This is a genomic window from Streptomyces spectabilis, assembly GCF_008704795.1.
Taxonomy (GTDB): Bacteria; Actinomycetota; Actinomycetes; order Streptomycetales; family Streptomycetaceae; genus Streptomyces; species Streptomyces spectabilis.
Genome location: NZ_CP023690.1, coordinates 1 through 57508, shown reverse-complemented (window position 1 = coordinate 57508; position 57508 = coordinate 1). Strand labels below are relative to the sequence as shown.

Annotated in this window: 50 protein-coding genes and 1 pseudogene (1 of these 51 cut by a window edge); 27 read left to right on the top strand and 24 right to left on the bottom strand. The window is 71.0% G+C overall.

Annotated features, from left to right (window positions below; all coding sequences use genetic code 11):
- The 4 genes from pabB to CP982_RS00235 all read right to left on the bottom strand — a co-directional run.
- Nucleotides 1-1572, bottom strand: partial view of an aminodeoxychorismate synthase component I gene (gene pabB / locus CP982_RS00250; protein ID WP_150508580.1) — the 5' portion only. The gene continues 651 nt to the left of window position 1, outside the view; only the first 1572 of its 2223 coding nucleotides appear in the window; it begins with the start codon at nt 1570-1572; its stop codon lies beyond the left edge, outside the window.
- A gap of 43 nt (nt 1573-1615) precedes the next feature.
- On the bottom strand, nt 1616-2962 hold the full coding sequence (locus CP982_RS00245; RefSeq protein ID WP_184925740.1) for a 3-deoxy-7-phosphoheptulonate synthase: 1347 nt from the start codon (nt 2960-2962) through the stop codon (nt 1616-1618).
- Nucleotides 2963-3113: 151 nt separating this feature from the next.
- Entirely contained in the window at nt 3114-4493 is a 1380-nt protein-coding gene (locus tag CP982_RS00240; protein ID WP_150508578.1) for an aldehyde dehydrogenase family protein, read from the bottom strand.
- Nucleotides 4493-5578, bottom strand: a complete 1086-nt coding sequence (locus CP982_RS00235; protein WP_150508577.1) for an AMP-binding protein — start codon at nt 5576-5578, stop codon at nt 4493-4495. Before CP982_RS00235 ends, CP982_RS00240 begins: the two co-directional genes overlap by 1 nt.
- Nucleotides 5579-6104: 526 nt before the next feature.
- On the opposite strand from CP982_RS00235, the gene CP982_RS00230 reads away from it, so the two are divergent.
- The 7 genes from CP982_RS00230 (at nt 6105) to CP982_RS00200 (ending at nt 14060) form a co-directional block, all read left to right on the top strand.
- On the top strand, nt 6105-6587 hold the full coding sequence (locus CP982_RS00230) for a carboxymuconolactone decarboxylase family protein (protein ID WP_150508576.1): 483 nt from the start codon (nt 6105-6107) through the stop codon (nt 6585-6587).
- Between the two features lie 103 nt (nt 6588-6690).
- Nucleotides 6691-7275: a hypothetical protein gene (locus CP982_RS00225; RefSeq protein WP_150508575.1), complete on the top strand. Its 585-nt coding sequence runs from the start codon at nt 6691-6693 to the stop codon at nt 7273-7275.
- Nucleotides 7272-8426: an FAD-dependent monooxygenase gene (locus CP982_RS00220; protein WP_150508574.1), complete on the top strand. Its 1155-nt coding sequence runs from the start codon at nt 7272-7274 to the stop codon at nt 8424-8426. Before CP982_RS00225 ends, CP982_RS00220 begins: the two co-directional genes overlap by 4 nt.
- Before the next feature lie 160 nt (nt 8427-8586).
- On the top strand, nt 8587-9585 hold the full coding sequence (locus CP982_RS00215; RefSeq protein WP_150508573.1) for an aldo/keto reductase: 999 nt from the start codon (nt 8587-8589) through the stop codon (nt 9583-9585).
- An 86-nt stretch (nt 9586-9671) separates the two neighbouring features.
- Complete coding sequence (locus CP982_RS42910) at nt 9672-11213, top strand: FAD-binding oxidoreductase (protein WP_150508572.1); 1542 nt, start codon at nt 9672-9674, stop codon at nt 11211-11213.
- A 330-nt stretch (nt 11214-11543) separates the two neighbouring features.
- Nucleotides 11544-13133, top strand: a complete 1590-nt coding sequence (locus CP982_RS00205; protein ID WP_229879724.1) for a nitrosuccinate lyase — start codon at nt 11544-11546, stop codon at nt 13131-13133.
- 141 nt (nt 13134-13274) lie between these two features.
- Nucleotides 13275-14060, top strand: a complete 786-nt coding sequence (locus tag CP982_RS00200; RefSeq protein ID WP_150508571.1) for an SDR family NAD(P)-dependent oxidoreductase — start codon at nt 13275-13277, stop codon at nt 14058-14060.
- A 19-nt stretch (nt 14061-14079) separates the two neighbouring features.
- Here the strand turns inward: CP982_RS00200 and CP982_RS00195 are convergent, their stop codons facing one another.
- Nucleotides 14080-14841 (bottom strand): GbsR/MarR family transcriptional regulator, encoded by a 762-nt coding sequence (locus CP982_RS00195; protein ID WP_150508570.1) that lies wholly within the window; start codon nt 14839-14841, stop codon nt 14080-14082.
- 387 nt (nt 14842-15228) lie between these two features.
- Between CP982_RS00195 and CP982_RS00190 the strand changes: the two genes are divergently transcribed.
- The gene (locus tag CP982_RS00190) at nt 15229-16302 is read left to right on the top strand and encodes a Rossmann-fold NAD(P)-binding domain-containing protein (protein WP_150508569.1); all 1074 of its coding nucleotides are present in this window, start codon (nt 15229-15231) and stop codon (nt 16300-16302) included.
- 225 nt (nt 16303-16527) lie between these two features.
- Nucleotides 16528-17097, top strand: coding sequence for a GNAT family N-acetyltransferase (locus CP982_RS00185; RefSeq protein WP_150508568.1), 570 nt, complete (start codon nt 16528-16530; stop codon nt 17095-17097).
- Between the two features lie 13 nt (nt 17098-17110).
- On the opposite strand, the gene CP982_RS00180 is transcribed toward CP982_RS00185, so the two are convergent.
- The 4 genes from CP982_RS00180 to CP982_RS00165 form a co-directional block, all read right to left on the bottom strand.
- Nucleotides 17111-17527 (bottom strand): hypothetical protein, encoded by a 417-nt coding sequence (locus CP982_RS00180; protein WP_150508567.1) that lies wholly within the window; start codon nt 17525-17527, stop codon nt 17111-17113.
- 131 nt (nt 17528-17658) lie between these two features.
- Nucleotides 17659-19017, bottom strand: a complete 1359-nt coding sequence (locus tag CP982_RS00175) for a tetratricopeptide repeat protein (RefSeq protein ID WP_150508566.1) — start codon at nt 19015-19017, stop codon at nt 17659-17661.
- 99 nt (nt 19018-19116) lie between these two features.
- Complete coding sequence (locus CP982_RS00170; RefSeq protein ID WP_150508565.1) at nt 19117-19593, bottom strand: (2Fe-2S)-binding protein; 477 nt, start codon at nt 19591-19593, stop codon at nt 19117-19119.
- A 65-nt stretch (nt 19594-19658) separates the two neighbouring features.
- Nucleotides 19659-21998: a molybdopterin cofactor-binding domain-containing protein gene (locus tag CP982_RS00165; RefSeq protein ID WP_150508564.1), complete on the bottom strand. Its 2340-nt coding sequence runs from the start codon at nt 21996-21998 to the stop codon at nt 19659-19661.
- A 252-nt stretch (nt 21999-22250) separates the two neighbouring features.
- Here CP982_RS00165 and CP982_RS00160 point away from each other — a divergent pair, with 252 nt between their 5' ends.
- The 4 genes from CP982_RS00160 (at nt 22251) to CP982_RS00145 (ending at nt 25918) form a co-directional block, all read left to right on the top strand.
- On the top strand, nt 22251-23015 hold the full coding sequence (locus tag CP982_RS00160; protein ID WP_150515222.1) for an ArsR/SmtB family transcription factor: 765 nt from the start codon (nt 22251-22253) through the stop codon (nt 23013-23015).
- Between the two features lie 257 nt (nt 23016-23272).
- Complete coding sequence (locus tag CP982_RS00155; RefSeq protein ID WP_150508563.1) at nt 23273-23878, top strand: TIGR03086 family metal-binding protein; 606 nt, start codon at nt 23273-23275, stop codon at nt 23876-23878.
- 88 nt (nt 23879-23966) lie between these two features.
- Nucleotides 23967-24728 carry a MerR family transcriptional regulator gene (locus tag CP982_RS00150; protein WP_150508562.1) on the top strand — a complete coding sequence of 254 codons (762 nt, stop codon included), beginning with the start codon at nt 23967-23969 and terminating at the stop codon, nt 24726-24728.
- A 137-nt stretch (nt 24729-24865) separates the two neighbouring features.
- Nucleotides 24866-25918 (top strand): LLM class flavin-dependent oxidoreductase, encoded by a 1053-nt coding sequence (locus CP982_RS00145; RefSeq protein ID WP_150508561.1) that lies wholly within the window; start codon nt 24866-24868, stop codon nt 25916-25918.
- A 384-nt stretch (nt 25919-26302) separates the two neighbouring features.
- On the opposite strand, the gene CP982_RS00140 is transcribed toward CP982_RS00145, so the two are convergent.
- The 3 genes from CP982_RS00140 to CP982_RS42905 all read right to left on the bottom strand — a co-directional run bounded on the left by CP982_RS00140 (nt 26303) and on the right by CP982_RS42905 (nt 28837).
- A complete protein-coding gene (locus CP982_RS00140; protein WP_150508560.1) occupies nt 26303-26839 on the bottom strand; it encodes a hypothetical protein in 537 nt (178 codons plus the stop codon).
- Between the two features lie 330 nt (nt 26840-27169).
- The gene (locus CP982_RS00135; RefSeq protein WP_150508559.1) at nt 27170-28207 is read right to left on the bottom strand and encodes a vWA domain-containing protein; all 1038 of its coding nucleotides are present in this window, start codon (nt 28205-28207) and stop codon (nt 27170-27172) included.
- A 504-nt stretch (nt 28208-28711) separates the two neighbouring features.
- Nucleotides 28712-28837, bottom strand: coding sequence for a hypothetical protein (locus CP982_RS42905; protein WP_260423114.1), 126 nt, complete (start codon nt 28835-28837; stop codon nt 28712-28714).
- 269 nt (nt 28838-29106) lie between these two features.
- Here CP982_RS42905 and CP982_RS00130 point away from each other — a divergent pair, with 269 nt between their 5' ends.
- Complete coding sequence (locus CP982_RS00130; RefSeq protein ID WP_150508558.1) at nt 29107-29925, top strand: SDR family NAD(P)-dependent oxidoreductase; 819 nt, start codon at nt 29107-29109, stop codon at nt 29923-29925.
- 271 nt (nt 29926-30196) lie between these two features.
- Here the strand turns inward: CP982_RS00130 and CP982_RS43160 are convergent.
- Both CP982_RS43160 and CP982_RS00120 read right to left on the bottom strand, forming a co-directional pair.
- Nucleotides 30197-31605: pseudogene (locus tag CP982_RS43160) on the bottom strand (M1 family metallopeptidase).
- Between the two features lie 35 nt (nt 31606-31640).
- Nucleotides 31641-32306, bottom strand: a complete 666-nt coding sequence (locus CP982_RS00120; protein ID WP_150508557.1) for a hypothetical protein — start codon at nt 32304-32306, stop codon at nt 31641-31643.
- A 503-nt stretch (nt 32307-32809) separates the two neighbouring features.
- Between CP982_RS00120 and CP982_RS00115 the strand changes: the two genes are divergently transcribed.
- Nucleotides 32810-34453 (top strand): trypsin-like serine peptidase, encoded by a 1644-nt coding sequence (locus CP982_RS00115; protein ID WP_150508556.1) that lies wholly within the window; start codon nt 32810-32812, stop codon nt 34451-34453.
- A gap of 113 nt (nt 34454-34566) precedes the next feature.
- The gene (locus CP982_RS00110; protein ID WP_150508555.1) at nt 34567-34827 is read left to right on the top strand and encodes a hypothetical protein; all 261 of its coding nucleotides are present in this window, start codon (nt 34567-34569) and stop codon (nt 34825-34827) included.
- 68 nt (nt 34828-34895) lie between these two features.
- On the opposite strand, the gene CP982_RS00105 is transcribed toward CP982_RS00110, so the two are convergent.
- Nucleotides 34896-35408: an RICIN domain-containing protein gene (locus tag CP982_RS00105; protein ID WP_170316303.1), complete on the bottom strand. Its 513-nt coding sequence runs from the start codon at nt 35406-35408 to the stop codon at nt 34896-34898.
- A gap of 311 nt (nt 35409-35719) precedes the next feature.
- Between CP982_RS00105 and CP982_RS42055 the strand changes: the two genes are divergently transcribed.
- A complete protein-coding gene (locus CP982_RS42055; protein WP_184925743.1) occupies nt 35720-36778 on the top strand; it encodes an ArsR/SmtB family transcription factor in 1059 nt (352 codons plus the stop codon).
- A gap of 67 nt (nt 36779-36845) precedes the next feature.
- Here CP982_RS42055 and CP982_RS00095 read toward each other — a convergent pair whose 3' ends face one another.
- Nucleotides 36846-38072, bottom strand: coding sequence for a serine hydrolase domain-containing protein (locus CP982_RS00095; protein WP_212669165.1), 1227 nt, complete (start codon nt 38070-38072; stop codon nt 36846-36848).
- Nucleotides 38073-38250: 178 nt separating this feature from the next.
- A complete protein-coding gene (locus CP982_RS00090) occupies nt 38251-38856 on the bottom strand; it encodes a dihydrofolate reductase family protein (RefSeq protein ID WP_150508553.1) in 606 nt (201 codons plus the stop codon).
- A 429-nt stretch (nt 38857-39285) separates the two neighbouring features.
- On the opposite strand from CP982_RS00090, the gene CP982_RS00085 reads away from it, so the two are divergent.
- Nucleotides 39286-40101 carry a DUF6042 family protein gene (locus CP982_RS00085; protein WP_150508552.1) on the top strand — a complete coding sequence of 272 codons (816 nt, stop codon included), beginning with the start codon at nt 39286-39288 and terminating at the stop codon, nt 40099-40101.
- A gap of 58 nt (nt 40102-40159) precedes the next feature.
- Here the strand turns inward: CP982_RS00085 and CP982_RS00080 are convergent, their stop codons facing one another.
- The 3 genes from CP982_RS00080 to CP982_RS00070 all read right to left on the bottom strand — a co-directional run bounded on the left by CP982_RS00080 (nt 40160) and on the right by CP982_RS00070 (nt 41674).
- Entirely contained in the window at nt 40160-40459 is a 300-nt protein-coding gene (locus CP982_RS00080; protein ID WP_150508551.1) for a hypothetical protein, read from the bottom strand.
- A 247-nt stretch (nt 40460-40706) separates the two neighbouring features.
- Nucleotides 40707-41129 (bottom strand): hypothetical protein, encoded by a 423-nt coding sequence (locus CP982_RS00075; protein ID WP_150508550.1) that lies wholly within the window; start codon nt 41127-41129, stop codon nt 40707-40709.
- Nucleotides 41130-41284: 155 nt separating this feature from the next.
- Nucleotides 41285-41674, bottom strand: a complete 390-nt coding sequence (locus CP982_RS00070) for a hypothetical protein (RefSeq protein WP_150508549.1) — start codon at nt 41672-41674, stop codon at nt 41285-41287.
- Between the two features lie 248 nt (nt 41675-41922).
- On the opposite strand from CP982_RS00070, the gene CP982_RS00065 reads away from it, so the two are divergent.
- Nucleotides 41923-43428: an FAD-binding oxidoreductase gene (locus tag CP982_RS00065; protein ID WP_150508548.1), complete on the top strand. Its 1506-nt coding sequence runs from the start codon at nt 41923-41925 to the stop codon at nt 43426-43428.
- Nucleotides 43429-43525: 97 nt separating this feature from the next.
- Here the strand turns inward: CP982_RS00065 and CP982_RS00060 are convergent, their stop codons facing one another.
- From CP982_RS00060 to CP982_RS00045, 4 genes are all read right to left on the bottom strand, one after another.
- The gene (locus tag CP982_RS00060) at nt 43526-44005 is read right to left on the bottom strand and encodes a hypothetical protein (protein ID WP_150508547.1); all 480 of its coding nucleotides are present in this window, start codon (nt 44003-44005) and stop codon (nt 43526-43528) included.
- On the bottom strand, nt 43998-44240 hold the full coding sequence (locus CP982_RS00055) for a hypothetical protein (protein ID WP_150508546.1): 243 nt from the start codon (nt 44238-44240) through the stop codon (nt 43998-44000). Before CP982_RS00055 ends, CP982_RS00060 begins: the two co-directional genes overlap by 8 nt.
- Nucleotides 44237-44539 carry a hypothetical protein gene (locus CP982_RS00050; RefSeq protein WP_229879722.1) on the bottom strand — a complete coding sequence of 101 codons (303 nt, stop codon included), beginning with the start codon at nt 44537-44539 and terminating at the stop codon, nt 44237-44239. The genes CP982_RS00055 and CP982_RS00050 overlap by 4 nt, the downstream gene beginning before the upstream one ends.
- A 344-nt stretch (nt 44540-44883) precedes the next feature.
- Nucleotides 44884-46095 (bottom strand): helix-turn-helix domain-containing protein, encoded by a 1212-nt coding sequence (locus CP982_RS00045; protein WP_150508545.1) that lies wholly within the window; start codon nt 46093-46095, stop codon nt 44884-44886.
- A 212-nt stretch (nt 46096-46307) separates the two neighbouring features.
- Between CP982_RS00045 and CP982_RS00040 the strand changes: the two genes are divergently transcribed.
- The 8 genes from CP982_RS00040 (at nt 46308) to CP982_RS00005 (ending at nt 57149) form a co-directional block, all read left to right on the top strand.
- Nucleotides 46308-46883: a transcriptional regulator gene (locus tag CP982_RS00040; protein ID WP_150508544.1), complete on the top strand. Its 576-nt coding sequence runs from the start codon at nt 46308-46310 to the stop codon at nt 46881-46883.
- A gap of 541 nt (nt 46884-47424) precedes the next feature.
- Complete coding sequence (locus CP982_RS00035) at nt 47425-49773, top strand: hypothetical protein (RefSeq protein ID WP_150508543.1); 2349 nt, start codon at nt 47425-47427, stop codon at nt 49771-49773.
- A gap of 213 nt (nt 49774-49986) precedes the next feature.
- Nucleotides 49987-51687 (top strand): Mu transposase C-terminal domain-containing protein, encoded by a 1701-nt coding sequence (locus CP982_RS00030; RefSeq protein ID WP_150508542.1) that lies wholly within the window; start codon nt 49987-49989, stop codon nt 51685-51687.
- Complete coding sequence (locus tag CP982_RS00025) at nt 51684-52448, top strand: AAA family ATPase (protein ID WP_229880046.1); 765 nt, start codon at nt 51684-51686, stop codon at nt 52446-52448. Before CP982_RS00030 ends, CP982_RS00025 begins: the two co-directional genes overlap by 4 nt.
- Nucleotides 52445-53254, top strand: coding sequence for an AAA family ATPase (locus CP982_RS00020; RefSeq protein ID WP_150508541.1), 810 nt, complete (start codon nt 52445-52447; stop codon nt 53252-53254). The genes CP982_RS00025 and CP982_RS00020 overlap by 4 nt, the downstream gene beginning before the upstream one ends.
- A complete protein-coding gene (locus CP982_RS00015) occupies nt 53251-53967 on the top strand; it encodes a hypothetical protein (protein WP_150508540.1) in 717 nt (238 codons plus the stop codon). Before CP982_RS00020 ends, CP982_RS00015 begins: the two co-directional genes overlap by 4 nt.
- A gap of 2069 nt (nt 53968-56036) precedes the next feature.
- Entirely contained in the window at nt 56037-56378 is a 342-nt protein-coding gene (locus CP982_RS00010) for a hypothetical protein (protein ID WP_150508539.1), read from the top strand.
- A 9-nt stretch (nt 56379-56387) separates the two neighbouring features.
- A complete protein-coding gene (locus CP982_RS00005) occupies nt 56388-57149 on the top strand; it encodes a helix-turn-helix domain-containing protein (RefSeq protein ID WP_150508538.1) in 762 nt (253 codons plus the stop codon).
- Nucleotides 57150-57508 lie beyond the last annotated feature (359 nt).

Here is a 57508-nt window from a genome sequence, read left to right as displayed (position 1 = left end):
GCCGGTGCGGTCGATGGTCAGGAAGCGTTCGGGGGAGGAGCCGGCGATCTCGACGTCGTCGCCCAGGCGCAGGTAGGAGGCGTAGGGGGCGGGGTTGACGTGGCGCAGGGTGCGGTAGAAGTCCAGGCCGCTGCGGGGGGCGGCCGGTGCCCAGGCGGCGTTGGTGAGGCAGACTTCGTAGCTTTCGCCGGCGCGCAGCTGCTGGTGGATGTCGGCGATGCGGGCGGCGTAGGCGTCGGCGTCGTGGACCAGCCAGGGCTCGACGGGGGCGGTGCTGGGCTCGGCGGCAGGGGAGGGCCGGCGCGGGGGCAGGGCCAGCAGGGCCGCGGCGGTCGCCTCCAGCCAGCGCACGGCGTCCTCGGCGCCGCCCGCCCCGTGGCTGCGGCCGGTGCGGCTGAGGGCGGCCAGGTAGGTGGTGTTGTCGTGGTGGTCGACGGCGATGAAGCGGTCGGCGAAGAGCCAGACGGCGTCCGGGGTGGGGGCGCGGTGCTTGTTGGTGGCGCCCAGGTCGCCCTTGAGTTCGTAGCCGAAGTAGCCGACGTAGCCGCCGGTGAAGTCGAAGGGCAGGTGGGGGGCGGTGGTCTGACGGGTGCGCAGTTCGCTTTGCAGGTAGTCGAAGACGGTGCCGGGCACGTGCCGGGTGGCGGCGCCGGTGGGGGTGACCTCGACGTGGCCCTGGCCGGTGCGGTAGCGCACGGTCTCGGCCAGGGGCCCCGAGGCGTCGCCGAAGAAGGAGAACCGGGCGCGGCCGGCCTCGGCCAGGGCGCTGTCGAGCCAGAACACCGGGGCGTCGGTGGTGCCGTAGAGGTGGGTGAAGGCGCTCTCGGTGTCGATCTCCTTTTCCAGGATGCGCAGGTGCAGCTGGTAGGGCGCGCCCGCGGCGGGGGCGGCGGCCCGCTGCGCGGCGTCGGCGGCGGTGTCGGTGGTGTCGGTGGTGTCGGTGGTGTCGGCGGGGGTGGCGGGCCGGGGGGCGGTGTGCGGGTGGCGGGCCTGGTGGGCGAGGGTCAGGTCGCGGAAGTTGGCGAGCATCTGGTGGCCGTACTGGGTGGAGACCGACTCGGGGTGGAACTGCACGCCCCACAGCGGCCGTTCGCGGTGGCGCACGGCCATGATCACGCCGTCCTCGGCCCAGGCGGTGGCCTCCAGGGCGGCGGGCAGCGGCTCGGCGATGGCCAGGGAGTGGTAGCGCACGGCGGTGAAGTCCTGCGGCAGGTCGGCGAAGACCTCCCGGGCGGTGTGGGTGACCTGGCTGAGGTAGCCGTGGCGGGCCTGGGGGGCGCGGGTGATGAGCGCGCCCGCGGCGGCGGCGATGCCCTGGTGGCCCAGGCACACGCCCAGGACGGGGATGGTCGCGCGTTCGATGATGCGGGCGCTGGCGCCGAAGTCCTCGGCGCGGCCGGGGTGGCCGGGGCCGGGGGAGATCACGACGTTGTCGTAGGCGCTGAGGTCGAGGTCGGCGGCGCCGGGGGCGTCGTTGGTCACCACGTCGGGTTCTTCGCCGTTGACCTCGGCGATGAGCTGGAAGAGGTTGTAGGTGTACGAGTCGTAGTTGTCGATCAGGAGGGTCTTCATCACGGCTCCGTCGGGCGCGGGCAGGAAGGGGGGCGGGGGCGGGTCAGCCGCGGGCGATCAGGTCGGCGGCCGTCCGGGCGAGCAGGCGGGCCTGGTCGTCGTTGAGCCGCGGGTCGCACAGCGTGCGGTAGGCGCGTGAGAGGCCCTGCTCGCTGCGCGGGCCGCCGGCGCCCAGGCACTCGGTGACGCGGTCGCCGGCGACCTCCAGGTGCAGGCCGCCGGGCCACTGCCCGGCGCGGTGCAGGATCTCGATGAACGCGGCTGTCTCGGCGGTGATGGCGTCCATGTGGCGGGTCTTGTGGCCGGTGGCGGCGGTGAAGGTGTTGCCGTGCATGGGGTCGGATGCCCACACCACCTGGTGTCCTGCCTCGGCGACGGTGCGGATGAGCTCGGGCAGCAGTTCGCGGACGCCGGCCGCGCCGAGGCGGGCGATGAGGGTCAGGCGGCCGGGGCGGCGGTGCGGGTCGAGCCGGTGGCACAGGGCGATCAGGTCGCTGCGGCTGATGCCGGGTCCGATCTTGACGGCGACGGGGTTGGCGATGTGGGCCAGCAGGGCGATGTGGGCGCCGTCGGCCTGGCGGGTGCGGTCCCCGACCCAGGGCAGGTGGGTGGAGAGCAGGTAGTCCTCGCCGGTGCGCGGATCGCGGCGCACGAAGGGCTCCTCGTAGTCGAGCAGCAGGGCCTCGTGGCTGGTCCACAGTCCGGTGCGGCGCCAGCCGTCCTCGGTGCGGTGGGTGCGTCCGTAGTCGTCCAGGACGGCGCGCAGGGTGCCGTCCCAGGAGCGCGGGCGGCGGGTGCTGATGTGGGCGGCCGAGAGCGGGGTGAGGTCGGAGGCGGCGCGGTGGGCGATGATGTGCAGTTCGCTGAGCAGGGCGCGGGCGCTGTGGTAGCCGGCCAGCAGGCGCCGCGGGTCGGGGATGCGGGCGGCCGGGTCGGCGTCGGGGGCGTTCACGTTCAGGCCGCGGAAGACGGGCAGGGCGCGGCCGCCGACGATCTCCTCGGGCTTGGAGCGGGGCTTGGCGTACTGCCCGGCGATGCGGCCCACCGTCATGGTGGGCAGTTCCAGGCGGTCGCTGATGATCTCGGCCATCTCGCCCAGGACGCGGTGCTTGCCCTGCAGGGCGGCCACGCCCATGGCGCCGGTGGGCTCCGCGCAGTCGCCGGCCTGCAGCAGGAAGGCCTGGTGCGCGCTGACGTCGGCGAGGGCGGCGCCGGCCTGGCGCACGTCGGCGGCGGCGGTCAGTGCGGGCAGGCGGGCCAGTTCACCGGTGACGTCGGCGACGGCGGCGGGGTCCGGCCAGGGCGGCTGCTGGGCGGCGGGCAGGCCGCGCCAGGGTGGGGCGGTCAGGGTGGTGGTGCGGGCCGGGGGTGCGGGTGCGATCAGTGGCATGGCGGGTCGTCTCATTTCGGAAGGAAAAGGGGGGGCCGTGGGCACGGGGTGTGCCGCGGGCGGCGGGCGCGGGCGGGCGGGCGGTGCGGGGGTCGGGGCCGGTGCCGTCAGCGGGGCGGGGCACCGGCCGGTGCGGACGGGGGGGAGGGGGTCAGGTGGCGTGGATGAGGGCTTTGGGTTCGAGGAGGAATCCGGCGAGGCTGCCGTCGTGGGGCAGTTCGGGGCGTGAGAGCCAGGGCCGGACGTCCCCGGTGGTGACCTTGCGGACGCTCGGTTCGCGCAGGAGTTCCTCGGCCAGGCGGGTGTGGCGGCCGTTGAGGCTGACCACCAGGGAGTCGCGCAGGGGGGCGGTGCCGTGTTCCTCGCGCCAGGGGGCGACGACGACGAAGGGGAAGGGCAGTTCGGTGCCGAGCAGGGCGTGGTGCGGGTCGTCCACGGAGATCACCAGCGGGCGCAGGACGACGCTGGTGTCGGGAAGGACGCTCAGCGGGCCGTCCGGGTACAGCGCGCTGGAGTGGTCGGTGCCCTGGGCGGCGAGGTCGGCGAGGTAGGGGGCAAGCGCCTCGGCGTTGGTCTTGGTGGTGGCGGGCAGCAGTGCCTTCGCCGAGGTGACGGGGTGCACGTCGAGGGCGGCCAGGCGCCGGGCCAGGGCGTCGGCGAGTTCGCCGGCGTCGCCGGAGGTGAGGACGGCGGAGATGTTGTTGCAGCGCACGCCGCCGTCGTCGGCGATCCACCGGGTGAGGCTGTCGGGCAGGGCGGCGGCACTGGCGGCGTCCACCAGGGCCTTGCTGCGGCCGGGGCCGCGCACCAGGATGTCGCGCCGGTTGCCGTAGCGGGCGGCCGCGTCCGGGCCGCCGTAGACGATGCCCAGGTCGGCCTGGTCGAGCAGGTGGTCGCCCAGGTCGTGGCCGCCGGGCAGGAAGGCGAGCCGGTGCGGGGGCAGTCCGGCCCGGAGCAGGGCGGCGGTGAGCCGGCGGGGGGTGAAGGGGTCCTTGCTGCCGGGGCGCAGCAGCACGCTGTAGCCGAGCGAGAGGGCGCGCACCCAGGTGACGTTGGGCTCGGGGTGGTTGTTGGGCACGACGACGGCCAGGACCTTCCCGCGCGGCACCCAGTGGCGGGCGAAGCCGCCCTCGGCGAAGGGGGCGGGCAGCTCGGCGGAGTTGAGGTCCTCGATGCGGGCCAGGGCGGCGCGGATGGAGGCGGTGGCGCGCTCGACGGCGGCGCGCGGGGAGCCGGTGGCCGCCGCGACCCGCCGCTGGTACTCCGCGGGGCTCTCGCCGTCCAGGGCGGCGGTGGCGAACAGCTCCCCGGCGGCGGCGAACAGCTCCGCCGCGGGGGCGGGGGCGCCGGCGTGGGCGCGCACCCGCTGCACGGCGGCCTGGGCGAGCAGGCGCGGGGCCAGGCCGACCTCGGCGACCACCTGGCCGTCCACGCCCGTCAGTTCGGCCGTGTCGCGGCTGTCGACCTCGCTGCCGGCGATGACCGGGTTGAGCCGGACGACGGCGGGCGGGGCGGTCACGGGGGGTGTCATCAGTAGACCCCCTCGATGACGCGGGTGCCGCCCTGGGAGGGCAGCGGGGCGATGTCGGCGAGCCCGTCGACGGTGTCGCCGGGCGCGGGGCGGACCCGGATCGCGGTGTCCCGCTCCAGCACGTTGGGCAGGAACATGTCGCGGCTGAGCAGGTGCACCAGGACCTGGCCGCGCTCGCCGTAGGCCACCGGCGCCCCGCCCGGGCCGTCGACGAGCTCGACCACGGACTGCGGGAAGAACGGCCGGAAGACGGCCGGGTGGACGTCGCCGTCCTGGCGGGGGCGCTGCGGGGCGATGCCCATCAGGGTGTTGCCGTAGATGGCGGCGATGCGCGCCCGCGGGAAGAACGTCTCCTCCAGCTGGCGCAGCGACTCCGCGCTGATGGACGTGCCCGCCCACACGATGCCCTCCAGGCCGGCCGCGAGCCGCTCGTACAGCTCGGGCCGGGCCACCAGCGCCTCCAGGACCGGCGGGGTGATGAACAAGACCTTGATGTCCTGGGACTGCACGATCAGCTCGACCTGGTCCAGGAGGTAGGAGCGGTACTCGCCGGCCAGGTCGGTGCGGCCGGAGCCCAGCAGGCGCTTGACCCAGCGCGGGTCGAAGTCGACCGTGAAGGCCACCCCGCCGCGGCTCTGCGCCAGCTGGCGGATGGTGCGCCCCACGACGTGCGGCCCGGTGGGGCCCACGTGCAGCCAGTTGCCGGTGGCGGGGAAGCCGTGGGCGTCCAGGACGGTGCTGACCCAGTCGACGTTCAGGCCGCGCGAGGCGCTGTCGACGACGCGCTTGGGGGCGCCGAGGGTGCCGCCGGACTCGAAGACCTCGAAGGGCGGCCCGGTGTGCCCGGCCGGGATCAGGTCCTCCACGGCCACGGTGCGCAGCTGGTCACTGAGGTCGGGGAAGCGGCGCAGGTCGGCCAGGGTGCGGATGTCGCGGACCGGGTCGAAGCCGAGGGCGGGGGCGGTGCGCAGCCAGAACGGCGAGCCGGTCGCGGCGCCGAAGTGCCAGCGCAGCGTCTGGCGCAGATGGGTGTCGGCATCGGTGCCCAGGGGGCTCAAGGGGGCGTGCGGGAGCAGTGCGGTCATGGTGGGTTCAGCCCATTCGTCAGGGTGGGGTGGAAACGGTGCAGGCCTGAGCCGGTGGCGCGCTCAGGCCTGGGCGGGCATCGCGGGCAGGGAGGTGCGGCCAGGGGAAGCGCACCCATAAATAGCTTTCAGAAAAGCTTTCTTGATGTCAAGAGTTGGCCGCGATACGAGGCGAACTGGGCATCACCGAACCGTCAACAACCCCCACAAGTACGGAGGTTCAGCACCGAGGGCTCGTTGAAGAGCGGATGGACTCACAGGGTTCAGACGCTTTCAGAAAAGCTTCTTCGCGGTGTCGGCCACGCCCGGCCGGCCGCGCGGCAGCCCCCCGGCACACCCCCGTATCCCCGGCCCACCGGCCCAACGGGCCTACGACACCAGCGCGGTGACGGACCGTCACCACCCCGGGCGGGGCACACCCGGCAGCGCCAAGGGAACAGGCGCTCCGGCCCGCCCCGCCACGATGGCTGCGACAGTGGGAAGTCGCGCTTCCCCCGCCACCGGAACCCTTCCTACCGTGCAGGGCATGACCACTGCCGAGTCCTCCCCCCGCCTGAAGCTGTCCGAGCTGGCCCCCCAGGTCTACTCCGCCATGGGACGCCTGCACGCCACCGCGGAGAAGGCCGCCCAGGAAGCCGGACTCGAGCACTCCCTGCTCGAACTCATCAAGATCCGCGCCTCGCAGATCAACGGCTGCGCCTTCTGCATCGACATGCACACCCTGGACGCCCGCGCCGCCGGCGAGGGTGAACAGCGCCTGTACGCCCTCAGCGCCTGGGAAGAGACCCCCTTCTTCACCGCCCGCGAACGCGCCGCCCTCGCCCTGACCGAAGCCGTCACCCTCATCCACACCGGCCACGTGCCCGACGACGTCTACCGGGCGGCCCTCAAGGAGTTCAGCGAGGCCGAAGTCGCCCAGGTCATCTGGGCCGCCGCGGTCATCAACGCCTACAACCGCATCGCCATCTCCACCCGCATGGTGCCCGGGAACCACACCCCCAAGGCCTGACCCCGGACCGCGCACCCCCACCGTGCCGCCCGGCACCCCCGGGACCCCGGACCCCGGTCCCGGCCCCGCCGGGCGGCACCCGCGCCGAGCCAAGGGGCCGCAGATGACCCGCCGCACCCCCGGCCACCCCGCCGAACAGCCCGCCCTGCAGCGCGCCCAGCAGTTCGCCGACCCCTTCACCCGGCGCCTGCTCACCCACCGGGGCTCCACCACCGCACTGCTCGAACACCACCTCGGCGCACCCCTGGCCCTGCGCCTGGTGGCCCAGCGGGTCAGACGCACCGGCATGGAAGCCGCCCACCTGCTGCCCCTGCTCGGCCCGCACGCCGACGAGCCCTGGCTGGTGCGCCGCACCGAACTGCGCCACGGCTCCCACGCGGCCGTCTCCCGCAACCTCGTCATGGGCCCCCTGCCCCGCCGCGCCGACCTGTGCACCATCCTCACCAGCGACACCGTCCCCCTGGGCCGGGCCCTGGCCGAACACCGCCTGCCCCAGCGCCGCCGCCTGCTGCGCGTGGGCCGCTCACCCTGGCGCCCCCTGGCCACCAGCGCCGCCTGGCGCGGCTACGTCGTCCACGTCGACGACGAACTGCCCTTCTACGTCGAGGAGTTCTTCCACCCCGCCATCGCCCCGGCCCGCCTGCGCCCCGCCCCGCAGCCCGAGCCCGCCACGGCGGCGGCGTCATGAGCGAGGTCGCCGTCGTCGGCGCCGGCCCCGTGGGCCTGGCCGCGGCCCTCGCCGCCCGCCACCACCGCCTGCCCGTCACCGTCCTGGAAGCCGGCCCCGAACACCGCCCGCGCCCCGGCAGCCGCGCCATCTTCGTGCACCGCGCCACCCTCGACCTGCTCGATACGATCCACCCCGGCCTGGGCGCCACCATCGCCGACGCCGGCCTCGTCTGGCGCACCCGGCGCACCCTGTGGCGCGGCCGGCCCGTCCACACCCGCACCTACCACGGCCCCGCCCACCGCATCCCCTTCACCAGCCTGCCCCAGACCGCGGTGGAGGACCTGCTGCGCACCGCCTGCCACCAGGCGGGCGCCGAGATCTGCTGGGCCCAGCCCGTCACCGACCTGCGCACCACCCACCGCGCCGCCGAACTCATCACCGCCACCGGCTACTGCCACCGCACCCGCTACGTGATCGCCGCCGACGGCGCCCGCTCCACCGTGCGCGCCCGCCTGGGCATCGCCCTTCAGGGCACGACAGCTCCCACCGGCTTCGCCGTGGCCGACCTGACCGGCGAAGCCGGTGGCCTCACCCCCGCCCGGATCTTCCACTACCGCCACCCCGCCGCGGGCGGCCGCAACGTCCTGCTGGTGCCCTTCGCCGGCGGCTGGCGCGTCGACGTCCAGTGCCGCGACGGTGACGAGGCCGCCCGCTGGGCCCAGCGGGCCGCCCACTGGCTGCCCGGCCTGCTGCCCGGCGCCCGCCCCACTGACCTGACCTGGTCCTCCGCCTACCGCTTCCACCAGAAAGTCGCCACCACCTTCACCGACGCCCACCACCGCGTCCTGCTCGCGGGCGAAGCCGCCCACCTGCTGCCCCCCTTCGGCGCGCGCGGCATGAACTCCGGCATCGCCGACGCCGTCGCCGCCGCGGCCGCCATCGCCCGCGCCACCCCCCAGGCGATGGCCGCCTGCGCCCGGGGGCGGCGCGCCGCCGCCCTGGCCAACGCCCGCGCCGCCGGCCGCGCCCTGGACCACCTCCAGGCCGCCCGGCCCCTGCGGCGCACCACCCAGCACGCCGCCGCCCTGCTCGCCCCCCGCCTCCCGCGCGCCGGCCGCTGGCTCGACCACGCCCCCTTCGGCCCGCCCCTGCACACCGTCCCCTACTGACCCCCGCCCCGCCCCCGTACCAGCGGACACCCCGCCCCCACCTCAACCCCCGTACCAGACAGCCGAGTCGCACGACTTGCCACAGTAAATCCCCGTGTGTTGCCCCCCGTCCGCACGCGCACCACGCTGTGCCGCACCGATCCGCCCGAGGAGAACCCCCGTGCTCCACCGTGCTCTTGGCACCACCGGCCCCCAGGTGTCCGCCCTGGGTCTGGGCTGCATGGGCATGTCCGCCCTCTACGGCCCCGCCGACCGCGACGAATCCCTGGCCACCGTCCACGCCGCCCTCGACGCCGGCATCACCCTCCTGGACACCGGCGACTTCTACGGCATGGGCCACAACGAACTGCTCATCCGCGACGCCCTGCGCGCCCACCGCCGCGAAGAGGTCCAGCTGAGCGTGAAGTTCGGCGCCCTGCGCCGCCCCGACGGCACCTTCCTGGGCTACGACGGCCGCCCGGAAGCCGTCCACACATCCCTGGCCTACTCCCTCAAACGCCTGGACACCGACCACATCGACATCTACCGCATCGCCCGCTGCGACCCGCAGGTCCCCATCGAGGACACCGTCGGCGCCATCAGCGAAGCCGTCCAGGCCGGACACGTGCGCCACATCGGCCTGTCCGAAGCCGGCTGCGCCAGCATCCGCCGGGCCGCCGCCGTCGCCCCCATCGCCGACCTGCAGATCGAGTACTCCCTGCTGGGGCGCGGCATCGAGGACCACATCCTGCCGGCCTGCCGCGAACTGGGCATCGCCGTCACCGCCTACGGCGTCCTGGCCCGCGGCCTGATCAGCGACAACTGGCCCCGCAACCGCGCCTTCACCCCCGACGACGTGCGCGGCCACACCCCCCGCTACACCGGCGCCAACGCCGAGTACAACCTCGGCCTCGTCGACACCGTGCGCGCCCTGGCCAAGGACCGCGGCACCACCGTCGCCCAGACGGCCATCGCCTGGGCCCTGGCCAAGGGCCCCGACATCGTGCCCCTGATCGGCGCCCGCACCCGCGAACGCCTGGCCGAGGCCCTCGGCGCCCTGGACGCCCCCCTCACCCCCGAAGAACTCACCCGCATCGAGGAGGCCATCCCCCCCGACGCGGCCCGCGGCGACCGCTACCCGGCCGACCAGATGCCCTACCTCGCCCCCCACACCGCCTGAACCGCCCGCCCCCCACGCGCCCACGGGCCCGCCGGGCACCCCCGCCACCACCCGCACTCCGTACACCGTCACGAAAGGCAGACACCATGCCCACCAGAAGGGCCCTCCTGGGCGCCGGCGCGGGGATCGCCGTCGCCTCCTCCAGCACACTCCTGGTCGGCTCACCCCCGGCCCAGGCACGGCCCCGGCCCCGGCGCGGCCGCGGCACCAACTGGGGCCAGCTGGGCGCAGCCCTCCAGGGCGACCTCGTCCTGCCCGGCGACAGCCGCTACGACCGGGCCCGGCAGCTGGCCTCCGCCCAGTACGACCACCTGCGCCCGCAGGCCGTCGCCTACTGCGAGAACGCCACCGACGTGGCCACCTGCATCCGCTTCGCCCAGGACCACGACATCCACACCGCGATCCGCAGCGGCGGCCACAGCTTCACCGGCTGGTCCACCACCCAGGGCCTGGTCATCAACCTCACCCGCCTCGACGCGGTGCGCACCAGCGGCTCCACCGTCCACGTCGGGCCCGCCACCCAGATGGTCGACGTCGTCACCCAGCTCGCCACCCACGGCCTGGCCGTGCCCGGCGGCTTCTGCCCCACGGTGTGCCCCGGCGGCTTCGTCACCGGCGGCGGCCACGGCTGGCAGCACCGCAAGTACGGGCCCGCCAGCGACCGCCTGGTCGGCGCCCAGGTCGTCCTGGCCGACGGCCGCGTCGTCACCGCCTCCGCCAAACAGAACCCCGACCTGCTGTGGGCCCTGCGCGGGGGAGGGGGCGGCAACTTCGGAGTCATCACCGACTTCGAACTCGCCCCCACCCAGGTGCCCGTCGCCACCACCTTCACCATCACCTGGCCCTGGGACAAGGCCCAGGACATGCTCGTCGGCTACCAGCAGTGGGCGAAGGGCGCCGCCCCCGAACTCGCCCCCGACGCCGTCCTGCTGCTGCCCGACGCCCGCCCCGGCGCCGTGCCCACCGCCATGGTCACCGGCGCCTACCTCGGCACCGCCACCCCCCTCAAGACCCTGCTCGACCAGCTCGTCTCCCTCGTCGGCAGCGCCCCCGCCACCCGCGTCAGCGAGGAACTGCCCTACGACAAGGCGATGATGCAGCGCTTCGGCTGCGCCACCCTCACCCCCACCCAGTGCCACACCAGCGGCACCGCGCCCGGCGCGAGCCTGCCGCGCACCGCCTACACCAAGAACCGCGGCCGCATGTTCGCCCGCCCCCTGCCCGCCGCGGGCCTGAACAACCTGCTGACCGCCTACGAAGCGGACCGCCGCGGCGGACAGACCCGCGTCATCAGCCTGATGGCCCTGGGCGGCAACGCCAACAACGTCGCCCCCGGCGCCACCGCCTACGTCCACCGCGACGCCCAGTTCACCTCCGTGTGCGGCATCGACCTGACCACCCCCCAGCCCACCGCCGCCGAGGAGAAGGCCGCACAGGACTGGGTCGACGGCTGCTTCGCCGCCATCGACCCGCACTCCAACGGCCGCGCCTACGTCAACTACCCCGACCCGAAGCTGCCCGACTTCGCCCAGGCCTACTACGGCACCAACCTGCCCCGCCTCACCCAGGTCAAGCGCCGCTACGACCCCCACGGCTTCTTCCGCTTCCCCCACGCCATCACCCCCTGACCCCCGGCCCGGCCTGGGGGAGGAGGGCAGGCCCTCCCGCTCCAGGCGGGCCCCTGTGCCCTCCACGAACAGGCAGCGCCCCGCCCCCTTCCAACACCGGGGGAGAGCAGCCCCTTTCCCCGCGGAGGGGGGCGGCCGCCCGTGCCCGCCGCGGACGGGCAGCGCCCGCTCCTGCCCGTCCGCGGCGGCGAAGCGCTCCGGTCCCGCCATCCCGGCAGGGGAAGACCGGCCCCTTGCCGCCTCCTTCCCCCGCCGGGGTGGGGGCGGGCCCCGCCGCAGACGCCCGCCCGCCCCGCCGCCCCCGTCCGTCCCGCCCAGCGAGGTGCTCCCATGTCCGAACCCAGCGGCCCCGCCCCCGAGATGGCACCACTGGCCCCGGACCCCGGCCCGCCCCCGCCCGGCGGCGAAGGGCCCGCGGCGGCAGCGGGCCGGGCCGAACCCGCCACCGGCACACCGCCGCGCCCCGACGGCACCCCCGCCCCCGCCCCGGCCGCACCCCCGCCCGCCGAAGAGGCCGCCCGGCCCGCCGGGGAAGCGGCCGAGGCGGCCGAGGACACCGGCCTGCTCGCCCCCGTCCGCGCGGGCGTCCCCGCCGAGGCCGCCGTCACCGACCAGGCCTGGCTGCACGCGATGCTGGCCGCCGAGGCCGCCCTGGCCCGCGCCCAGGCCCGCCTGGGCACCATCCCCGAAAGGGCCGCGGACACCATCACCCGGGCCGCGGCCGCCACCCGCATCGAGCCGCGCCTGCTGGCCCTCGCCTCCCGCGAGACCGCCAACCCGGTCGTGCCGCTGGTCAAGGAGTTCACCCGCGAAGTCGCCGCCCTGGACGCGACGGCTGCCGAGTACGTGCACCGCGGCTCCACCAGCCAGGACATCCTCGACACCGCCACCATGCTGGTCACCGCGCACGCGCTGCGCCTGATCCGCGGCGACCTGCACCGCACCGCCCAGGCCCTGGCCCGCCTCGCCCGCACCCACCGCGACACCCTGGCCACCGCCCGCACCCTGGCCCTGCACGCCCTGCCCACCACCTTCGGCCTGAAGGCCGCCAGCTGGCGCCAGCTCATCCAGGACGCCCTCACCCGCACGGACCGCCTCCTCGACGGCGGCCTGCCCGTCTCCCTCGGCGGCGCCGCGGGCACCCTGGCCGGCTACCTCGAACACGCCACCACCGTCACCGACCCCGCCTCCTACACCGAGGACCTCACCCTGGCCTTCGCCACCGAGACCGGCCTGGCCACCCCCGACCTGCCCTGGCACAGCCTGCGCACCCCCATCGCCGACACCGCCGCCGTCCTGGCCTTCACCGCGGGCGCGCTCGGCAAGTTCGCCATCGACGTACAGACCCTGACCCGCACCGAGATCGGCGAGGTCACCGAGCCCACCCGGCCCGGACGCGGCAGCTCCTCGGCCATGCCCCACAAACGCAACCCCGTGCTGTCCACCCTGATCCGCTCCACCGCCCTGCAGGTGCCCGCGCTCGCCGCCACCCTCTTCCACTGCCTGCTCTCGGAGGACGAGCGCTCCGCCGGCGCCTGGCACGCCGAATGGCAGCCGCTGCGCGAGGCCCTGCGCCTGGTCGGCGGCGCCGCCCACACCGCGGCCGCCCTCGCCGAGGGCCTGCGCACCGACCCCGAGCGGATGCGCCGCAACACCGGCCTCACCCAGGGCCGCATGCTGGCCGAACGCGTGGCCGCCGCCCTCACCCCGCACCTGGGCCGCGCCCGTGCCGGGGCGCTGCTGTCCCAGGCCGCCGACGAGGCCGCCCGCACCGGCCGCACCCTGGCCGAGATCCTGGCCGCCACCGGCGAACTGGCCCCCCACCACGGCCTCGTGGGCCCCCTGCTGGACCCCGCCCACTACACCGGCGCCGCGGCCCCCCTGGTCGACCGCGCCCTGCCGCCGCGGGCGGACAGCTGAGCGACCCACACCCGTACGAGCGCCATCGCCGGTGCCCGGCCCCGCCCCGGGCGCCGGGCCCCTAGCCTGAGGTCTCCGCCACCGCACCGCGCCCGCGCGGGCGCGGTGAACCGCTCACCCAAGGAACCGGAACCTCATTTCGTGGAACTGCACCTGAAGGACAAGGTCTTCCTCGTCACCGGGGCCTCCGCCGGGATCGGTGAGGCCACCGCCCGGCTGCTGGCCGCCGAAGGCGCCCAGGTCGTCACCGTCGCCCGCGCCCCCCACACGATCACCGCCCCCGGCCCCGCGATCCACACCCTGGCCGCCGACGTCACCGACCCCGGCGCCCCCGCCCGCGTCATCGACACCGTCCTTGAGCACCACCGGCGCCTGGACGGCCTGGTGAACAACGTCGGCGGCCTGACCTCGCGCACCGGCTTCCTCGACGTGAGCGACGAACAGTGGCTGCACAGCTTCGAGTTGAACTTCCACTCCGCCGTGCGCATGACCCGCGCCGCCCTGCCCGCCCTGCTCGACGGCCAGGCCGGCTCCCTGGTCCACGTCGCCAGCGAGGCCGCCCGCTTCCCCGACGCCCCCATCGTCGACTACGCCGCCGCCAAGACCGCGCTGCTGTCCGTCTCCAAGACCCTGGCCGCGGAGTTCGGCCCCCGCGGCATCCGCTCCAACGTCGTCTCGCCCGGCCCCACCCGCACCGCCCTGTTCGACGCCCCCGGCGGCTTCGCCGACCAGCTCGCCGCCCGCTTCCAGCGCCCCCGCGAGGAGGCCGTCGACCACTTCGTGCGCGAAGTGCGCCGCCTGCCCACCGGCCGCATCGGCACCCCCGACGACGTCGCCCGCGTCATCGCCTACCTGCTGTCCCCCCTGGCCGGCCAGGTCACCGGCTCCGAATGGCCCGTCGACGGCGGCGCCCTGCGCCAGCTCTGAACACCGCCCGCGCCGCCGCCTATCCGCCCTGCCCACCCGCACCGCTGCCGGGCCCGGCCGGCAGGGCGGTCAGGGCCCGCCACTGCTCGAGCGACCGGATCATGCTGTGACTGACGTGGTCCAGGAGCTGGCCCATCTCCTGCAGCCGCGCCCCGGCGGGCGTGGCGGCGCCCAGCACCCCGACCCCCTCGTGGACGGTCTCGGCGAAGGCGGTGTTGCGCCGCAGATTGCCCACGATGGCCCGGTACATCACGTCGTCGTCGATGACGTACCGGTCGTGCCGCTGCCCCTCCTCGCGCTCGCGCCGCACGATCTCCTGCCGCTCCAGCTGGCCGATGGCCTTGGAGACCGAGGCCGGGCTCACCCGCAGCCGCCGGGCCAGGTCGGCGGAGGTGACGCTGCCGGAGTCGGTGACGCAGATGCAGGCGAGCACCCGCGAGACCATCCCCTGCAGGCCGATGGAGACCAGGAGATGGACCAGGCGCTCCTCGTAGGCGCGCACCGCCTGCCCGTTGCGCCCGTAGTCCTCGCTGCCGGCCGCCGGCAGCGACGGCTGCGGCAGGGCGCCGCCCGCGGGCCGGTCCCGCCGGGCCCGCCGCCCCGCCGCGTGGTGCGCGCGGTCCGCCCGGTACTCGCGGGGCCCGCCGTTGCGCATCACCTCCCGGGTGACGGTCGACGTCGGCCGCTTCAGGTGTTTGGCGATCGCGGTGTACGAAAGCCCGTCGGCCAGGCCCGCCGCGATCTGCCGGCGGTCCTGCTGCGTCAGTCTGTTCCCTGGCATGGCTGGTCACCTCGTGCGCTGGCGTGTGCGGTGGCCAGTGTGCGTTCGAATTCAGCTCGTTGCAAAGCATGAATCAGCCAATCATTGCATTAACCATCAGCCCCTTTGCAAGAATTTCTCCCTCCTGACCTGCGCACTCACCCGCCCGGCAGCCCGCTATTCGTTGACCCGAAAATGAATGCAACATAGCGTTTTCCAGGCGGTGAAGGCCCCGTGAGACGCCCTGCGCGGACCTGCCCTGACACCCACTCACCCCGGCCCGCCCGCCACCGCCATCCCCGCCGGGACAGCGGCCCGCCAGGGCCCCGCACGACGCCCGCGGCGCCCGCCACCGGCGTCACCCGGCGGCGACCGGGCCCCTCCGAAACAAAGGACGAGGACATCGGCATGACCCAGCTCACGGTTGGCCTCATCACGGCACCCCGCGCGACCGGCGACCGGCGCCTGCCCCTGCACCCGCAGCACCTGGCCCGGCTGGAGGCCGGCATCAGCAGCCGGCTGTACGTCGAGACCGGCTACGGCACCGCCTTCGGCGTCAGCGACGACCACCTCGCCCAGGCCTGCGGCGGCATCTGCACCCGCCAGGAGATCTTCGCCGAATGCGACGTGATCCTCGTCCACCACCCCGCCCCCCAGGACCTCACGGACCTGAAGAACGGCCAGATCCTGTGGGCCTACCCGCACCTGGCGGCCCCCGCCGCCCCCGCCCGGCCCCCGGGCCGCCGCCCCGCCCTCCTCACCCCGTCCCGCCCCCACCCGCCCAGACCGGACCACACCCCCCGCCAGGCCCCCGCACACCCGGACGCGATGACGGGCTACTGCTCGGTCACCCACGCCCTGGCCGCCGCCGGCAGAACCGGCCACTGGGGCCCGCCCCTGCACGCGGCCGTCATCGGCGACGGGGCGGCGGCCCAGGGAGCCGTCGACGCCCTGCGGACCCAGAACATCACCCGCATCACCCGCCTCACCACCCGCTTCCCCGGCCCCGGCGCCCCCGAGCACACCGCCCAGCTGGAGACCGACGACACCGGCACCCTCCACGCCGTCCGGACCACCGGCCACCTGCCCCTGGCCGAACTCCTCGCCCGCCACGACATCATCGTCACCTGCGAGCCCCCGCCCGCCGGCGAGCCGCTGACCTTCCTGACCGCCGCCCAGAGTGCCGCCCTCAAGCCGGGCACCCTCATCGTGGACATCCCCGCCGCACCCGAGGCCGGCTTCCCCTGGGCCCACCCCACCACCCTGGCCCACCCCCTGCGCCAGATCACCGCCGGCGTCCAGTACTACGCCGTCCCCGACAGCCCCTCCTACCTGTTCAACTCCGCGACCTGGACCCGCAGCACCGCACTCCTGCCCCACCTCGCCACCGTCGTGGCCGGCCGGGCCCACTGGACCACACCCCCGCCCGGCCACCCGGGACACACCCCGCAAACGACACCGGGCCCCTCACCGCTTCGGTGAGGAGCCCGATACACCAATTCAGAGCGCCCGGCAGGCCTTGCACCCGCATTTCCCATCGGATGATGGGCGTCTTTCCTTGGACCACAGACGCGTGACTCCCGTGCCCCGCACCGGAGTTACCCCAAGATCATACACAGCCCCGGGCCCCGCCCACGCCGCCCCGCAGCCCGGCGGCACACCCCCCGCGCCCCGCCCGCCGCTGTCCGCTCGTAGATACTGGACGCCATGCCCCAAGCGATCTTGCACACCGAACGGCTCCGCCTCGTCCCGCTGTCCCACGCACACATCGAGCACCAGATCGAGCTCGACGCCGACCCCGAGGTGATGCGCTACCTGGGCGGCCCCCGCACCCGCGCACAGGTGGTGGACACCGCCCACCGCGCGGCCCTGGCCGACGCCCGGCGCGCCGACGGCCTGGGGTACTGGGCCGGGTTCACCGGCGGACACTTCACCGGCTACTGGATCCTGCGGCCCCCCGGCGACACCGACGAACCGGCCCCGCCGGGCCAGGCCGAACTCGGCTACCGGCTCCTGCGCCGCCACTGGCGACAGGGCCTGGGCAGCGAGGGATCGGCCGAACTCATCCGGCACGGCTTCCAGGACCTCGCCCTGGACCGGATCTGCGCCATGACCTCGGCCGCCAACACCGCCTCCCGGGCGACGATGGCCGCCGTCGGCCTGCGCCACGCACGCGACTTCGACGCCGAGGCCAGCTGGTTCCCGCCGGGAACCGACCTGCGCTCCGTCGAGTACGCGATCACCCGCACCCAGTGGAACGCGGACCGGGCCGCCTGACCGGCACCCCCGCTCAGCCGGCACCGAGCGCGGCAGCGATCGTGCGGGCCATGGCGGCCGCCACCGGCCCGGGCTCACCGCGGTGCGCCCGGGCGGCCGCCTCCACCGCGATCAGGACGGTGCTCCGGTAGGCGGCGGCCTCTGCCGGGGACTGCCGGTCCAGCAGGTCCACGGCCGCGGCCAGCGCGGGCAGCACCTGGTCGGCGAGCGCGGCGGCGCTCGCGCCGTCCAGGTTCCTGATCCGCGTCTTCTCGGCCAGCACGTGCCCGACCGGGCCGGTCGCGGAGGCCAGGGCGAGGCAGCCGTGGGTGGCGGCCCTGTGGGGCTTTCCGGCGACGGCGTCGGCGGCGGCCATCAGTGAGACGGCACCGTAGGCGGCACGGCGCAGGATGTCCTTGTCCTGGACGGTCAGAGCGAGAGCGACAGACATCGGATACTCCTCAACGGGACATACGGACCGGGGGGTTCAGACGACCGCCCGGTGCTTGATGCCTCTACGATCCCCGCCCCGCCTGTCACCGGCCTGACACACCCCTGACACGGCCCGACACCGCACGCCCCTCAGCCGGCCATCCCCCCGGGCCCCCTCGCCGCCAGCCGCGCCCACGCCCGCTGGTTGTACGGGCACCGGGAGCGCAGAGCGAGGCGCTCGCTCAGCAGCGTGCGGCCCAGATCGTCCTCACCCGCGCGCAACGCGGCCTCGACCAGCGTCTTCTGCAGCGCATCCCGCTGGGCGTGACTGCCCCCGAACTCCTGCAGGCACCGGCGCAACGGCAGCAGCAGACCCACCGCCTGCGCGTAGCGCCGCTGCCCGTACGCCACCAGCGCCCGGCACACCGGAAGACCGATCCGCGCCGTCATCGCCGCGTTCGACACCCCCGCACCGGCCTCACCCAGCCACGCCTCCCGCGCACCGATGAGCCGTTCGGCATCCCCGATCCGGCCGGCACCGACGTAGGCCATCACGGCGTGGACGTCGTTGAAGGCGTAGTGCGGCCCGTCCTGGCGCCGCGCCCACGCCCGCGCGAGCACCTCCCACCGGCTGCCGGTGCCGGCGCCCGCCAGATACAGGCGCCACAGCAGCGCGGAGGCGTCCAGGAGCTCCATCGCCGCCCCGGCCGAGCCCTCGTGGTGCAGGGCCGCGTCGTAGACGGCCAGCACCTCGCCGGTGTCGCCCGTCTCCAGCAGATACAGGGCGTAGTGCCACCAGTTGTGCACCTTCAGGTAGTTGCCGCTCGACCAGGCCTGCCGGCGGGCATCCAGGTAGCCGATGCCGTCCTCGTGCCGCCCCTGCATCTCGTAGGCGTGCACGACGGCGTGGATGCCCCAGACGTCGCGCGCGTTGCGCTCGACGGCCTCCAGGCCCACCTGCTCGGCCAGCGTGTAGTGCCCGGCCTCCTCCAGGCCGAAGGCGTACATGCCCTGGAGCAGGCCGTAGTGCGGATCGTCCCGGTCCCAGGCGGCCAGCGCCCCGCCGATGCGGTCGCGCAGCAGCACCGCGTCCCCGGTGAAGAAGTCGATCTGATGGCCGACGGCCAGCGCCAGGACGTCCCGGGGGTGCGCCACCACGAGGTCGCCCAGCACCCGGCCGGCCCGGTGCATGTCGCCCGCCAGCCAGGCGGACGCCGCCTCGACATGCATCCGCTCCCGCGCCGTCAGGCCCCCGGCCGCAACCTCCCGGCGGAACGCCCCGAACGCCTCGGCCGCCTGGGCCGCGTCCTTCTCCTCCGTGCCCAGCAGCCCGAGGTAGGCCTTCAGGACGTGGCCCATCACGGAGCGGGGCGAGGCCTCGAGCACGGCCCCGGCCTGCCCGGCCACCTCCTCGCGGAAGAAGAGCAGCTCCTCCAGCGCCTTCTCGTAGTGCCGCACCGCCGCGGCGTCGGTGCACGTCATCACCTGGCCGTGCCGATCCCTGGTCATCCAGCCCGCCTCCCGAAGCCCGCCGCCACAACCCTGCCCCCCGCCGGCCCGGCGGACACCCCTGCGGGGACACCGGAGCCGGGGCGTGGGGGCAGGCCCTCACATCCGTGCGGCACCGGCCCGGATCGCTTCCCGGATACGGAAGTACGTACCGCAGCGGCAGATGTTGCGGATCCCGTCCAGATCGGCATCGGTGATCTCACGGCCCTCCTGCGCGACGCGGCGCACCAGCGCCACCGCCGCCATGATCTGGCCGGGCTGGCAGTAGCCGCACTGGACCACGTCCTGCTCCAGCCACGCCTGCTGCATCGGATGCAGCTCCGCCTCCACGGTGTCGGCAAGACCCTCGATGGTGGTGACCTCATCACCGGGCCGCAGGTCCTTGACGCGGATCGCGCACGGGTTGGCCGCCTTGCCGTTGAGGTGGCTGGTGCAGGCCTTGCAGACGTTGATGCCGCAGCCGTACTTCGGCCCGGTCACGCCCAGGATGTCCCGCAGCACCCACAACAGCCTCTCGTCGTCGGCGGCCTCGACCGTGACCTGCTCGCCGTTGAGACCAAACGTGTGCTCAGGCACGACAACTCCTTGTAACGAAGGCCCCCTTGAGGAGCCCGCGGGCCCGCCGGGGGGGACGAAACGGGTCAGCGGACATGGTCGAGCCCGTCGGTGGGCGATGCGGGAACGGGAGGCACCGTCGGCTTCGGCACGAAGGACAGCGTGCCGTGGTTGACCGGGAACCGCGTGGGCATGCTGCCCGTCGCCCGCCCGTAGGCACACGCCACCGCGGCCATCGACGCGGCGACGGCCAGCTCCCCGGCACCGCCGGGCTCGCCGGTGGTGGGCGGCATGACGACGACCTTCAGCTCCAGCGGGGTGTTCCACTGGCGGGTGTAGAAGTAGTTGTCCCAGCTCGCCTCCAGGAAGTGTCCCTCGCGCAGGTGCAGGCTGGAGGTCAGCGCCTGCGCGATCCCGTCCATGACACCGCCCATCATCTGCGCCTCCAGGCCCCGCGGGTTGACGGCCAGGCCGACGTCCACGGCGACGACGGCCTTGGTGACCCGCGGCCCGCTCACCCCGTCACGCACCGGCCGCTCCACGGTCTGTCGGCGGCAGTCGATCTCCACCAGGACGGCACTGGCCGCGCGGTACTCGCCGTGGAAGGCGATCCCCTGCGCCATCCCCTCCGGCAGCCGCCGCCCCCAGTCCCCGGCCTCGGCCGCCTTCTCCAGCACCGCCCGGGCGCGGGCGTCCCGCAGGGCCTCGCGCCGGAAACCGAAGGGATCCCTGCCCGTCTTCGCCGCGAGCTGATCGACGATCAGCTCCCGCGCGCACACCACGTCGGGGGAGTAGACACCGCGCATGCTGCCGGTGTTGAACCCCTTGCCAGTCTCGCTGAGCAGCCGGCTGTGCACACCGAAGGCGTACGGCATCGACTGCGTGAGATGGAAGAACGTCTGGGAGAAGGCGGCATCGCCCACCGGCAGCTTCGCCGCGAGCGCGGTGAACACCTCGCCCAGGCCGTGGCCGAAGTCGGTGGCCACGCTGGTGTGCCGCTGCTTGAAGCTGAGCACGGTGTCACCGGCGTAGGCGGCCCGCACCCGGGAGGTGGCCATGGGGTGGGCCCGCCCCTGCCGGGCGTCATCGGCCCGGTGCCACATGAGCTTGACCGGCTTGCCGAACTTCCGGGAGATCTCGGCGGCCTCCAGCGCCGCGTCGAAGAACAGCTTGCGCCCGAACGACCCGCCCCCCTCGGTGACATGCACCCGCACCGCGCCCGGAGGAAGCCCCAGCCGCGCCGCGATGGCCTGCTTGGCGACGATCGGCGCCTTGAGCGCCGACCAGATCTCCGCCCCGTCCGGCCGCACGTCGGCGATCGCACAGTTGGGCTCAAGCGCGCTGTTGCCGCGGAAGTGGAAGGTGAACCGGGCCTCCACCGACTTCGTCAGCGGCGGAAGGCCGAGCGGCAGCTCCGCCTCCCGCAGCTCCTCGAGCACCGACTCATCCGAGCTGCCCTCCGCGGTGCCGGGCCGCCACGCCACCCGCAGCGCGCGCACGGCCTCGATGCACTGCCCGAAGGTCCGCGCGCGCACCGCCACACCGGTGGAGACCACCCCGGCATCGGTGACGCCCGCCATGGCCCGGACCTCCTCGAGATTGGCCACCGAACCGACCCGGCCGTTGAGGGTCGGCGCCCGGCACACCATGGTGGGCAGGGCGCCGGGAACATCGAGGTCCATCGCGAACTTCTTGCGCCCCGTCACCGCGGCGAGCGCGTCGATCCGGTTGTGGGGCCGGCCGATGACCGTGAACCGGCCGCGCTCCTTGAGTTCCACCGCCACCCGCCGCACCGTGACGCTCGCCGCCTTCCTCGCCAGCTCCCTGATCCCCACGCTCCCGCCCGCGCGGCTCCTGACGACGCCCGCCTCCAGCGAGAGCCCCCCGGCCGGAGAGCCGAGCACGTCGGCCGCGGCCCGCAGCAGCCGCTCCCGGGCCACAGCGGCGGCGACCCGGATGGGGGCGTAGGTCGAGATGGTGGTGTTGGACGCGCCGGTGAGCTGGTTGAACACCAGCTCCGGCCGCGCGTCGGCCAGCGTGACGCGCACCCGCTCCAGGGGCACCCCCAGCTCCTCGGCGATCAGCATCGCCGTCGACGTCGTGATGCCCTGGCCCACCTCGGCCCGCGGCAGCGCGAACGACACCGTGCCGTCCTCGTGCACCTCCACCGTCACCAGGTGCGAGGTCGGCAGCGCCGCGGTCGTCATCACGTCGTTCAGGTCCACCAGGTCGGTGATCTCCGGCAGGGCGGTCCCCGCCTCGGCCGCCGGCGCCGTCCCCAGCTCGGCAGCGGTCACCAGGGTGGGCGCGGCCAGCACGAAGCCGAGGAACCGGCGCCGCCCCACCCCGCCCCCGCCCGGCCCCGCCGCCTCCGGACGCTCAACTCCGGCCCCGTCCCCGGCCGTTGCCTTCCGCCGTAAACCCATCCCGCACCCCATCTCGACACGCCCCGCACCGAGCCGCACGACCGGCACCCGTGCCCCTCGGAAAGATCAAGACGAACTCTACGTCGCCGACCCGGTCACCGAGCGTGCCCCCGGAAGGCGCCGGGAGCAAGGCCCGGGCAGCCGGAGGTTCCGCCGCACCAGAGAGACACAGGATGGTCACTGCAGGTAGCGGTCCGGTCACCAGTTGACATGCAGGTAAATGCTTGCCTTACTGGAGGGGTGAACGACGACATGGACAAGGCCTTCAAAGCCCTGTCCGACACCACCCGCCGACACCTCCTGGACCGCCTGCACGAGGACAACGGCCAGACCCTGACCCAGCTGTGCGAAGGCCTCGGCATGTCCCGCCAGGCCACCACCCAGCACCTGGGACTCCTGGAAGCCGCCAACCTCGTCACCACCGTCAAACGAGGCCGGGAAAAACTCCACTACCTCAACCCCGTCCCGATCCACGCCATCCAGGAACGCTGGATCAGCAAATTCGACCGCCCCCGCCTCACGGCACTGGACACCCTGAAACAGAAAGCGGAAAGCGCCATGAACACCCCCCACACCACCAAACCCGACTTCGTGTACACCACCTACATCGAAGCCACCCCCGAAAAGGTCTGGCAGGCCCTGACCGACGCCGACATCACGGCCGCCTACTGGGGACACCACAACGTCTCCGACTGGCAGCCCGGCTCGACCTGGGAACACCGCCGCACCGACGCCACCGGCACCGCCGACATCACCGGCACCGTCATCGAAGCCACCGCACCCACACGCCTGGTCGTCACCTGGGCGAGCCCCGGCGAGGAACGCCCCGACGGCCCCTCCACCGTCACCTTCGACCTCAAACCCCTCGGCGGCACCGTCCAGCTCACCGTCACCCACGAGAACCTGCGCGACGACGCCGAGCGACGCCAGGCCGCAGGCGGCTGGTCCGCGGTCCTGTCCAACCTCAAGACCTACCTGGAAACCGGCAAACTCCTGCCGCTGCCCGCCTGGTCCTGACCCCGGCACCGCCACGCCCCACAGCCCCCCAACCGCCACCCCGCCCTTGAGGTCTCCACGGCCCCAGGGCGCCGCACCCGCCCGGGGACGCCGCACCACCGCGAGACGCCGAGCACCACCGCGAGGTGCCGGGACCGAGCGCCGCCGGGAGATGTCCCACCGCCCCAAGACGCCGCACCACCCCTGCACCTTGCAACCCCCCCTGCACACGCAAGGCACTTCCATCCCCCCCGCAACACCCCCCGAGGAACACGACCATGCCCACCCCCACCCCCGCCTCCGCCCCGGCCGCCCGCTTCCGCCGCACCGCCGACGGATTCGCCGCCCGCCTCGCCACCGTCCCCGCCGACCGCTGGAACGCGCCCAGCCCCTGCCCCGGCTGGAGCGCCCGCGACATCGCCGCCCACGTGATCAACGAATCCCGGCGCATCCTCGCCACCGTCCACGGCACCCAGCCCGCACCGCTGCACGGCATCGCCGTCGCCGACATGGGCGGCCTGCCGGAATTCGCCCCCGACGCCGACCCGCAGGCTGCCTGGAAGGAGATCGCCGACGGCCTCACCGCCGCGATCGACGACCCCGCCTGCCTGCGGGCCGAAATGCCCACCTTCGCCGGCCCCATGCCCTTCGCCGACATCGTGGAGACCCTGCCGGAAGACGTCCTGATCCACACCTGGGACCTGGCCCGTGCCACCGGCGGCGACGAACGCCTGGACCCCGAAGCCGTCGCCCACGTCCACGCCCACCTCAAGCCCATGGACGAAGCACTGCGCCAGCCCTGGGCCTTCGGCCCGAAGACGCCCGTCCCCCCGGGCGCCGACGCGCAGACCGCGTTCCTGTGCTTCGTCGGCCGCCGGCCCTGACCCCTTGAAGCTGCCGCAGCGGAAGCCTCTACCGTCCTGAACAGAGCCGGAGAATCCGGCCGGGTGCAGACGTGCGAGGGAGGCGGCGATGGCCTGGCCGATCGAAGAGGTCGCCCGGATATCGGGCGTGACGGCCCGGACCCTGCGGCACTACGACGAGATCGGCCTGCTGCCGCCGGCCCGGACCGGGGCCGGCGGCCACCGCTACTACGAAGAGCGCCAACTGCTGCGGCTGCAGCAGATCCTCGTACTGCGGACACTGGACCTGGGCCTGCCCGAGATCGGCCGGATCCTGGCCGCACAGGTCGACGAACTGGAGGCCCTGCGGGGCCACTACCACCGGCTGCTCGCCGAGCGCGACCGGCTGGACGTCCTGGCCGGCACCGTCGCCCGCACGATCACCGAACTGGAGCAGTCCAGGAAGGACGGCACCGACATGATCACCATCAGCCGGCCGGAGAACCTGTTCGAAGGCGTCCGGTCCGCCCAGTGCATGAAAGCCCTGCACGGCTTCCCCGACCTGGCCGGGGCCATCGAGCGGCACACCGCGGCGTTGAACGACGCCGAGACCGAGGCCGACGAGCGCGAGCGCACGGCACAGATGATCCGGCTGGCCGAACTGCTGGCCGCCGGCCTGCCCGCGGACGCCGACGCGGTGCAGGCCCAGACCGACACCCAGTACCGCACACTGGCCCGCATCCGGGCCGCCACCGCCGAAGAGTACCGCGCGATCGGCCGGTCCTGCGTGGAGAACGAACACTGGCACGCGGTGTACGAGTCGATCGCACCGGGCCTGGCCGCATACCAGCGGGCCGCCATCGAGACATACGCCGCAACCCGGCTGCGCTGAGCCGGGACCGGGCCGCCGCCACGGGGGTACGGCGGCCCTGCCGGGGCCGGGCCGCTTCCCGGTCCCGGCCTTGGGCCCGGCCCTGGAATCTGCCAGCATGAGCAACCTCGAAGAGATCCACCTGCCTTGGAGGTTCGATGCGTGCAGGCGTCGTGGTCGCCGCTCAGCCCGGCGTGGAGGAACTCGCCGTACGGGCCGAGGCGTTGGGCCTGCACAGCTTCTGGGTCAACGACACCCCGATGGTCCACGGCGACCCCTTCGTCGCCCTGAGCCTGTGCGCGAAGGCCACCCGCCGCATCCGGCTCGGAATCGGCGTGACCTCACCGGTGCTGCGCTCGGCCCCGGCCGCAGCGAGCGGGTTCGCCAGCCTCAACGCCCTGGCCCCGGGCCGGATCATCTGCGGGATCGGCACCGGCAACACCGCCCGGCGCACCCTGGGCATGCCACCGGCCACGACCGCCGCCCTTGAGCACTTCACCGCGGCCCTGCAGGACCTGTGCGCCGGGCGCCCGACCGCCTACCGCGAAGGCGACCGGGTCCGCGACATCCGCTTCCTGCACACCGGCGCACACGTGAACACCGCCGATCCCATCGAGTTCGCCGTGGCCGCGCTCGGGCCCAAGGCCGCCGCCGTCGCCGGCCGCCGCGGCGCCGGCCTCATCTCCTTCGGCCTGCTCGACCCCACCGCCTGGCACGCACTGCACGACGCCCGCCGCCAGGCCGCCCACAGCACGCACCGCGACCCCGCCCCCCACGCACACTCCTACGTGGTCACCGCACTCCACCTGCTGCACGACAACGAGGACCCCGCCGGCGACGCGGCCCGGGACGCCACCGGTCACCTCGTCCTGTCACTGCTGGACTACGCCGCCGACACACCCGAGGTCGCGCAACAACTCGGCCCCGACGAACGCGCCGCGGTGCGCGAACTCCTCAACCGGCGCGGCACCACCGCCACCGCCCCGGACCGGTACACCAAGCTCTACCCCAACTACCTCGGACGCATCGCAGCCCAGGACCGGGACCTGGTCCTGCCCTCACTGATGACCACCCTGGCCCTCGTCGGCACCCGCGACGACATCCGCACCCGCATCACCGCCCTGGAACAGGCAGGCATCGACGAACTCCTCATCCAGCCAGTGACCGACCCACCCACCGAAATGACCCGACTCGCCGAACTCCTCACCTGAACACACCCCACAACCACACCACCCGGCCTCCCCACCCCGGCCCCGGCAAGACGCCCCGGACAGCAACCCACCGCGCATCCGCCCAAGTCCGAGAGCCAGACCCGGCGCCGGTGGGACGCGCGGTGGGCCGGCCGAAGTGCCACAGACCCGGTTCACGGGCGGTTTGCTGTGGCACGGCCTCCGTCAGGGCGTGGAGGCAGGCACAGGCCTGGAGAGGGCCGCCGCAGCAGAACCAGTGCACGTTGCCACTCGTCGCCGTGCCCCAGCGCGCGCTGGGGACGGTGGACGGAGTTGCTTCCACCGGCAGGCACCCGGCCGAACGGACGTCTCCGGGCTGCAGATAGGCACGGGCGCGCTCGAGACGGACGATCTCGGCCTCTCAGCTCATAGCTCCAGCAGGGCCCAGCGCCGGTTTCCCGCCTCGTCGCGTTCGGTGTCGGCGCCGCAGGACAGCACCCCGAGCGCGGCGATCGCCTCCAGGAGCGTCTCATCGTTCTGGCCGGGCCCGTCCTGGTGGGAGAGCGCCATGATCAGTGCCGCGCCGTCCTGGTCGGCCACGTGGACGGTGATGCGCTGGCCGCCGTCGCCCAGCGCGGCCCCGGCCAGCAGGCGGGTCACCGCGGTGTACTTCTCCCGCTGCGCGGCGCTGGTGAGGTACCCCCAGGAGCGCAACTGTTCGACGACCTTGGCCGCGGTCTTCGCCTGCGACCAGGGGGCTGATTCCAGGGCCCAGTTCGCGGCACGCCGGTTCGCGATCAGCGCGGCCGCACGGCGGCGGGCAGGCGGCGTCCCGGCCCGCTTCTGCGGCGGAGCAGGCGGGCCGGGCGGGGGCGGCGAAGGGGGATTCTTCGGCGGGGTCGGGGTCCTGGGCGGATACTCGGGCCGGGGCTCCACGGGGGCTTCCTGCCGTGCGCCGTCCATGAAGCGACGGTACTCCCGAACAGCCAGCAGAGATCTGGTACTTCACGGTTTGCCCCACTCCGCCCGCGGGTGAGGCAGGGGCTCGTCGGGCACGCCCCCCGTCACGCGTGGTGTACCGGGTGCCTCCGCGCGGTCTCGCTGACGCCGAGGAGCCGAGTAGCTTCCGCCTGGCAGCCGATGCGGGCCGGCGAATCGGCCGTGCTTGGAGAACGCTACCGATCCCTGCAGGAATCGCGGCGCTTGTCTGGCGCCGTGCCGCCCGCACCCGGGCCTGATGACCGTGGCCCCGCCAGCCGCACCGCCTGACCGGCTGGCGGGAGCCTTACGGCATCAGATGAGCAGCAGCCGCGTATGCGCGACCAGCTTCCGGTTCACACTGGTGCTCTGCACGAAGATCGTGAAGTCGTCGTTGTGGTCCGGTTTCACGCGCACCTCCGTGTCCGGCAGGCCGAGCAGCGCCCGGGCCTCCGGACCCATGTACAACCGGTCCGTCTTCTTCTCCAGGACCGCCACCTGCTTGCGCGCCTGGATCTTCTCCGACTTGCTCAACTGATAGAACGCGCCACCGGTGCGGTACGTGTGCCCGCACTCGACGACCCAGTCCCGGATCGCCGCCTCACGCGCCACCGGAATCAGCTGGTACGTCGACGGATCGACCGGGGTGAGCCCCGCCGCCTCGATGGTGTCCTTGTTGACCGCCTCCGCACCCGTGGAGAACACCGCCCGCGATCCCCGGATGCCCTGGGCGCGGCCCACCATGAACTTCTCCGTGGCCTGCTGGATGACCAGCCCGGCCTCCGCCAGGCCCTGCGTGCTCGTGGCGTCCCAGATGGCGATGTTGTCCTTCGGGAAGCCGCACTGCATGGCCTCGCGCTTGCCCATCTGGTCCGGCACCAGGACGGCCAGCGTCCAGTTGTCCTCCTGCGTCTCGATCAACCTGGCCACCGCCTGCACCAGTTCACGCGGATCCCCAGAAGGGGCGTCCGGACAGCGATGGCTGACGTTCTCCTGACCGTCGGTCAGCACGAACGTCAGGAAGCTGTGATCGCCGTACAGCTGGGCTGTCTGCGCCAGCTCCCGCTGCGACTTCAGCGCGGCCGCCAGCAGCGCCGTCATGCCCCCTGCCTGGTACAGCTGCTTCAAGGACGGCATGCGCAGCACGTCCTTGTCGTAGATGACGCACTCCACCGTGTCCGCGAAGACGTACACCGTGACCCGGGTCTCCTGGTCGAGCTCCTCCGAACGGCGGGCCAGATAGGCGATCTGCTGGTCGGCCACCTCGACGACCTTGCCGCTCAGGTGTGACATGGACGAACTGGCATCCAGCACAAGAGCAACATGATTGATGTAGTTCTGACTTCCGGACATGACCGCTCCCCCTCATCCGAGTCGATGGACCTACCGTCTCACCCACCACTGACAATCGGCGTTGAGCAGGAGGACGGCGGCAACATCGGGCGCGCGGGGCCCAGGGCGACACCACCGACCAGTCCGCGTCGACCGACCTCAAGCTCGGCAGGCCCGGGGACCGGGCGGACGCGGCGTAGAAGCAGAAGAGGGTCGCCCGCTCGTGCATGACCTGGGAAACCTCCCTCTTCGCCAACGCCCTGGTCGCAAGGCCGTATCGGCGCCAGCCTCCAGGCCGGGCCTCCCTACGTCACCGAGGGCGGCATCTACAAGCTCAACACCCTGACCCCCACCCTGCTTCACCCCGCAGGACGCCGATGAGAACGACATGGTCCGGGGCACGTACCAGATCACGGACAAGGAGACCGGCAAGGCCGTCTCCACCGTGAAGGCCGCCGGCCCCGTGGCCACCGGCAAGACGTCCCAGGTCGCCGTTCCGGAAGGCAAGCCGGTCAACGGCAAGACCTACACCTTCCGCGCCACGACGGACGACGGCACGCACTGGAGCCCCGGGTGGTCCGATTCGGTGACCTTCACGGTGGACACCACGTGGAAGCTCACGCCGGAGCCCAAGGCCCTCGGCGCGGTCAACTCCGCACTCGACGCCGCAGACGTCACCGCGGCCACCAGTGACAGCAATGACGCGGCCCCACCACCACGCGTGCTCAAAGCGCCGAAGGCCCCCACAGCCGAACAGCCCCAGCACACCGCAGCCCCGCACCCGAGCCACCGGCACACCGACAAGCCGACAAGCCGACGCCCCCTGAAACCCAAGCAGCACCCCACCGGCCCGGCGGCACCACCGCTTCGTATGCTCGCCGTACGGGGAACCGGAAGACGACCTTCGGAGGCGAACGACCATGGCGGAACAGCGTGTTGTCCTGGTGACGGGCGGGGGAACGGGAATCGGGGCCGCCACCGCCCGGCTGCTGCGCGCGGACGGGCACCAGGTCGTGATCTCCGGGCGGCGGCCCGAGCCCCTGCGCCGGGTCGCCGAGGAGACCGGAGCACTGGCCCACCCCTCCGACGCCGCCGACCCCGATGCCGTGCGCGAGCTCGTCGAGACGACGCTGAAGACCTACGGAAGCCTCGACGGCCTGGTGCTCAACGCCGGAACCGGGGGAGGGGGCGCGGTCGGCGACACCACGGTCGAGGACTGGGAAGAGCTGATGAGGACCAACCTCACCGGCCCGTTCCTGCTGCTGCGTGCCGCGCTGCCGCATCTGCTGGCCGCCCGCGGCGCGGTGGTCGCGGTCGCCTCCGTCGCCGCGCTCCGCAACAGCGCCGGCAACGCCGCCTACGCGACGTCCAAGGCCGCTCTGCTGCACCTGTGCCGCTCCGTGGCCGTCGACTACGGGCCGCAGGGGCTGCGGGCCAACACGGTGTGCCCGGGCTGGGTGCGCACGGAGATGGCCGACCAGCGCATGGCGCGGTTCGCGGCGGAGGCAGGGCTGGCCGGCGGTACCGAGGCGGCGTACGAGGAGGCGAACCGGCTGAACCCCGCCGGGCGGCCGGGCGACCCGGGGGAGGTCGCCGAGGCGATCGGCTGGCTGCTGTCGCCCGCCGCCTCCTACGTCAACGGGACCGTCCTCACCATCGACGGCGGAATGACCACGGTCGGCGTCGGCGGTGCCGCCTTCGACCACCGGATCGAGCCGCGCACCACCCCGCACCTGTAGCGGACCACCGGGCAGAGCCGCGGCGGGGCCGGGGCCCAGCAACATCCCGGCCCCTGGACGGATACGAGTTCCGGCCGAGCAGCGCCAACGAGGCAACGCTCCCTCCCGGTCAGCAAGCCGGAAGACACGCCGACCGCAAGGGCGTCCCCCGCCGGATCACACGACAGACAGGGGACGCCTGCGCACACTCAACCGCCCGGCCCTCTCCAGGAGGGCACCGGGCGGCACCGGCCAGAGGCGGCGCCCTGCCGATGGGGCGCGAGATCCGCTCTCAGGGGTCTTTCGGCTTCGACTCACCGAAGAGCCACGTGTCAAAGACCTCGGTGAGATCCTTCCCGGCCTTCGCCTCACAGAAGACGAGGAAGTCCTCAGTGTCGACGTTCTTGTGCCGGTGACGCTTGGTCCAGCCCCGGAGGATGTCGAAGAAGGCCGTGTCGCCGACGGCCTCGCGCACCTTGTGCAGGGTCATGGCGCCCCGGCCGTAGACCGGTGAGTCGGAGACCCGTCCGGCGCTGGGCGGATCGGTCGGCGGGAAGTCCCAGATGCCTTCGCTCTCGGGGCGGGTGCCCTCGTAGAAGGACTCGAAGATTTCCTGGGCGCTCTTGCCTCCGTGGTCCTCCTGCCAGAGCCATTCCGCGTAGGTGGCGAAGCCTTCGTTCAGCCACATGTCCTTCCACCGGCGTGGAGTGACCGAGTTGCCGAACCACTGGTGTGCGAGCTCGTGGACCAGCAGCGTGTCCTCCGGAGTCGAAGTACGGCTTGGTCTGGGTCTCCAGCGCATAACCGAGGCCGGGAAGGTGGTCGACGACGGCACCGACGGAAGAGAAGGGGTACGGGCCGAAGCGCTCGCCGGCCCAGTCGGTGATCTCGGGCACCAGGTCCTTGACCTCTTCGGCGTCCTCCGTCTCGTCGGGATCGACGGCGACGTAGACGGGCAGGCCATCGGAGGTCCAGCCCTTTGTGGATCTCGAAGTACCCGACGGCCACGTTGGCGAGGTAGCTCGCCATGGGCTCATCGCTGCTCCACCTTCTGGTGACGCGACGGCCCGTGTCCTCTTCCCTTTTCAGCTCCCCGTTGCTCACCACGTCGTACGGATCGCCGTCCTCGTCCTTGGGCACACTGACCGTGATGTCGTACGTGGCCTTGTCGGAGGGGTGATGGTTGCCCGGGAACCAGGTCATCGAGCCGGTGGGCTCGCCGAGGGCGGTCGCGCCGTCGTCCGTCTCGATCCAGCCCTCGGTGCCTCCGTCGGAGCCCTCGATCATCTTGGGCGTGCCGTCGTACGTGATGGCGGCCTCGAAGACCTCGCCGTTCTCGATCGCCCTCGTCGGTGTGAGGGTCAGCTCGTTCTTCTTCCGCGTGAAGCGCGCTCTCGTGCCATCCACCGTGACCGTTCGCACCGTGAGCCCGGCGAGGTCGAGGTTGAACCGGCTCAGCCCCTGGGTGGCACGTGCGGTGATGGTCGCGGTGCCTTTGAGACGGTTGGTCTCGGGCACGTAGTCGAGGGCGAGGGCGTAATGGGAGACGTCGTACCCCCCCCCGTTGCCCAGCGCCGGGAAGAGCGCATCACCCACTCCGGCCGCCCCGGGCCCGGCAGTTCGCGAGGACGAGCCGGTGGTGTGGGGTGCGGAACCGGTGCAGGCCGTGGTCATGGCCGCAAGCAGGACAGCGGTCAGCATCCAGCACGCGGGGAGGGGGACGCCGGGAAGCTCCCTCACAGCGACCGGACGGCGATGCGCCGGTCGCGTCCATCGAGAATGAGGACGCTCCTGGCGACACCGGGGCCGTCATCCCCGTCCCACCACTCCGCGAAGACGCCGGCGAAGTCCTTGGCCTGGCCCCGCGAGGTGTAGTCGGTGCGCACTTCGACGTCGTAGTCGGGCCCGGTGAGCTTGACGGTGAAGACCTGGTCGGCGTGCCGGCCCAACGGCCCGTCCCCCTCGGTGCGCGCCCACGCGCGAAAGTCCTTCAGCAGCGCGGGATGTGACTCCTTCTTGCTCATCGGACGGGCCGGCGGCTCCTTCGGCCCGCCTTGCACGGCGTCCTGACAGCCCTTCACCCAGGACCCGCGGTCCCCATCGGCACGGGCGCCGGCGTCCAGGGCCCGGCGGGCGCAGCCGCCGTGCACGACTTCGCGCACCGCCGCACCCTTGCCCCCGTCGTCGTAGACCTTGCGGCCTTCCTCGTAACCGGCGGCGTAGGCGCGCTTGTAGCCAGGGATCTTGTCGCCGTGCTGCCCAGGCGGGTTGGAGGCGCGCCTCTCCGCCGACTGCGGTGCGCCGTCGGTCCCGCACGCCGAGACGACCAGCACTCCCGCGGCCACGACGGCGGTTGCGGCCGCGTACTGCCGCCTGCGCCTCTTGCCTTCACGTGGGCTCATTGCCGTGCTCTCCAATCGATCGTGCGACGCGAAGAAGGAGAGCCCCACGGCCCTCACCAGGTTGCCTCACGCAACGTAAAAGAATCTTTACTCAGGATCACATCGACAGGGGGGCGCGGCGTAATTCATGATCTTTAACTTCGTGGGCCTGTTGACCAAGGCCTGTACGTCCGTACGAGGGGGGAAAGTTGAGGCTGAGACACAGCCTGACGGTCGTGGCTGCCATGGCGGCCGCCATCACCATCCACACACCCGCGTGGGCCGATCCCACGCCGGGCACGACACAGCCCGCACCAGAAGCCAGCAGTCCGCACCCGTCGACCAGTCCCGCACCGCAGACGCCCTCCACCAGCCTGCCGAGCCCCGCACCGACTGCCGGGCAACCCGGCCTCCCGTCTCCTTCCGCCCCAGCGCCCTCCGGGTCCGCGACGGACGAACCGACTGCGGACGAACCGACTACGGACGAAGCCGGCGAGCTGGAGAAGTTCTGGACACCGGAGCGCATGGACGAGGCGGACCCGGTCCAGGAGCAGCAGGCCCGAGAGGCACAACTGCCCCAAGCCGCACGCCAGAAGAGGCTGCGCTCTCCTTCCCGCCCGTTCCAGGGCATCAAGGAAGTGGGCACCTTCTACTGGGCCGAGCGCAACGACAACGGTGACCTCTTCTACCGCTTCTGCGGCGGCACGGTCGTCCCGTCGCCGGGAAAGAACATGGTGCTCACCGCCGCGCACTGCTTCGACAGCAGCGACCGGCAGGAGAAGCTCGTCTTCGTCCCGCAGCACAGCAAGAGCAAGCCCCAGCCCCACGGCATCTTCCCCATCACCAAGGGGCAGATCTACGCTGACCCCCGCTATATGCGACGGGGCGGCGACAAGGACTACACCGGGCTGGACTTCGCCCTCCTCAAGACCGGCACCCGCAGCGACGGCAAGAAGCTCCAGGACGTCGTCGGCGCCATCAAGATCGGCTATGGCTCCGGCTTCGACCACCCCAAGACCCGCGTGATCGGTTACCCGGGGTTCAAGCCCAAGCAGGACCCGCTGGACTGCATCTCGCCCATGAAGAAGTACACCACCGGCAGTGCGGACGGCTGGAAGGGCGGCACCTTCTCGCAGATCGACTGCGACGGATACGTCTCCGGGACCTCCGGCGGGCCCTTCATCACGGCGGGCAGCGAAGAGCCCCGGGTCATCGGGGTGACGGGAGGCTGGAAGACCGGGGGGCACAGCCCGAACACCTCGTACTCGTCCTACTTCGACAACGACCTCAAGAACATCTACGACGCAGCTGTGGCCGGGAAGAAGCCGACGCCCATCGTGCTGCCGTCGGCGTCGACCTGGAAGCACGCCACGGACATAGCCTCGGGCTACTTCGCCCTGAACGGGCCCGTCCCGGAAGACCGCATGGACATGTTCGTGAAGTGGTCCGACGGCGAGCTGACCGTCTACCGGGGCGCGGACAAAGGCCTGAACTACTTCGACAAGGAGTTCAGGGTCATGAAGCCCAACAAACTGTGGGCCGACCACGCCAAGCAGGTCGTCGCGGGCGACTTCACCGGCGACAACGGCTCCGACCTCATCGTGCGGTGGTCCGACGGCGAGGTCACCCTCTACCCCTCGGTCGACGAGAAGGGCTTCCACGGCGAGATCCAGCTGGTCGCGCCCAACGGCACCTGGAAGCACGCCGAAGCCATCACCGCAGGCCGCTACGGCGGCAACAAGTGGCAGGACGACCTCGTGGTCCGGTGGTCCGACGGAGAGCTGACCCTGTACCAGAACACCGGCGACGGCAAGAAGCTCGGCAAAGAGATCAAGGTCGTCAGCCCCGGCAAACTCTGGAAGCACGCCGTTGAGATCGGCTCCGGCGACTACACCCAAGGCAACACCTGGGACCTCGTCGTGCGCTGGTCCGACGGCGAACTCACCCTCTACGACGACTTCACCGGCACCGGCAGCACATGGGGCGAGCACCAGTGGAAGGCGCCCAACCAGCTCTGGACCCACGCCAAGCTCGTCACCGGCGGCGACTTCAGCGCCAACCCCTGGCCGGACGACACGCTCGTGCGCTGGTCCGACGGCGAACTCAGCCTCTACACCGAGGGAAACGCCTCCGGCATCGGCAAGGAGAACCAGCTCGTCGCCCCCTAACGCCCGCGTGATCCTCCCTGTATCCGGTTCGAACGAAGGTGGTAAGCATGCGTTCTCTCCGAGCGGCCGCTGCGGCGAGCGTCGCCGTCATGGCCTTGATGTCGGGAACATTCATGACCAGTCCCGCTGAGGCGATGAGCGTCCCCAAGTGCAAGACGTGGAAGTCGCAGGGCGGCCACAAGGCGAATGCCAAGTGCGGCTACACCAACGCTCCGCACTTCTACAAGTACCGGGTGGTTGCCGTGTGTCCTGGCAAGGGCTTCATCTACGGCAAGTGGGTGTCCCCGATCCCGCGCAACAAGTACGGCAAGACGTCGAGTGCCAAGTGCTCTGGGACGGTACACAGCCTCGAGCGTGAGTTCGCCCGGGCCTAGGCGCTGCCCGGGACCGTTCCCGCGCGCGGGTGCGGCCGTCAGGTGCGGCCGCACCCGCGCGGGGCGGGTCAGGAGCGGGCCCACACCTGGGTCGCGGCCCCCGTGCAGACCGTCTGGCGCACCTCACGGCGGCTGCCGGAGGGCGCCGCGCCGTCGTCGAGGCACAGGCCGCTCGCGACATTCTTGACGGTGACCTTGTTGCCGCCCAGTTCGATGAACTCCCAGCGCTGCCCGGAGACGTTGTCACAGGGCCGCTGGACGACGCCGGTGCCGGGCGTCGTACCAAAGGCCTGCATGCACTTGTTGGAGTGGGCGGCTCTCATCAGGGACGTGGGGTTGTCCACCTCGAAGCTGAGCGAGAACCGCTGGTGGGACTTGCCGTTGCAGCTGAACTGCTGGAGAGGGGTGTTGTCCGCCGAAGAACCGGCCTGCACGTCCAGGCACTTGCCGGTGCCCGCGTTCTGGAACGTGTACTGGCCGGAGACCCCGGCATGCGCCGGGCCCGCGAGCACGGCGCTGGCCGCGAGGGCGGCGCCCGCGGCGATCCCGGCGCGGACGGTGAACGAACTGGTGAGCTTCATACGAGGACATCTCCCTGGACCGGATGCGGATGCTGGCCGGGGGCCGTCCGGCCCGCCGCGGCGGACCGGACGGTTCCTCCCCCTTCGCGGGCAAGTCTCGCGGCGGCCCCACACGTCCCTCAAAGCCCTTCGAGGAACATCGAATCCAGACATTCCACCGTCCCGTGCGGGGGTTTTGGCCAGATGACCCTGGCCGCCCGCCATTCCGCGCCCCCACCCGTCTAGCGTGATCGCGCACTGCGACCGGTCAAGCGCGGCGGACCTGTGCTTCCGCATGCTCCACGACCCACCGAGCCCCGGGAGAAACGACGGTGTTACGCATCCACTTCACCGCCGAGGACCTAATCCGCCTCCGGTTCGCCGAAGCCCCCGACCCGCTCGCCGAGACCATCCTGAGCCTGCCGCTGCTCCAGGCCGAGCGGCCCGACCACCCCTCCAGCGCGGGCCTGTCGGGCTGGCGCGAATGCACCCGCCGCGCGCTGCGGCCCGAGATGCGCCTCCTGCTCGACCTGGCCCCCGCGGGCCTGGGCGAATACATCCCCGAGGCGTTCACCCACGCCGCCACCCCAAGCCTCGCCGACAGCCTCGACCACACCTGGTCCCTGCCCACGGGCCAGTGGTCCGCGGACTGGCACGCCACCCGGCTGCTGCGGCCCCGTGTTCCGAAGTGGATCCACGAACTGCACCACGGGGACCGGGGATGGGCGGCCCTCGTCCGGCGCCAACTGCACTCCTACCACGCCCTGGCCGTCGCCCCCTACTGGGCACAGCTCCTGGCATCCGCGCAGGCCGAGCGAACCCAGCGGGCGAAGACGACCCTCGACACGGGCGTCGAAGGACTCCTCCACACCCTGCACCCCGAGATCTCCTGGGCCGCAGGCGTGCTGACCGTGCCCTGCGCCCAGGACACCGACCTCGAACTCCGCGGCCGCGGGCTGCTGCTCGTACCGACGTTCTTCTGCTCCCGCCCGCTCGTCCTCGTGGACAACGCCGAACCCGAGCGGCCCTTCGTCCTGCGCTATCCGCTCATGCACTCCCTGATCGACGCCGCCGCCGTGATGACGGCGGGCACGACGGCAGCCGGCCAGGGCCTGACGGCCCTGCTCGGCACCACCCGCGCCCGCACGCTCGAAGCCGCGCGCAGCCCCGCGGGCACCGCCGAACTGGCCCGGCGCACCGGCACCTCCGCCGCCACCGCCAGCCACCACGCCTCAGTCCTGCGCGCCGCGGGCCTGCTCACCACCCGGCGAGAGGGCCCAGGGGTACGCCACGCCCTGACTCCTCTGGGACACGCGCTGCTCCATGGCGGCTCGCCCCCGTCCGGATTGACCGAGCAGGCAACCAGCGGAGCGACAGACCCGGCGGAGTGAGCGAGAGCGAGGCGTGTTCCGGAACACCACAGGTGATCACTGCGGAGAGCGCCGCAGTCGTGCTCTGTCAGCGCTTGCAGAACTCCGTGCGCACGGCTCGGTCCTCCAGCTCCTGCTCACCCCAGTCCCCGTTCCTGTTCATGGTCATCGCGTGCCGCCCGTCGGCCGACACCACCGCCCGGGTGGCCGAGCCGGGGACCATGCCGCCGTGGCCCCAGGCCCAGCAGCCCGGCGCGAGCTTGAAGTGCCGGATACCGAGGCCGTAGACGTCCTTGGGACCGCCGTGCCCCTTGTCGCCGTCGACGGGCACGGCGTCGAGCAGCTCCCGCCGCTGGGCGGCGGGGAGGAGATCGCCGCCCAGCAGCTCGGCCATAAAGGTGTTGACGTCACGGACGGTCGATATCAGCTGCCCTGCCGAGAACGCCACCGTGGGGCTGAACTCGGTGACGTCGCGCACCCGCACCTGCGGCCCCTCCTCGAACAGCGTGGAGTAGTGCGTCGCGTGCGGGCCGGGCAGCCCGGGCGAGGCGCCGGGCACGCTGGTGTCGCGCAGGCCGAGCGGCTCGATCACGAACCGCTCGACCGCCTCCTTGTACGAGACGCCCGAGGCCTTCTCGATGACCATTCCGGCGAGGATGTAGTTGGTGTCCGAGTAGTCCCACTTCCCGGGCCTTCCCGGCCTGCTGCCCTGCTCCGGCTGGAAGTTCGGCCGGTGGGCGAGCGCGATGCCCACCAGCTGCTCGGGGGTCCACTTCCGGTAGCGGTTCTCGTCGAACGCGTCGCCCGCGTACCGGGCGCGGAAGGCGGCGTCCATGTTGTAGTCGAAGATGCCGCTCGTGTGGTTGAGCAGGTGCCGCAGGGTGATGTGCCGCGGCCGGTAGCCCTTGCCGCGCACCACCTCCGGCAGCCACCGCTCGACGCTGTCGTCGAGCGAGAGCCGTCCCCGCGCTTCGAGGCGGAGCAGGACGGCGGCGGTGAACGGCTTGGTCACGCTGGCGATGCGGAACTTGTCGTGGACGCTGCGCGGCCGCCCGTCGTCGAGGTCGCCCACGCCCGCCCGGCCGCTCCACCCGCCGCGAGCGTCCCGGACCTGGGCCACGACGCCCGGTGTCCCCTCCTCGGCGATCCGGTCGAGGACCGCCTGGAGCCGCGCGTGCGGGCCCGGGGGCGGGGGAGGATGGCGCTCGTCGGCCAGGGCCCCAGGCGCCGCCGCGAGGCAGAGCAGCAGCCCCACGGCGGCACCAAGAGCGGCCAGGGCGCGCGGAGTTGGCGAGAACGTCGAGTGTCGGCGCATGGATCAAGCTCACCACCGCACCGGCCGCCCCGGCATCGGGGATGCCCCTGAAGTGACTCAGGGACACACCTCAGAGGGGCCTCAGGGAAGCCCCTGCCTCCCGCTCAGCACCGGCAGGATCACCGCCGCCGACCACACAGGTGCCGCTCGCTGATCCACAGGCGCGGACAGGGGGATGTCACGCAGGCACGCCGAGCGGCGGGTGCTCAAGCACACGGGGCCTGTACTCGACCAGCTGGATGCGGCCGTCGAAGGTGCGGTGCCCGGTCATCTCGAGGGCAACGTCCGGATAGCCGTCGTAGATGCGTTCTTCGCCCGTGGCCCCGGTGATCACCGGGAACATCACGACCCGGAAGCGGTCGACGAGCCCGGCTCGTAGCAGAGACCGGCACAGGCTGAGGCTGCCGATCGTGCTGAGGAGCCCCAAGCCACTCGACTTCATGGCGCGGACCGCCTCAACGGCGTCATCGCGGACGAGCGTGGAGTTGGCCCACGTCAGCGGCTCCTCGAGCGAGGAGGAAAACACCACCTTCGACGCCTGCGTGAGCTCGTCGACGGACGCCTCTTCCTCGGGCCTGAACTCGTCCTGGCCACCCGGGACCTCGCCCGCGGCGAAACCCGACATCAGACGGTAGGTGTTCGCTCCCATCAGGTAGGTGGCCTCGGGCTGCTCGCCGAGCCACGCGAGGTACTCCGGGCCCTCCAGACCCCAGAACCCGGGCCATCCCTCTCCCGACGCGTAGCCGTCGAGGGAGGTGATGAAATCGACGAGAAGCTCCGACATGACGGTGTCCTTTCCTCAGTGTCACCAGCTTGGACCGGCCGGAAGCCACAAACTCATCGGCCGCGCTGTGGAGCAACGAGAAAACCCCTGACACTGCAGCCGGTCAGGCCAGGGGAGCGGCACTGCTTCGGAGATCCCGAAGGCCCCGGAGGCCTACATGGTTGAGCTATGCACGCAGTAGGGGAATGACGGTCGCCGACAACCACCTGACGGTCGCCGACAACAACCTGGAACCCCCTGCCCACCGGACAGCCCACCCGGGCCCGGACCACGAAGGCTGACCAGCACACAGACCCCTCACAGACGTGCCACCCCGGCATGACCCTTCAGTATCAGATTCTCGGCATTTCGACGTTCCGGCGGCCCCGTAACGCGTACTCTGCGGGCGTCCGACCGCCTTCTCGAGCACAGAGGAAAGGGGTTCACCGGATGGCTGACAACTCGTCCGTGCCCGGGCAACGCCGGGACATGTCGATGCACAACGACTGGTGGGCTTCGGGCTGGGAGCACGTCCTGCCCCGCCAGGGCTTCCCACTGACGATGCTGATCGGGACCGCCAGCCAGCCCGGCTTCACCGGCTCCCTGGACGACCTCCTGCAGGAGATCTTCGACGGCCACTGGAACCTGCTCGGCGGCGACCTCGACGCTGCGCTCTCGTTCTCCTGGCCCGATGAGGAATGGGACGACGACGAAGCGCCGGAGGGACGCGAGGCATACGAGGCCAGCCGATGGGAGACGTTCGGCGCCATGCTCACCGCCGCCGGCTACCCGGCGCCCGCGACCGTACGGGAGCTGTCCGAGCTCTACCTCACATGGGGGCTGGCCCACCGCGAAGAGACCCCGGCCGGTACCCGATGGTCCATGCCGGCCGCCCTGCCCTTGCCCGGTGACCTGCTGCCCCTGGACGCCGGCCTGGCCGAACGCCTCGCCCGGATCCGGTGGACGACGCGGACCAGTCCGCTCGTCGACGCCCTCATCGATCACCTGGTCGACGATCTGGGCGAGCCCCAGGAAGTGCTCACCTCCCTGGACCGCCTGGCGGCCGCCACCAACCAGGTCGCAGAAGACACCCGCATCGCCCTCACCGAGCTCGTGGAGGCCGGCGACGCCCTGGTCTACCGAGGGCAGGAGCCAGCTGACGCCGAACGGCTGGAGACACACCAGCGCTTCCGGCTCGTCATGAACTGGGAGCACCTCCACGCGAACCGGATGCAGTTGAGCACAGAACGGACGGCGAGCGACTGAAACCCAGATAACGCCCCACCTCTGGCCCGGTACGCCTTCCCGAACGGGCCAGGACCGGCTAGCTGCCGATCGTGGCCAGCGCCGGACGGAAGGAGGAACGGGCGCCGCCGACCGGCTGCGGAGCCTTCCAGGTATAGCCGACAAGGCTGCCCCACCACACTTGCTCGTCGCCCGCAACGCCCTTCCACGCCTGGAACGTACTGCCATCACCGACCCCGTCCCGGGCGCGCACGGAATCCTCCGCCGCACGCGCGCCCGGGACGGCGAACCCCTGCACCCCGGCCGCCACCGCGGCCGCCGCGCCCACACGCAGCACCTGGCGACGGCCGGGTAAGGCGGGTGCCCGTGACTTCGGCATCGTTCCTCCTCGGCTCGTGAACCTCATCAACGCTTGTTGCGCCCGCACAGGCGCACAAGCACCGACTATGGCCAAGGACACGACGGAAAAGACAGCCCCCGGTCCGCTCAGCGGACGAACAACGGAGAGGTTCAGCGGTTGCTGCAGCACAGGCCGATACCCGCCACCGAGAGACGTACCGCAAAGGAACGTGCGGACACGCATGGCACCACCTGCCAGCAGCGACCGAGCGGCCGTACGAGGCCTTCTACGCGGGGCCGTAGACCAGGGTGTAGAGGGCATCGTCGAGGTTGAAGGTCAGGGTTCCCCTGCTTCCTTCCACGGTGTCGCTGCCGAGGTGGTCGTCGGCATCCGGGAAGTCCTCGTCGTAGAGGGACACGGTGTCGCCCGTCTTGGCGAGGCGGTTGACCGGCACCGCCACCGGGGAATCGTGATCACAGCTGATGGAGTCGGCGGAGCTCCAGACCGTCTGGCCGTTGACCTGGAGGTAAATCTGGTCTCCGCCCGTCAGGTCTTGGTTCTCGTAGCAGGTGAGCGTGTGCAGGTTCGCGGCCGCGGGCCCGCTGTCGGGCCCGGCCGCGGCGGCCGCGGGGCCGGTGAGCGTGGCGATGAGCGTGATGGCGCCGCCGAGAACGGACGCGACCCTGGCGAGGGAACAGATCTTGTTCATGATCGGCTAACGATCTACCCAGGCATCGGTGACTGCACTGCTGCACGCCCACGACGAGCCGCGGCCACGGACCTCCCATCCCCGGGCCGCTGCTCTGGCGGGCCGGTGGCAGGCGGACATCGTCGAGGGAGAGGGCCGGGCCACCGCGGCGCGCGTCAGTATGCGATCTGGCCGCTACTCGCGTTCACGTTCCGGAACTGAACGTAGAACTGCTTTCCGGGTATCGCGTTGTGAGCGATCGTCGTCCATACCTCCTTCTTCGCCTCCTTCCAGGTGTTACAGGCGCTCGGGGTGCAGACTCTGACCGTGCGGGTGTGGTGAGTCATCAGGCCAATGCTGGTGCACCCGCTGCTGACAGTCGCCCAGTGCCCTGTGGCGGGCCAGTGAGCGTCCACACCGGGCCAGCCCGCCTCAGACGTGTAACTCACGACGTTGCAGCCACCGGAACGGCCCGAGGGCGAGGCGCCTGCTCCAGGCGCAGCAGCCAGCAAGGACGAGGCGGTGAGGGCAAGAACCGCGACTGCGGGCATGATCGTGCTCTTCATGGCTGAGGTCTCCTTGAGCGTCGGCAAAGCAGCGATCCACGGTTCGAGTTGACGGCACCCCCTGAAGATCGCTCCCGCATTGTGCAGCACAGGGAGTGGGGTGCGGGAGGCTCCTTGAGCACCCGGCCCCGGCACACTTATCCACCGTTGAGCCGCTGTTGATCACCAGATGCCAGCTTTCTCCGTGACGCCCCCGCGTCGTCGTATCCGTACGACACGAGAGTTCACAAGAGACAAGGAACCACCAGGTGTCACAGCAGCAGCCCGGCCGCCGCACCGCACTCAAGGCCGCGGGAGCCGGCGCCCTCGCCGTCGCCGCCGGTGCCATGGCCGCCGACCCGGCGTCCGCCCAGCACAGCACGACCACGATCCGAGACGAGCACGCCCTGGCCGCACAACTGCGCCGCGCGCTGCCCGACGACCGGGTACTGGTCCGCGGGGACGCGGCCTACGACGCGGAACGCGCCGCGTACCACCGGGTCATCGACCACCACCCGGCGGCGATCGTCGTACCGTGCCATGCCGATGACATCGCCACCGCCGTGCGCATCGCCTCGCACCACCGCGTACCGATCGCCGTGCAGGCCACCGGCCACGGCATCTCCCGCTCGGCGCACGGCGGGCTGCTCATCAACACCCGCCACCTCAAGCGCATCCGCATCGACGCCGCCAAGCACACCGCCGCGGTGAGCCCCGGCGTGCTCTTCTCCGAACTCATCGACGCGGCAGCCGCCCACGGCCTGGCACCCGCCAGCGGCTCAGCGGTCGACGTCAGCGTCACCGGATACACCAGCGGCGGCGGCCTCCCGGTGATCGGACGCACGGTCGGCTACGCAGCAGACCACGTCACCCGCGTCGACCTGGTCGACGCCAAGGGACGGCGGCGCAGGCTCACCCCGCACCGCGACGCCGACCTCTTCTGGGCAGTACGCGGCGGCAAGTCCAACTTCGGCGTGATCACCGAAATCGAGACAGCACTCTTCCCCCTCACCCGCCTGTACGGCGGAAACATGCTGTTCACCGGCGGCATACCCGAACTCCTCAGGGCCTACCAGAAGTTCACCCGCAACCTCACCGAACGCATGACGACCTCACTGGTCATCGTGAACGTCCCCACCGACAGCCCGGCCTTCCCCGACCCACTGCGCGGCAAGACCCTCGCCAAACTGCGCGTCGCGTTCACCGGCAACGCGACCGAAGGCGAGAAACTGCTGCGCCCGCTGCGCGCCCTCAACCCCGCCCAGGACAGCGTGGCCGAGATGCCGTACACCGACATCGCCAAGATCTACGCCGATCCGGCCGGCCCGATCCGAACGCGCGAACGCGCCGGTGCACTACGGGCACTGGACGACACGACACTGCGACGCCTCCTGCGGGCCGCGGGCCCCGACGCCGACCGGCCCCCGATGATCGTCGAGATCCGCCACCTCGGCGGCGCGCTCGCACGCGCCCCGAAACACCCGAACGCGGTCGGACCGCGCGATGCCGCCTTCAACCTGTTCGTCGCGGACGTGGCACCCGACCCGGGCAAGGACACCGCCCTCGAAGCCCGGCAGCAGCAGCTCTTCGACATCCTCGGCCCCTCACTGACCGGGCACACCCAGCCCAACTTCCTTACCGACCACGACAAGACCGCCACGCGAGTACGCCGCGCCTACCGGCCGCGGGACTACGAACGCCTCACCACACTCAAGCGCCGTTACGACCGGCACAACCTCTTCCGCGTCAACCACAACATCCCGCCCGCGGCCTGACCGGCCAGCAACAAGCAGGCATCCGGCCCGGCCGGTCGGCCGGGGCACGGCACCGCACCTGCCGGACAGGGCGGCCAGATCCGCAGGCACCCGCCGATCAGGGTGCGTGAGTCGCCCCGACCACGCCGTACGGCGCCGGAGAGGTCGGGCATCGGCGGGCGTGGAGGTAGCCGTGAACCGGCCCGCTCATGCCCTGCCAGAGGTGCGGACGAATCGCCTCACCGGGGGCGATGGGGGTCCGGCAGCCCACGCACGACAGCTCCGGCTTCCCCGCCCGCTCCCGGGCGGCGAGGTGCTGGGCGCCCAGCACCTCGCCGCGCTCGCAGGGGCCCAGGGGGCAGTACAGGCAGGTGATGCCGTGGTCGTACCAGTCGAGGTAGGTCACAAGGACCCGGGTCTGGATCGTGTGGCAGGGCGGGCAGGTGCGCAGGCGGCCGTCAGGGCTGAGGTCGATGCCTTCGCCGGGCGGCAGCGAGCGCGGGCACCACACGCACACGGCGCCGGATCGCTGTTCTGCGCGGAGGGTGCTGAGGGCGGGCACTATGGCCAACAGCAGGCTGTGGGGCAGGTCAGGCACGAGTTGGCTCCCGCCAGGAGAAGCGTGGGGTGGTTCCGGCTGCTCCGTAGCCGGGCCAGTCCTCATCCAGCCAGGCGGCGGCGAGGCGGACGCCTTCGACGCAGTTGGCGAGGAGGCCGGTGTGGATGAGGGGGCAGACATTGAGGTGGGCGCGGTAGGACCCGTACAGGTCCGGGAACTCGTAGTCGTCCACGTAGTTGTCAGGGTCAGGGGAGGGTGCGGGTGCGGTTTTCATCCGTGCACCACCCTGAGGGACTCGCTCGACGCGAGCAGCGCGCACAAGCGCCGGGTGTCACCCAGGGCACCCGGATAAGGAGACAGTACGACCCAGCGGGAAAGCGTGGTCGCGTGCCCGGGGCGGGGGACGCCGAGGTAGGTGCCGGTGGTGAGCCGCTCGCCCGGGCCGCCCCAGTCGGAGCCCGGCGCGATGAGCACGTAGTACGGGCCCATACTGCTGCGGAAGTCCCGGATCACTGGCCCGCCCAGCCAGGCGGCCAGCACGGTGGCCACGGTCTCCGCTTCCTCGCTGCCCACCGCCTGATGGACCCGCTCGGCGGAATACGGAGTGCGTCGAACCGGGACCCGAGCGGGAGCAGCGCGACACCGTACCGCTCCCACTGCGCCCACACCCGGCCCGGGCTGGGGTCGGCCTCGGCCAGCCAGCAGGCAACGGCCAAAAGTTCCTGCGCGGTCGCTGGGGCCTGCGCTTCAGGGCTGCTTTTCGGCGCTGGCACGGGGGTCGTACTCTCGGCCATGTCGACTCCTTGGTGGTCGGCCACGCCCCGGGGCCGGTTGCACGGTCGCCGGGGTGCTGTCCGACCCATGGAATCGATTCGCTACACAGGGTGACAGGGATGGAACGTCCCACTTTCGCGACGCTACTCGGCGACGCCCAGGAACTCGGCCAACGGGCGGAGCCCTGGCGGATGATTGGGGAGCGCCCATAGATCACGCACGATGGCTACGGCCAGAGTGTGGTGCTGCATCCACGTCGGCGCCGCGCGGCGAAGGGACTCCAGGGTCCTCACCGCCCCGGCCGCGTCCCCAAGATCCGTATGCGCTCGCGCCACGTCCAGCAGTAGCCACGTCCGCCACGACGGCGGGACGTCTTTGCCCAACCGCATGCCCTTTGCCAGGGATAGCGCATCCTCGGGATGTCCGTACTGAACGGCTAGCCGGACGCGCTCAATACGCACCGAAGACGGACTGAACACGCTGACCATGCGGCTGTCGCTGCCTTGCGGCAGCTTGGCCACACGGGCGGCTTCCTGCTCCGCGTTCTCCATCAACTCGGCCGCACGCTGGTAGTCGTTACTGCGTGCAGCAGACGTGGCTGCGGACATCCTCAGCGCGCCCCAGACCTTCAGGCCGTCAGCCGTGTCCGTGTGCCCGCCGTGCTTGGCGTCGTCGGCGGCATGCAGGGCGATGTTCAAGGCGTCTTCCAAACGCCCCTGCCGCTGATATGTCCACGCCACAGAATTGACGATCATGGGGCGTAGCAGAGGGTCGGAGGAACACGCCGCGGCATCTATCGCGCGCTCCAGACTGACCAGAGCGAGGTCTGTTTTCCCCATCCGCACGGCGACGTGTCCGGCGAGCTGAAGCACCTTGCCCAGCGCCGAGAAACTGGCGCCCTGGTCGCTGCCGGAGCCCGAGACCGTGGCGGTACGTGCATCCGAGATCAAATCCGGCAGCGCCTTCATCACCGCGTCGAACTCAGCCGCGTGGTACCGCGTCCAGCCGTCCGCGATCTGCTCCCGCAGAACATCCAGCGAGAAGGCCGGACTTGGCGGCTCAGGCTCCGGCCCCCACAGAGCAGGCATGATGGCACGACGCACCGCCACGAAGCGGGGCCCGTCATTCTCACCGGTGGAGACAGCAGGCGGGTCACCCAGCAGCGTCGTCAGCTCCACACCGAGGCCGTTCGCCAGCGCGTGCAGCGTAGGCAAGCGAGCGGAGTGCTTCCGCCGCTGCTCAAGCTGACGGATCACGTCAACAGACACTCCGGAACGGCCGGCCAACTCTTCTTGAGTCAGAGTGGCCAGGCGGCGCAGGCGCCGGAGCGTTTGCCCAAGGTCGTTGTTTGCCACGCTGCCACGGTACGCCGACTCGGCCGGGCGGGTAGCGAAAAGATCAGGAGTCAGCGTCCAGTCATAGCTAGTAATCGTATTCAGCGTCTTGATATCTGCCGTTCTGGAGAGTTGTGGATTTGGCGCCTTGGAATGTGTCAATTGATGGCAGAGTGAAGGTACTTGAGGTATTCTGAAAGCTGTGCGGCTGTCAGGGAAGGGGATGAAGCGGGATGCCGGAGAGGAATGACGAGTTCGGAAAGTATGGTGCTCGTGGCATCAAGGGCCATGAGGCTGTTGCTCGTCAGCTTGACCAGCTTGCCGGTTTCATCGCTACCCCTATTACTGCACGGCGTGGCCTGGTGGCGCGTCTGCATTACCTGACCCGTACTGAGCGTTCTCGTCGGGCTGCGCGTGAGGCGGGTCTGACGGTCACTGACCGTACGTTGAAGGCGTGGCTGGAGGGCAAACGCAGCCCGTCGAAGCGGAACTTGGAGAGGATCGAGGCTGCTTATCGGGCTGTGCGTCGTCGTAACGTGGCCCGGTACCTTCTGGTCCGGCTGAACCGGGATGGCCGTGGGACCCGTGTGGAGTTCCATCCGGTGAACCAGTCTCAGGTGGAGAGGCCGCGTCAGCGGGTGGTGGAATTCCGTACGCTGAACGTCCGTCACTGGGACCGTGTTATCGAGGCTTGGGTCAGGGGAGATGGTGCTGCCCTTGATGAGGCTTGGGTTGATGATGCCGTTGTGGATCTCGGCTCGCAGTGGGGGCAGTTCGAGTATGTTTCGAATATTGGATTTGCGGCCTAATCCCTTCAGGATTTTTCGGGGGATCTCTGATCCCTCAGCGGGAATGAACGGACTGACGTAGCATCAGATTTTGTCCTGACGCTACGTCAGTCCGAGACGGAAAGCGAAAATGACGGCCCGTCAACCCTGTAGCCAGCCACAGGAATTCGCGGAGCGAATTCCGTCCCGGATCGCGGAGCGATTCGGTTGCCGGGCAACGGAGTTGCCCGGCGCCGGCCCGGAGGGCCGGCAGAGTGTGATTCTGTGTGGGTGTGTCACTGGTCTGAGCAGGGTGTCACTGTTACTGCTGGACTTGTACGGCACCGTGCTGGTCTGCGGTGATGTGTTCGCCGGTGTCACCGACATGGGTGGCGTGTGGTGTCATCTGGGTGACGATGGGCGGGTCGGTGTGCTGCAGATTCCTGAGCGGGTGGGGGATGGGGGAGATCACCCGCTTGGGGGGGGCGGGATATGTCTATCTGACGTGTGGTCTTCATGGCTGTGCTGAGTGAGAAGAAGCTTTCGTGCCGGCTAGCGGCCAGTGGGGTGACAAACTGGGCGGATGTCTGGTCAGTCCTTCACCTTCTTGCCGCTGTCGTACGCGGCCAGACCACCCCGGGTCGTCATCGTCGCGCCACACAGGGATGAGGACTGGGTCCAGTGGACGGCAGCAGCCCTGGCCCGGCTGTCGGCAATGTGGGGCTGCAGTGGGAGTGCGGTGATACCGGCGAGCGCAGTCGGACATCCGGCAGTCGAGCGATGCCTGGCGCATTCGCATCCTGATCATGTGATGGCCTACGGGCCGTCATGGGACACGTTCGACACCCTCTACCCCGGCAGCATCGAGCAGATGCTGGCCGCGCAGCAGCTTTCCGGCAGCCCCGGTGCTGATCAGTTTCAGAAGATGGTTCGCCAGCACCCGTGGGACGGTCCCCTCGTCCGCGAGGCTGTGACGACGGCTGACGCACTGCGCTCGCGAGTGAGCACGAACCATCATGAGGAACATGTCCAGTGCAGTCACCTGTTCGATCATGACGATGTGCGCGATCTGACACCGCTGGCCGCGATTGCCGCAGTTCCCGTCATCGGTGTTCCGAGGGCACTTGTGACCTCGGTGGAGGCCTTGGCCTACGCGATGCATGTCGGTATCCAGGCCCAGACAACTGGCACTGGCGGGGATGTCTCGGCTGAACAGTGGCGGGAGGCAGCGCTCCGCGGCGCCGAGTCCCCGCTGCTGTCGCAGTTGCACCCCAGCGCACCCGATGGAGCGCGCGCGGTGCGCTCCCATGAGGCCGGACGGTGCATCCCGGTCACGAGAGCTCTCCAACGCCCAGACCGGATCGTCGTTCTGGGAGACCAGCCAGAAGACTTCGCTCTCGCTGAGGTCCTCCGGCAGACCCGTGGCGAGGTGACATGGATGCCCTGGGAAGCGTCGGTAAGCGACATGTGGCTGTTCCCCGGCCGCGCATCCGGCCACATGCAGGTGACGAGCGCCTCGTTGAGCGTGGAGGAGACCCGACGACACATCGACGCACGATGGAACGAGCGCCCCGTCAGGCACACTCAACCTGCAGAGGTGGAAAGCCCGTTTGAGGCAGTCGACCCTCTCGACATCGATCTCAACCATCCGATCATGGTGGTCTTGAGAGATGCCTGGGACCAGCCGCGCTCTCTTCCCGCGAGCGTGGAACCCGACGGATCACTCCAGACATCCCTGTCGCTGGCTGCCGAGGTCCCACGCGGCCTCGACCCCGACAAACACCGGTGGCAGATCACTCTCACCGCCGGCAACCACCCTGTCCCCCCACTCGACGTGCTGGGATCGTCTACGGTCATGGCAACAGGCCAAAACCCATGGGAGACCTTCGTCCGTGCCGCAGACGGAGGCATCACCTACTGGTCTCACCGCTACGACTTCGTACCCAGCGGGGCGTCCCTGACCGGCACGCTTGCCTCTCCCAAGCTGGCCTGGCCGGGTATCAAGCGCATCCTGCACATCGCAGCTTCAGCAAACGACACCACCATCCGCTCCAGCCCGGCAGGGAAACGCGCTGCCATCATGGAACGGCTCCTTGGATCCCGCACTGCTCTGGAAGCACTAGCGGCAAGCCCGGGATGGCCTTTGCTGCACCGCTTCACTCAGAACACCCCGAAGAACGACGGTCCGGAACACAGCCGGTGGACACTGAAGTCCGCTGTCGTCCTGTCCTGGGAAGCCATCGTGGCTCATGACGACAACACCTGGAACCTGGAAGCACGCAGAAACCAGATCGACCAGTGGACGTCACAGGGCGTGCTACGCCGCGGGCTGATCCTTGGCTGCGGCCATTGCCCCATCCTCGAGTTCTACCCTCTTGCCGAGATCAGCCAGAGCTACCGCTGCAGACGCTGCGGAGGGGAGAACCAGCTCACCAAGAGCCACTGGAGACCAGCCGCAGATGAACCCCGCTGGTTCTACGATCTGCACCCAGCAGTGCTGGAACTCGTCGTAAACAACGGCGACGTACCCCTGCTGGCCACGAGATACCTGCGCAATCAGCACTGGGCACGCCAAGCCCTCGTCTGCGAGGAATTCGAACTCCTCAAGAGCGGAAACCGTTTCGTGGAGATGGATTTCGCCCTGGCTACCAGCGAAGATCTGTGGCTGGGAGAAGCAAAAAGTAACGACTCCCTTGGTAACAGCGTCCGCGAGCGGCAGCGCGAAGCGGTCAAGCTCATGGAAGGATGCGCACTCGTCGGAGCAGCCGGCCTCATCCTGGCAACCGCGAAGCCGCAGTGGTCACAGGCCACAGTCGAGACGCTCAGCTCAGAGCGACAAGGACGCCTAAGAGCAGGGAAGCCAGCCCCTCAGATCAGCCTGCTGACAGACCTTGGAACAAACCCCAAGCTCACCCCATTGCCCAACACGTGAGACCGCACCGCCTCCCACAGACAGAGGAACGCGCCTGTGCATAGGCGTCGCTAGCTTCGCCGATCGCGCCGGCATGGTGTCACCCGACGACGATCGTGGTGTCGTTGAGCTGCTCACTGAGCGAGCAAGGGGAGTGTAGGGGCTGTTCCCAGCTGGCTGTGGATTTTCCCTGTACCCGCCGATGGACCAGTGCCGTGGGCTGAGGGTGTCGGTATGACCCACCGATCCATTCCACCCGAGAACCCCGCCTCAGGCATAGGCCTCGACGCGGGCAGCGAGACGCCACCCCCGGTGGTGCCGCGGTTGCTGGGCCGCCAGCAGGCTGTCACGCGTCTGCTGGCATTGGACGAGCGCGGGGAACTCACCACGGGGCACGCTCGCCTGGTCGCCTCCTCGACAGCGGTGTCGCTGCGGACGGTGTGGCGGTGGCTCGAGGCCGCTCGCCACCAGGGCCGCTCGAGCCCACGTGAGCGGGAGCGTTTCACGATCACGCCCGAGCTGCACGCACGCCTCACTCGATGGTGCGGTAACGCCGCCGCGGTACACCGGGAACTGCTGGCCGAGCACGCCCAGGCCCTGGCCGAGCACGTCCTGGAAGCAGCCGAAGGGAGCGAGGTGCCCGCACCACCGCCGTCGCTGGCGACGCTGCACCGTGCCATCCGCCTCGACCTGAACCCCGGCCAGCGCGCCGCCCTCGCCGGAGGAGAACGCGCCAGACGCCGACACGACGTACATCTGCGCCGCCCCCGCCAATGGCGGAACGCCTGCTGGGAAGCCGATCACAAACACATCCCCGTCGAGGTCCTCCTCGACAGCCAGCGCGTGTTCCCGTGGGTGACGTGGTTCATCGACTGCGCGACGAAAGCGATCACCGGAGCCGCGATCACCCCGCACCAGCCCTCCAGGGACGCGATCCTGGCCGCACTGCGCATGGCTCTCCAGCGAGGCGAGAACGACGCCTTCGGCCCCATCGGGGGCCTGCCCGGCCTGGTACGCATCGACCGCGGCTCCGACTTCCTCTCCCACACCGTCGCCCAGGCTCTGGGCGCGTTCGCTGTGCCGATCCAGGACCTGCCCGCTTACCGGCCGGAACTGAAGGGCACGGTGGAGAACCTGAACCGCTGCGCCCAGCGCATGTTCTTCGCCGCCCTGCCCGGCTACACCCACGCCCCGACCGCCTCGGTGCGACCGGGCACCACGCGGGGCGGCCGTGTGCCGGCAGGCGAGTTGATGCAGTTCCCCACTTTCGTCGAGCAACTGATGGAGTGGATCACCTGGTGGAACACCGAGCATTTCTCCCAGGCGCTGGGCGGGCGCACGCCGCTTGAGGCGTGGCAGCAGGACCCCACCCCGATCCACGACGTCGACCGCTCCCTGCTGTGGGCGTTCACGCTCGAAGACGACGGCCGCATCCGCACGCTGACCACCAGCGGCGTGCGATTCAACAACCGGTACTACGTGGGGGAGTGGATGACCGGAGGCGCGGACGCCGGCACGAAGGTGAGGGTGCGCTGCCTGCCGCACCACGACCACGAGATCGAAGTCTTCGACGCCGTGACAGGCAAGCACCTGGGCACAGCCCACCTGGCGGATGCGGCCACCGATGAGCAGCGCCGGGCACTGCGCCGCAGCAAGGACGCCGAGAAGCGCCGTCTGGCCCGCGCGCTGGCCCAGGCCTCGCGGCGTACCCGCCCGAAGTACGCGGCGGTGACCCGGGCCGAACAGCCCAAACGCCTAGGAGCCCTCACCTCGGCCGAGGCCGACCAGGCCCTGACCGCAGCCCACCTGACCGACGCGGCTGAGCTCGCCCTGCCCGACCTGATCCCACCCACCACAGCGCCGAGCCACTGGCGCACCCCTGCTGCGCCACGCCCCACCGACGGGCCCGGCCCACGTAAGGAGGAACACCAGTGACTACCACCCTGCCCCCGGCCGAGGGCGACCAGTACCTGAAACTGCCCGGCGCGCACATCGTGGCCACCCGCGCCCTGCTCAGAGCACGGGAGAACCTCGCCGACACAATCGAGGCGAGGGCGATGATGTGCGTCTACGGCGGCGCGGGCTTCGGCAAGACCCTCTCGGTCAACACCTGCCTGCGCGAGCTGGAGCCCGACGAGGAAGTGCGCCGGATCGCATTCCGCTCCCGCCCTACCGCCCGCGCGGTGCGCCACGAGATCTTCGCCGCTCTCGACCTGGCCGGCACCCCGCCCGCGCACCCGTCGGAGTTCGACCACCTCCTCAAGGACGCACTCGCGGCCCACCCGCGCACACTGATCGTGGACGAGGCCCAGTGGCTCAACTCCGAGGCCTTCGAGTACTTCCGCTATCTGTGGGACGACTACGCCACCCAGCTGGCCATCGTCTTCGTCGGCGGCCAGGGCTGCTACACCGTGCTGCGCAAGGAGCCGATGCTCGCCTCACGGATCTTCATCTGGCAGAAGTTCTCCCGCCTCACCCCCGAAGAAGTCCTCCAGGCCATCCCCCTGTTCCACCCGGTCTGGGAGAACGCGGAATGCGACGACATCCTCTTCGCCAACACGCACGCCGCCCACGGCAGCTTCCGCGACTGGGCCTGGCTGACCGCCCAGGTACGCCTCGGCCTCAAGCGCCTGGGCAGGCAACGCGTCGACCAAGAGGTGCTGCGCTGGGCCTTCGCCCGCCTGGGGGAGGCATGACGCTCACCGTCAGCAGCATGCGCACGCCTCCGGCCCTACCCGGCCTCGGTCCGCAGCACTTCCTGTCGCTCCCCGGTGCCCGGACCGTCCCGGTGCCTGCCCTCGACGCGGTCACCCGCGCTGTGGAGCAGACCCTGACAGAGCAGGCCGTCATGTGCCTCTACGGCGACGCAGGCTGCGGCAAGACCTACGCCCTGCAGACTGCGCTCGCTTCCCGCCCCGTGCTGCCCGGCGACGTACGCATCTGCCATCTCAGCCCGCGCCCTGCTCCGACCCCGCTCGTTCTGCGCGCCGAGCTGCTGCTCGCTGCAGGTCTCCCCATCCCGCCGACGCGGGACCCGGGCGTCCTGGACACGGCCTTGCGCACCCGACTCGCCGCGCACCCGCACCTGCTGGTGATGGATGAGGCCAGCCGCCTGACCACCGGCTGCGTCGAGTACCTCTGCTACCTCTTCGACGACCTCACCACACAGCTCACCCTCATCCTCGCCACCAGCACCAAGGGCTTCCGCATGCTGCGCCGCCAGCCCCTGCTGGTCACACGCACCACCCGCTGGCTGCAGATCCACCCGCTCACCCCCGGCGAGGTACGCCGCGCCATCCCGCAGCTCCACCCGCGATGGCGCGACACCGGCAAGGACGTCCTCGACCGCCTCGACGCCCGTCATGGGCACGGCAACTTCCGCCGCTGGGCCCAGATCACCCACCACACCCTGCGCCTCGAACGCCGCGCCTCGCCCCCGGCAAGCGCCCTGCTGGAAACGACGCTCGACGGCTGCCTCCCGCCACACGAAGACCCTCGATGACACCCCCAACGCCTCCGCCCGTCACGCTGATCATCGACGTGGACGACGACACCCGCGTGCTCCAGGCGGCCCGGGCCAGCTCCGACCCCCAGGCCGGCCAGGCCACGGTCGACCTCACCCCACACACACCCCGCACCGCCTACCTGCCACGGGACATCCTGCGCGCCCTGGGCCGCACCGACTACCAGCCCACCGCATCCGAGCCCCCCCGCCGCCGCACCCGCCTGGCGGGCCGCCGCCTGCTGGATCACCGTCCTGGGCATCCGCCGCCTCGTCATCCTGCGCGCCACCACCTCGCCGAGGCCCGCACCCGCCACATCGCCCAGCTACGCCAGGACACCGGCATCCACCTCGTCCTGATCGCCCAGCCGCCCACCCCTACTGCCGCCGCGCATCTGCGCACCCGGCTCACCCGCCACCACCTCGACCACGACCTGCAGCAGATCACCGACAGCCACAAGGCCCTCGAACTCCTCGGCCCGCCCGCCCCACACCGCCCCCGCCCGCCCCGGACCGCCTCACGCCCCTGCCGGATCTACCGCGCCTCCCGGTTGCCCGCTTCCGCGCCGAGCTGCGCCGATGCCTACCCGCCGCGGACTTCGCCCGGGTCGATGCCCAGTACCGGGCCGGCCTATACGCGGCCAGGGCCTACCTCGCTCGCAATCCGGGTCTGCCCACCCAGCAGGACCTGGAGTTCTTCCTGTCCCGATTGACGACCAGCAGCCCCAGCCAACGCCACACCCTGATCCGGCTGCGCGGCGCCCAGGCCGGATTCCTACGCACCGGTTTCCTCCTGGACCTCCCCGACGACCTCGACACAGCCACGGGGCCGGGCATCACCACCCGCCCGTTCACGCCGTACACGGCCCACCGCATCAGCCGGGGTATCCCTCACCCACCCCAACTCGCCGCATTAACAGCCCTATTGACCACAGGAACCCACCCTGACGCCCTGTACACAACCCCTGTCTCTGCCCTCGACGAGCACTGCACCCGCCTGACCGTCCCCGACATCTGGCACCCCGAACAGGGTTCGCCCACCCCGCCACCCCCCGTCACCTACGCCATCCCGCCCCGCGCCCGCCCCGTACTGCGCACGGCCCTCCACTTCCGCCGCGCAGAGCAGGCCCAAGGCCACTTCCTGCTGTTCAGCACATCCTTCGGTCACCGGCTCACGGACCTGGCCCACGACGCAGCAGTAGACATCCCCGCCCTCGGCCGCCTCCAGCCCGGACCCGACTGGCATCACCGTGCCCGCTGCACCCACCCGGCCACCACCACGCCACACACATCGACCGACCAGTCCCCTCGGCATCACCCACAGACGAAAGAGGCACTCCAACCCGCAGCTCCACCACACCTGCTGAGCTCACAGCAACGCGCCGAGCTGCTCGCTACCATCGGTCCACCGACCGACACTGTCCTCCCACATGACCAGGCCGCCCCCGTTGTAGAGATCCTGAGGCAATACCTCGGCTCCCGTCGGCCTCCTGTATCGGTCAGTGAGGATCTTCTGGCTGATCTCATGGACCGACTCCTACTGGATCATGCCTCGACTCCGCAGTGGCCGATTCCTCATCCAGATCTGCTTTCTGCGCTGTCAGCCGGAGCAGAATATCCGTGCAGAAGAGAATTCACTTGAGGGTTGCTTTTCTGGAATATCAGGGAAAGGATTAGCAGCCGCTTCTTGAACCACCTTGTTACACAATTAATTTGATGACTCGTCACCTAAAGGGGAGCCAGAGAGAGTCCATACGGGAGTGCGGGTTGAAATCCAGACTGGCGATCCGCACACTGACCCTGTAGCCAGCCGCAGTAGTTCGCGGAGCGAATTACTGAACCGAATCGCGGAGTGATTCGGTTGTTGGTGGCGGGGCGGGACGCACAGGCCCAGTGAAGGGACCTCTGCAGCCTCCTGGTGCCGCGCGGCGCCAGCGCCTCACGTCAGGTGCCGCGCCGACCCAGCGGGCGGCGCCTGGCCGTCGGCACCATGGAGGCCTCCGTGCCCGTCGGTACCTGCGGGCGCTCCACCCAGTCGCCGTCGGCCGCGGACCGTGTACGCGGAGCCTGACCTTCCACACGCCCTGGACGGTACGCAGATGCAGGTGAAGCCGATGCCCGCCCCTCGAGGCGCGGCGATCGGCTTCACGCGGACCAGGTGCGCCAACACCTGTTCCTGTTTCCCTGTGCGTCGGTTGGAGCCGGAAGCAATCAGGGGCGGCCGAGACATCCACGGCCTTGATGAAAGGGTGCCCCATCCGGGCTGGCTTCTCTGATCACCAAGCGGCGCAATCTTGAACCAACCCAGGCCAGCTCTGCGCCGCTCTGCGACGTCGAACCAGGAAGAACACCCGGTAGAAACAGACAAACCGGCTGGTCGCGCCAGGTCGGAGGCGCCCTGAACAGCCACTTCCTCGCACCCCGGGCCGCTCAGCGTGTCGCGGGGTACGGCACGTTTTGTCGAGACCGTGTGGTAGAGCCCCGTGCAGGGCTCTGACCAGCCAATGTCATTCCATGACACGTCCTACAGAACAGACCTGACCGCAGGTGAGACGTACCTTGTGGGGAGCCCCAGTTCGCAGAGTTCGCTTTGGCACGTTGATGAACCAACGCGTTGAGCTGCTGTCACTTGTGCTCTAGCGGCTGGGATCCTGGGGGGCAACAGGTCCTTCGTGCGCTGGGAGCGCCAACTCCCGCACGGCACACAGAAGGACGAACGGTTGGAGCCGAGAAGCACCGTCCGGCGATCCCTGGTCGCCGGACGGTGGAATAGGGGATCTTCATGGGCAGCGAGCCCTTCACCGCGGCGCGCGCCGCGGCCAACGAGCCGACGGTGCCTGGCACCTACGCGATCGCCGTGAACGCCACCGCCGAGCCAACACCACCCGCACACGAGACCACCGCCACGAGCAGCCGCTTCGGCCTGCCCCACGCCCTCGTGGTCTGCGTCTGCATCGCCACCGCGGCCCTCCTGGCCCCGCCCGACATGGGCATCGACGACATCCTGCTCCTCATCGCGGGCGCCGGCAGCATCGGCGCCATCCTCGGCCTCGCTGCGGGCGGCCGCCGCCACGCCGGACGGATCAGCCGCGCCGCCCGCGCCTACTTCGGCCAGGGCAACTGAGGGGGCGTCATGGGACGCCCCGAGAAGCCGGTGGACCGCACCGTCCCGGCACGCGCGAAGCTCGCAGACTTCCTGCGGCACCGCAAAGCCGCAGTCGGCATCACCTACGAGGAGATGGCATCCCAGGTCCGTCACACGCCTTCGAAGGCCACCTTCGAACGGGCCGCCTCCGGGGCCACCGTCCCCTCCCTGCAGACCGTCCATGCTGCCATCGCGGTGACGACCACGGACGAGGAACTGCGCAACGAGCACTGGCTCGACTACGCCTACTACCGAGGCACCAACTTGTGGCTCGGTGCGCGCCGAGCCACCCGCGCGCCGTACTACGTACACAAGGCCCCCGACCCCCACCTCATCGCCTCTGAAGCGGACCTCAGCCGCTTCCTGCGCAATCAACATGTGTGGGCCGGCTACCCCACGCCCGGCGAGATGGCGCGCGCAAGTGGTGCCTGGCGGCTGCCCCCCAGTACCAGCCGCCGCATCGTCGCGGGCGACACCCTGCCTGTCGATCCTCAGCAGACCGTCGCCTTCTTGTACGCCTGCTTCGTGCGCGATCCCACCGAGCTCGAACTCTGGCTCGACGCAGCCGTTCGAGCTCGCAAAGACAGTGGACGAAGCATCAGCGAGTGGCTTAAGGCTCACCATGACATGAGCGAAATGGCACGCTTTATCTACAACAAAGGAGCAGATAGAACTATGCTTTTCCAGACTCTCTCCTACGAGATCTTCGAAAAGCTGTATATGGAGTCCCTTGAAAGGGATTCGGCTTAGTCAATTGAATTCATTCGAGTGTTATGGATTTTTATTTCTGAGCTATTCTAGGGTTTTGATGTGGGGTCAGTTGGGGGAATTTCTGGGTGTGTTGAGCGGTTTTTCTGTGGGGAGATCAGGCGGCGGAGCCGCCTGATCTCTGACGGCCCGTCAGGGACTCGCTGTTGACACAACGAGCGGCCCCGGTACTGCAGGTGCCGAATGGGAGACCGCGGAGCGGACTCCCATCAGAGCGCGGAGCGCTCTGACCAGCGCGAATGCGCTGGAGGCTCGCGGAGCGAGCCCGGTCAGCAACGCGGAGCGTTGCTGACATCCGCCGCGTAGCGGCGGCGCGTCGTTTCGGCGGAGCCGAACGCGCG

What these genes read in the sequence shown, in the direction of transcription:
- CP982_RS00245 (WP_184925740.1), bottom strand. Translation starts at nt 2,962, where the DNA reads ATGCCACTGATCGCACCCGCACCCCCGGCCCGCACCACCACCCTGACC.
- CP982_RS00240 (WP_150508578.1), bottom strand. Translation starts at nt 4,493, where the DNA reads ATGACACCCCCCGTGACCGCCCCGCCCGCCGTCGTCCGGCTCAACCCG.
- CP982_RS00235 (WP_150508577.1), bottom strand. Translation starts at nt 5,578, where the DNA reads ATGACCGCACTGCTCCCGCACGCCCCCTTGAGCCCCCTGGGCACCGAT.
- CP982_RS00230 (WP_150508576.1), top strand. Translation starts at nt 6,105, where the DNA reads ATGACCACTGCCGAGTCCTCCCCCCGCCTGAAGCTGTCCGAGCTGGCC.
- CP982_RS00225 (WP_150508575.1), top strand. Translation starts at nt 6,691, where the DNA reads ATGACCCGCCGCACCCCCGGCCACCCCGCCGAACAGCCCGCCCTGCAG.
- CP982_RS00220 (WP_150508574.1), top strand. Translation starts at nt 7,272, where the DNA reads ATGAGCGAGGTCGCCGTCGTCGGCGCCGGCCCCGTGGGCCTGGCCGCG.
- CP982_RS42910 (WP_150508572.1), top strand. Translation starts at nt 9,672, where the DNA reads ATGCCCACCAGAAGGGCCCTCCTGGGCGCCGGCGCGGGGATCGCCGTC.
- CP982_RS00205 (WP_229879724.1), top strand. Translation starts at nt 11,544, where the DNA reads ATGTCCGAACCCAGCGGCCCCGCCCCCGAGATGGCACCACTGGCCCCG.
- CP982_RS00195 (WP_150508570.1), bottom strand. Translation starts at nt 14,841, where the DNA reads ATGCCAGGGAACAGACTGACGCAGCAGGACCGCCGGCAGATCGCGGCG.
- CP982_RS00190 (WP_150508569.1), top strand. Translation starts at nt 15,229, where the DNA reads ATGACCCAGCTCACGGTTGGCCTCATCACGGCACCCCGCGCGACCGGC.
- CP982_RS00185 (WP_150508568.1), top strand. Translation starts at nt 16,528, where the DNA reads ATGCCCCAAGCGATCTTGCACACCGAACGGCTCCGCCTCGTCCCGCTG.
- CP982_RS00180 (WP_150508567.1), bottom strand. Translation starts at nt 17,527, where the DNA reads ATGTCTGTCGCTCTCGCTCTGACCGTCCAGGACAAGGACATCCTGCGC.
- CP982_RS00175 (WP_150508566.1), bottom strand. Translation starts at nt 19,017, where the DNA reads ATGACCAGGGATCGGCACGGCCAGGTGATGACGTGCACCGACGCCGCG.
- CP982_RS00165 (WP_150508564.1), bottom strand. Translation starts at nt 21,998, where the DNA reads ATGGGTTTACGGCGGAAGGCAACGGCCGGGGACGGGGCCGGAGTTGAG.
- CP982_RS00160 (WP_150515222.1), top strand. Translation starts at nt 22,251, where the DNA reads ATGGACAAGGCCTTCAAAGCCCTGTCCGACACCACCCGCCGACACCTC.
- CP982_RS00155 (WP_150508563.1), top strand. Translation starts at nt 23,273, where the DNA reads ATGCCCACCCCCACCCCCGCCTCCGCCCCGGCCGCCCGCTTCCGCCGC.
- CP982_RS00150 (WP_150508562.1), top strand. Translation starts at nt 23,967, where the DNA reads ATGGCCTGGCCGATCGAAGAGGTCGCCCGGATATCGGGCGTGACGGCC.
- CP982_RS00145 (WP_150508561.1), top strand. Translation starts at nt 24,866, where the DNA reads ATGCGTGCAGGCGTCGTGGTCGCCGCTCAGCCCGGCGTGGAGGAACTC.
- CP982_RS00140 (WP_150508560.1), bottom strand. Translation starts at nt 26,839, where the DNA reads ATGGACGGCGCACGGCAGGAAGCCCCCGTGGAGCCCCGGCCCGAGTAT.
- CP982_RS00135 (WP_150508559.1), bottom strand. Translation starts at nt 28,207, where the DNA reads ATGTCCGGAAGTCAGAACTACATCAATCATGTTGCTCTTGTGCTGGAT.
- CP982_RS00130 (WP_150508558.1), top strand. Translation starts at nt 29,107, where the DNA reads ATGGCGGAACAGCGTGTTGTCCTGGTGACGGGCGGGGGAACGGGAATC.
- CP982_RS00120 (WP_150508557.1), bottom strand. Translation starts at nt 32,306, where the DNA reads ATGAGCCCACGTGAAGGCAAGAGGCGCAGGCGGCAGTACGCGGCCGCA.
- CP982_RS00115 (WP_150508556.1), top strand. Translation starts at nt 32,810, where the DNA reads ATGGACGAGGCGGACCCGGTCCAGGAGCAGCAGGCCCGAGAGGCACAA.
- CP982_RS00110 (WP_150508555.1), top strand. Translation starts at nt 34,567, where the DNA reads ATGACCAGTCCCGCTGAGGCGATGAGCGTCCCCAAGTGCAAGACGTGG.
- CP982_RS00105 (WP_170316303.1), bottom strand. Translation starts at nt 35,408, where the DNA reads ATGAAGCTCACCAGTTCGTTCACCGTCCGCGCCGGGATCGCCGCGGGC.
- CP982_RS00095 (WP_212669165.1), bottom strand. Translation starts at nt 38,072, where the DNA reads ATGCGCCGACACTCGACGTTCTCGCCAACTCCGCGCGCCCTGGCCGCT.
- CP982_RS00090 (WP_150508553.1), bottom strand. Translation starts at nt 38,856, where the DNA reads ATGTCGGAGCTTCTCGTCGATTTCATCACCTCCCTCGACGGCTACGCG.
- CP982_RS00085 (WP_150508552.1), top strand. Translation starts at nt 39,286, where the DNA reads ATGGCTGACAACTCGTCCGTGCCCGGGCAACGCCGGGACATGTCGATG.
- CP982_RS00080 (WP_150508551.1), bottom strand. Translation starts at nt 40,459, where the DNA reads ATGCCGAAGTCACGGGCACCCGCCTTACCCGGCCGTCGCCAGGTGCTG.
- CP982_RS00075 (WP_150508550.1), bottom strand. Translation starts at nt 41,129, where the DNA reads ATGAACAAGATCTGTTCCCTCGCCAGGGTCGCGTCCGTTCTCGGCGGC.
- CP982_RS00070 (WP_150508549.1), bottom strand. Translation starts at nt 41,674, where the DNA reads ATGAAGAGCACGATCATGCCCGCAGTCGCGGTTCTTGCCCTCACCGCC.
- CP982_RS00055 (WP_150508546.1), bottom strand. Translation starts at nt 44,240, where the DNA reads ATGAAAACCGCACCCGCACCCTCCCCTGACCCTGACAACTACGTGGAC.
- CP982_RS00040 (WP_150508544.1), top strand. Translation starts at nt 46,308, where the DNA reads ATGCCGGAGAGGAATGACGAGTTCGGAAAGTATGGTGCTCGTGGCATC.
- CP982_RS00035 (WP_150508543.1), top strand. Translation starts at nt 47,425, where the DNA reads ATGTCTGGTCAGTCCTTCACCTTCTTGCCGCTGTCGTACGCGGCCAGA.
- CP982_RS00030 (WP_150508542.1), top strand. Translation starts at nt 49,987, where the DNA reads ATGACCCACCGATCCATTCCACCCGAGAACCCCGCCTCAGGCATAGGC.
- CP982_RS00020 (WP_150508541.1), top strand. Translation starts at nt 52,445, where the DNA reads ATGACGCTCACCGTCAGCAGCATGCGCACGCCTCCGGCCCTACCCGGC.
- CP982_RS00015 (WP_150508540.1), top strand. Translation starts at nt 53,251, where the DNA reads ATGACACCCCCAACGCCTCCGCCCGTCACGCTGATCATCGACGTGGAC.
- CP982_RS00010 (WP_150508539.1), top strand. Translation starts at nt 56,037, where the DNA reads ATGGGCAGCGAGCCCTTCACCGCGGCGCGCGCCGCGGCCAACGAGCCG.
- CP982_RS00005 (WP_150508538.1), top strand. Translation starts at nt 56,388, where the DNA reads ATGGGACGCCCCGAGAAGCCGGTGGACCGCACCGTCCCGGCACGCGCG.